Genomic DNA, 53,358 nt, shown 5'->3' with positions numbered 1-53,358 from the left:
GTTTCCGACGTTGTCGACCGTGTTTCCGACTTTGTCGTCCGGGTTTCAGCGGGCTCACGGGCTGTCATGGCGGCGATCGTATCCCTGCACGACCTCTTGACGAACCCTTCTCACCGCACCTAGGTTCCGGAACATTCGAGGTGAATAACGAAACATTCGCGAGTGGGCCATCGCCCCGACAGGAGTTTCATGACCACCGCCCCCTGGCGCGACCCCGCCCTGCCCGCCGCCGTGCGCGTCGACGACCTCCTCTCCCGGATGACCCTTCAGGAGAAGACCGCCCAGCTCTACGGCGTCTGGGTGGGCGCCGCCACGGACGGCGAGGCACGGGCCGAGGGAGTCGCCCCGCACCAGCACGACATGACCGCCGACTACGACTGGGCCGAGCTGATCACCCACGGCCTAGGCCAGCTCACCCGCTCCTTCGGCACCGCCCCCGTGGACCCGGCACTCGGCGCGCAGGCACTGGCCCGCGCCCAGCGCCGTATCGCCGAGGCGGGCCGCTTCGGCATCCCCGCGGTGGCCCACGAGGAGTGCCTGGCGGGCTTCACGGCCTGGCAGGCCACGGCGTACCCCGTGCCGCTGGCCTGGGGAGCCTCCTTCGACCCCCCGCTCATCGAGGAGATGGCCCGGCACATCGGCCGCGACCTGCGCTCGGCCGGCGTCCACCAGGGCCTCGCACCCGTCCTGGACGTCGTACGCGATCCTCGCTGGGGCCGGGTCGAGGAGACCATCGGCGAGGACCCGTACCTGACCGGCACGATCGGCACGGCGTACGTCCGGGGCCTGGAGTCGGCCGGCGTCATCGCGACGCTCAAGCACTTCGCCGGGTACGCCTCCTCGGCGGGGGCTCGCAATCTCGCCCCGGTGCGGGCGGGCGTACGCGAATTCGCGGACGTCACCCTCCCCCCGTTCGAGATGGCGCTGCGCGAGGGCGGGGCGCGGTCGGTGATGGCGGCGTACAACGAGACGGACGGCGTGCCGGCGTCTTCGGACCCCGCGCTGCTGACCGAACTCCTGCGCTCGGAATGGGGTTTCACGGGCACCGTGGTCGCCGACTACTTCGGCATCGGCTTCCTGGAGACGCTGCACCGGGTGGCGGGCAGCCCGGCGCAGGCGGCGCACGCGGCGCTGGCGGCGGGCATCGACGTGGAGCTCCCGACGCTGAAGTGCTACGGGGAGCCGCTCGTCGAAGCCGTCCGGGCGGGCGAGGTCCCGGAGGAACTGGTGGACCGGGCGGCGCGCAGGGTGCTGCTCCAGAAGTGCGAGCTGGGCCTGCTGGACGAGGACTGGACCCCGGAGCCGGCGACGGCGCGCATCGACCTGGACTCCCCCGGGAACCGGGCGCTGGCCCGCCGGGTGGCGGAGGAGTCGGTGGTGCTGCTGGACAACCCGGACGGCGTGCTGCCGCTTCCTGCGGACACCCGTATCGCGGTGGTGGGCCCGCGCGCGGCGGACGCCCTGGCCATGCTCGGCTGCTACTCCTTCCCGTCCCACGTCCTCACGCACCACCCCGAGGTGCCGATGGGCATCGAGATCCCGACGCTCCTGGAGAGCCTGCGCGCCGAACTCCCCGACGCCAAGGTGACGTTCGCCGAGGGCTGCGGCGTCGCCGACCCCGACACGGCGGGCTTCGAGGAGGCGGTGGCGCGGGCCTCGGAGGCGGACGTGTGCCTCGCGGTGCTGGGCGACCGGGCGGGGTTGTTCGGGCGGGGCACGTCGGGCGAGGGCTGCGATGTGACGGACCTGCGGCTGCCCGGGGTACAGGCCGAGCTGCTGGACGCGCTGGTGGCGACGGGCGTCCCGGTGGTGCTGGTGCTGCTGACGGGCCGCCCGTACGCGCTGGGCCGCTGGGAGGGCCGGCTGGGGGCGGTCGTCCAGGCCTTCTTCCCGGGGGAGGAGGGCGGCCCGGCGGTGGCGGGAGTGCTGTCCGGGCGGGTGAACCCGTCGGGACGGTTGCCGGTGAGTGTGCCACGGGAGCCCGGAGGCCAGCCGTGGACGTACCTCCAGCCGCCGTTGGGGCTGGCGGGAGAGGTCAGCAACCTGGACCCGACACCGCAGTACGCCTTCGGACACGGGCGCTCGTACACGTCGTTCGCGTGGGACGAATTCCAGGGGACGGCGCCGGAGATCACGACGGACGGCACATACGACCTCTCGCTCACCGTCCGCAACACGGGGGACCGGGCCGGGGCGGAGGTCGTCCAGCTCTACCTGCACGATCCGGTGGCGTCGGTCACGCGCCCGGATGTGCGGCTGATCGGATATCAGCGGGTGGAGCTGGGGGCGGGTGAGGTACGCCGGTTGACGTTCCGTTTCCACACGGACCTGTCGGGATTCACCGACCGCTCGGGGCGGAGGGTGGTCGAACCGGGAGTGCTGGAGCTGCGGGTGGGAGCGTCCAGTGCGGAGGCACGACACACGGCAACCCTGAAACTGACGGGCCCCGTACGGGAGCTGGGGCCGGACCGGCGACTGCTGTGCGGCACGAAGGTAACGGCAACCTGAGCGTCCCCGTAAGTCAGCTCACCCCCACCGACTCGAACCGCCACCGATGCACGCCCCGAGTCACCAACCCCTCGTCGGGCTCGGCAAGTTCGGGCAACTGTGCGTCGGGCTCCGCGTCCCACCATGTGATGACCAGGACGCGGTCCTCGGGGGCGTGGAAGGTCTCCCGGCGCAGGGGGCGTACGGCCAGTTCCTGGCGCCGGGCCCACGCGAGCAGTTCCTCACCCCGTCCGGGAACCGCCCGCGCCTCCCACATCAACGCGACCGTCACGAGTACAGGTTCTCCTTGCTGACCTCGTGCACATGGTCGTGAGAGTGGTCGGTGCCCGGCACATGGGGATCCGTCACCGGCAGCGACGAGTCCGCCGACAGGTCCCAGCTCGACGCCGCCCGGTTGCGCGCCACCATCTCCGCGCCCAGCGCCGCCACCATCGCGCCGTTGTCTGTGCACAACTTCGGCCGTGGCACCCGCAGTCGGATACCGGCCGCCTCGCACCGCTCCTGCGCCATCGCCCGCAGCCGGGAGTTGGCGGCCACACCGCCGCCGATCATCAGATGGTCGACGCCCTCGTCCTTGCAGGCCCGTACGGCCTTGCGGGTCAGCACGTCGACGACCGCCTCCTGGAAGGAGGCCGAAACGTCACGCACCGGCACCTCCTCCCCCGCCGCCCGCTTGGCCTCGATCCAGCGGGCGACCGCCGTCTTCAGCCCCGAGAAGGAGAAGTCGTACGCCGGGTCGCGCGGGCCCGTCAGTCCGCGCGGGAAGGCGATCGCATTCGGGTCGCCCTCGCGGGCGTAGCGGTCGATGACCGGGCCGCCGGGGAAGCCGAGGTTGAGCACGCGCGCGACCTTGTCGAAGGCCTCACCGGCCGCGTCGTCGATGGTCGCACCGAGCGGCCGTACGTCCGAGGTGATGTCGGTCGACAGCAGCAGCGAGGAGTGCCCGCCGCTCACCAGCAGCGCCATCGTCGGCTCCGGCAGCGCGCCGTGCTCGAGCTGGTCCACGCAGATGTGGGAGGCGAGGTGGTTGACGCCGTAGAGCGGCTTGCCCAGCGCGTAGGCGTACGCCTTCGCCGCCGACACACCGACCAGTAGCGCGCCCGCCAGGCCCGGACCGGCGGTCACCGCGATGCCGTCCAGGTCCCTCGCGCTCACCCCCGCTTCCTTCAGCGCACGGTCGATGGTCGGGACCATCGCCTCCAGGTGCGCCCGTGAGGCGACCTCCGGCACGACGCCGCCGAAGCGGGCGTGCTCGTCGACGCTGGAGGCGACGGCGTCTGCGAGCAGGGTGGTGCCGCGGACGATGCCGACGCCGGTCTCGTCACAGGAGGTCTCGATGCCGAGGACGAGGGGTTCGTGCCGCGAGTCAGCCATTGATCTCGGTTCCTTGTACGGAGTTTTCGGGGGCGGTCAGTCGCATCACCAGGGCGTCCACGTTCCCCGGCTGGTAGTAGCCGCGCCTGAAGCCGATGGCCTCGAAGCCGAAGCGCTCGTAGAGCTTCTGCGCGCGGACGTTGTCCACACGGCACTCCAGCATCACTTCGGCGCACTCGAAGTCGCTCGCGGCGCGCAGCAGTTCGGTGAGCAGACGCCCGCCGAGCCCGGTGCCCCAGTGGTCGCGGGCGACGGCGATGGTCTGGATGTCGGCGAGGTCCCCGGCGGAGGCGAGGCCGGCGTAGCCCACGACCCGGTCGGGTCCCTCGGCGACGACATAGCGCCGGGTCGCCTCGGGCCCGCGCGAGTGGGCCAGCTCGGACCAGAACATGCCTCGCGACCAGGCGTCCTCGGGGAACAGGTCCTTCTCCAGCGCCAGCACCCGGTCGATGTCCCACCAGCGCATCTCGCGCAGCGGAGGACCGGAGGCAGCGGCGGAACGAGTCTCGGGTTCGGTCACTTGGGGGTGACCACCTTGTAGTTCTTGGGGACCTGGGCATCGGGACGGCGCAGATACAGCGGCCGCGGTGCGGGGAGTTCCTCGCCCGCCGCGAGCTTCTCGGCGGCCAGCGCCGCGAGCGCCGCCGCCGACACGTGTTCCGGCTCGTGGGCGCTGGGGAAGGTGTCGGGGTACAGCAGCGCGCCCGCGCCGACCGCCGGCAGCCCGGCGACCTGGTCGGCGATGTCGGCGGGCCGGTCGACGGCCGGGTCGGTCAGGCGGGTGCGGGAGTCGGCGTACCGCGCCCAGTACACCTCCTTGCGCCGGGCGTCGGTCGCGACGACGAACGGACCCTTCTCGATGTCGGCGGCGTAGGCGAGACCGTCCAGCGTGCACAGGCCGTGCACGGGGACGCCGAGGGCGAGCCCGAAGGTGTCTGCGGTCATCAGACCGACGCGCAGCCCGGTGTAGGGGCCGGGTCCGATGCCCACGACGATGCCGGTGACGGCGTCGAGCCGTTTGCCGGCCTCGACAAGGACTCGGTCGACGGCCGGCAGCAGCAGCTCGCCGTGCCGGCGCGCGTCCACCTGGCTCGACGAGGCGATGACGTCCGTGCCGTCGTGCAGCGCGACGGTGACGGCGGGGGTGGCGGTATCCAGAGCGAGCAAGAGCACGCAAACAGCCTACGGCGCCCGCGCCCCCAGAAGCGCCGCCCCGGTCGGGCGCGTGACGGCTGCTACGGTCGGCCTGGATCACGACTTATCACGCGAACGCTGAGGTGGGCGAGGGTGGCAGGCAGCAGCTCCGGAATCGTGGCGGGGCTCACCGCGGCTGCTCTGGCGACCGTCGGTTTCCTCGCCTTCAAGGCCTCGGCGACCGTCCCGGCCGACCTGGCCAGGCCACGGACCGGCGACTCACCCGGGGTGAGTACCTCCAAGGTGCCCCGTGACCGCGAGGACCCCGACGCGCTGCCCGACGGATCCGGTACGGGCCCGCGGGTCGTGTACTCGGTGGACGACGACCGGGTGTGGCTGGTCGAGGCGAGCGGCAAGGTCAAGCGCACGTTCCGCGTGAACCCCGGATCGGTCGACCCCCTGCCGGGTGTGTACGCGGTCGCCTCCCGCTCCAACGCGGCCACCGGCACCGACGGCGCCTCCATCGAGCACGTCGTCCGCTTCGCGAGCGTGGACACCGTCACCATCGGCTTCAGCTCGATCGTCCGAAGCGCCACGGCGCCTGCCGGCCCGGCCCTGAAGACGGGCGGTATCCGCGAGTCGCGGGCGGACGGCGAGGCGATGTGGGACTTCGCGACGATCGGCCGAGCGGTCGTGGTGATCCGCTAGGCGGCTTCGCGGTGCCCGCGCTCCGGCGCCCTGTGCTCCGGGCGTCCGGCCTGCGGCTGCCCGGCCTCCGGCTCGCGCGGCGGAGTCGAGATCAGTCTCGCCGCGGCGCCGGCCGCGAGCAGATCACGCATGGACACCCCGGCGACCACGTGGGGCCGCTGCTGGACCTTGTTCTCCGATGCCGGCATGGACGCCTCCTGGGGCCGGGGGCGGACGTAGTTAGGTACACCTAACTACGGACTGGGTACCATGTGACCACGCACAAGACCGCGAACGCAATATCTTGCCGACGTCTTGTCGGAATGTTGATCGGGTCCACATCCGTGCGGCGTCCCCGCTCAGGCGGACAGCACGCTCAGATCCGCCGCCGCCCAGCGCTCCCCGAGCCCGGTCACGGTCACCTGCCGCACCTCGTCCGTCGTGTCGCCGACGGCACGGTGGATCACGATCTGAAGCCGCTCCTCGGTCAGCTCCTCGACCTTGCCCTCGCCCCACTCCACGACGATCACCGACTCCGGCAGCGAGACGTCGAGGTCGAGGTCCTCCATCTCGTCCAGGCCGCCCGACAGCCGGTAGGCGTCGACGTGGACGAGCGGCGGACCGTCACCGAGGGAGGGGTGCACGCGGCCGATCACGAACGTCGGGGATGTGACCGCTCCCCGGACCCCCAGCCCCTCGCCGAGCCCCCGCGCCAGCGTCGTCTTGCCCGCGCCGAGCTCCCCGCTGAGCATCACGAGGTCGCCCGCGCGCAGCAGCTTGGCGAGGCGGCGGCCCAGCTCTCGCATCTGGTCGGGAGAAGTGACGGTGAGCTGAAGGTCACCCGCGTTGTGCGGTGCTGCTGGTGCTTCCATAGCCACTAACCGTAGCCCCTGCCGGCACGGCACCCGCCCGGGTGAGCAGGTCGGCCAGCCGGTCGGTGACCACTTCCGGGTGCTCCAGAATGACCAGGTGGCCTGCGTCCGGCACCAGGACCAGTTCGGCCTCCGGCAGATGGTCGGCGATGGCCTCGCTGTGCTCGCTGGGCGTGACGAGGTCGCCCACGCCGGCGAGGACGAGGACCGGCATCTCGGTGAAAAGGGCGAGCGCCTCGGTCTTGTCGTGGTCGGCGAAGGCCGGGTAGAACTCCGCGACCACGTCGATCGGCGTCCCCTCGATCATCCGCTCGGCGAACCGGGCGACCGCCGGGTCGACGTCCCGGGACGAGAACGAGTACCGCTTGATGATCCCGGCGAACAGGTCGGCGGTGGCCCGCCGCCCCCGCTCCACCAGCTCGGCGCGCTGCCCCAGTGCCTTGAGCACGCCCGGCAGTACCCGCCGCACGGCGTTCACCCCTGCGACGGGCAGCCCGAAGTTGACCTCGCCGAGCTTCCCGGACGACGTACCGACGAGGGCGGTGGCGACGACCCGGTCGCGGATCAGGTCCGGGAACTGGTCGGCCAGCGCCATGATGGTCATCCCGCCCATGGAGTGCCCGACCAGCACGAGCGGCCCCTCCGGCGCGGCCGCGTCGATGACGGCCTTCAGATCGCGCCCGAGCTGCTCGATGTCGACGTGCCTGCCCTCCTGCGTCTGGGCGACGCCACGCCCCGAGCGGCCGTGGCTGCGCTGGTCCCAGTGCACGGTGCGCACGACGCCCCGCAGGGCGGCCCGCTGGAAGTGCCAGGAGTCCTGGTTGAGGCAGTAGCCGTGACTGAAGACGACGGTGACGGGGGCGGGTGCCTTGCGCCCGAACAGCCGTCGCCGGCGCGGGCTGAGGGCGGGAGCGGCCTCGGGGTCGATGTCGTCGACCTCGTAGTACAGCTCGGTGCCGTCGTCGGAGTGCGCCTTGCCGGGTGTGCCGCGCAGCGAGCCGTACGGGCCCGCCGAGTCGAGGGCGAGTCTGGCCTTCTGCCGCATGCCGCGGCCCACTGTCATCCGCTCTATGGCGACGCCGGCCGCGGCGCCCGCGGCGATCACGCCTATCGCCGCTCCGGCGATGCCGGTCGCCCTGCGCCAGTTCGCGGCCGCCCCCGTGGCGGAGGCGACGGCCGCGACGGCCTCCGCACTGCTCTCGCTCACGTACCGCTCCTCTTCACTGGGTCTGGTGGTGCCGTTGTGAGGTGGGTGGTGGATGGTGCCGATGTTTTTCGATCTTGCGTACCGCTACGGGTTACCCGTCTCGTTCCACATTCACTTAGCCGCATGCAGATGGACGCATCACATAGCCCGCATCACGGCGCCGCATCACATGGACGCATTCCTATAGACGCGTGGAACGCGCGTTCCGATCCGGGTGACGATTTCGTACGCGATGGTCCCCGCCGCCTGCGCCCAGTCCTCGGCGGTGGGCTCACCGCCGTCGCCGGGCCCGAACAGCACGGCCCGCGCACCCGGCTCGGGCTCGTCCCCGCCCAGGTCGACGACGAACTGGTCCATCGCGATCCGGCCCGCGACCGTCCGCCACTTGCCGCCGACCAGCACCGGCCCGGCGCCGGAGGCGTGCCGCGGGATGCCGTCGGCGTAGCCCAGCGGGACGAGGCCGAGGGTGGTCTCGCCGGGGGTGATGTAGCGATGGCCGTAGCTGACGCCGTGGCCGCCCGGCACGTGCTTGACCAGGGCCAGGGACGCCGACAGCGTCATCACGGGCCGCAGGCCGAAGTCGGCGGGGCTGCCCAGCTCCGGGGCGGGCGAGATGCCGTAGGTCGCGATGCCGGTGCGCACCAGGTCGAAGTGGCTCTCCGGGAGGGTGAGCGTGGCGGGCGAGTTCGCGATGTGCCGCACCTGCGGCCGCGCGCCCTGCCCCTCGGCGTACGCCACCATCTCCCGGAAGCGGGCGAGCTGGGCGGCGATGGAGGGATGGCCCGGCTCGTCGGCGCAGGCGAAGTGGGACCACAGCCCGGTGACGCTCAGGAGCCCCTCGGCCTCGGCCCGCAGGGCCTCGCGGACCAGCTCGGCCCAGTCGTCGCCCGGCTGGCAGCCGCCGCGCCCGAGCCCGGTGTCGGCCTTGAGGTGCACGCGAGCGGGGACGCCGGCCCGGCGGGCGGCCTCGGTGAGCTCCCTGAGGGCCCACATCCCGCTGACGGAGACGTCGAGGTCGGCCTCGACGGCCTCCTGCCAGGGGCCGCCCGGCGTCCACAGCCAGCACATGATCCGCACGCCGCGCAGCCCGGCGGCCCGCAGCACCAGGGCCTCCTCCGGGGTCGCCGTACCCAGCCAGGTGGCGCCCGCCTCGACCGCCGCGCGGGCGCACTGGACCGCCCCGTGGCCGTACGCGTCCGACTTCACGACGGCCATCAGGGCAGCGCCCGGTGCGAGGGCGCGCAGGGTCCGCACGTTGGCTCGCAGGGCGGCCAGATCGATCTCGGCGCGGGCGCGCAGGGGCGCGGTCGGCAGGGCTGTTGTCTCTGTCATCGCGCCCCCAGTGTCTCAGAGGGGTCCGACACGGCCGCCGCGCCGGGAGCCATGGGCTACTCCTGCTCCTGCCTGTGGCCCCACACGTACACCCGGTCGCCCTTCTTCAGCACCCCCCACAGCTTCCGCGCGTCCCTCAGGGTCAGATTGACGCAGCCCCTTGAGCCGATGGGGGTGAAGATGTTGCCGTAGACGCCGTGGAACGCCTGGCCGCCGCTGAAGAACTGGGAGTAGGGCATGGGGCTCTTGTAGAGCGTCGACACGTGGTTCTTGTGCCGCCAGTAGACCGCGTGCCATCCGTTGCGCGTCCCGTATCCCGTCCGTCCGCTCCGGATGGGCACGGGTCCGAACACGACGTCCTTGCCGTGCTGCACCCAGGCGATCTGCCGGTCGAGGTCGGCACAGGCGACCCGGTAGGAGCGCACCGGGCACTTCTTGGCCGCGTTGGGGTTCTTGCGGGCGGCGACGAGCTGCATGGTGGCCCAAGTCACAGGCCCGGCGTATCCGATGGCGGGCTTGATCCGGTGCTTCTTCTGGAAGGCGCGGATGGCCTTGCAGTCGCCGGCCGACTGCTCGCCGTCCACCGGCCGCTTCAGCCACCGCTCGATCTCCCGCTGACGCAGGCCCGTCTCCTCACTGCACGTCACGTCCCCGAAGGAGTCCATGGGATCGACGTACTCCACGAGGTCGTAAGCCTCCTCCGGAGCGTCCCGCGGCTCGACGGCGTCCTCCTCGGGCCTGGGCTTGTACACCTTCGGCGGCAGCGCCTGGTCGGGCGTGTCCATCTGCGAGAGCGGAAGCAGGGTCAGGGGGATGCCGGGCACGAGCTCGGCGGCCAGCGGTCCGGACGTCGGGGGCACCGGGTCCGCGGAGTCCGCCGAGTCCGCCGAAGCGCCGCCGACGGGCAGCATGACCGCCCCGGCGAGCAGCACGGCGAAACTCCGGCATGCGATACGTCTGCTGATCATGCGCACAGGGAAGCGTGAGGGCCCGCCCGCGCTAAGGCGCCGCGCGGCGGGGTCACTCTTTTGAGGACCATCTCCCGGGGACCCATAGGGTGCTCGGCATGAGCATCATCGGGGTCGGCATCGACGTGGCCGAGATCGACAGATTCGAGGCGGCGCTGGAACGCACTCCCGGGCTGGCCGAACGGCTCTTCCTGGAGCGCGAGTTGCTGCTGCCGAGCGGCGGACGCAGGGGCATCGCCTCACTCGCCGCCCGCTTCGCCGCGAAGGAGGCCCTGGCGAAGGCGCTCGGCGCCCCGGCGGGCCTGCTCTGGACCGACGCCGAGGTCTGCGTGGAGGACAGCGGGCAGCCCCGGTTGCGGGTGACGGGGACGGTGGCGGCCCGGGCCGCCGAACTCGGCGTACGGTCCTGGCACGTGTCGCTGAGCCATGACGCCGGGGTGGCGTCGGCTGTGGTGGTGGCGGAGGGCTGAGCGGCGGGCTGCTGCGCGAAGGCACGGCACAACGGCGTTGGACGCGACGCGCCTCGCCCCGTGCGGGAGACTCGATCGCATGCGGACTGCGTACGGCGTGGAGACGGTAAGGGCGGCCGAACGGGAGCTGATGGCACGGCTCCCGGACGGGGCGCTGATGCAGCGGGCGGCGGCCGGACTCGCCGCGGCCTGCGCGGATCTGCTGGGCCGGGTGTACGGCAGCCGGGTCGTGCTGCTGATCGGCAGCGGCGACAACGGCGGCGACGCCCTGTACGCCGGCGCCCGGCTGGCCCGGCGCGGAGCCGGCGTCACGGCGGTGTTGCTGGCGCCGGAGCGCGCGCACGCCGAGGGCCTCGCGGCGCTGCGGCGGGCGGGCGGCCGGTCCGTCGGCCTCGATGCCGCCGAGGAGTTGATCGAGCGCGCGGACCTGGTCGTGGACGGCATCGTCGGCATCGGCGGCAAGGGCGGCCTGCGGCCGGACGCGGCACCGCTGGCCGGCGCGGCTGCCCGGTCCGGGGCCGCGGTGGTCGCCGTGGACCTGCCGAGCGGGGTGGACGCAGACACGGGCGAGGTGCGCGGCACGGCGATCCGGGCGGACCTCACCGTCACCTTCGGCACGCACAAGCCGGGCCTGCTGATCGACCCGGCGCGGGAGTACGCCGGTGTCGTGCGGCTCGTGGACATCGGACTGGCGCTGCCGGCCGACGCGGTGGAGCTGGAGGCTCTGCAACACACGGACGTGGCACGGCTGTTGCCGCTGCCCGGGGCGGAGACGGACAAGTACCGGCGCGGGGTCGTGGGCATCGCGGCGGGATCGTCGAGGTACCCGGGCGCGGCCGTACTGGCCGTGGCGGGCGCGCTGCGGGGCGGGGCCGGGGCCGTGCGGTACGTCGGTCCGGCCGCGGACGCGGTGATCGCCCGGTTCCCCGAGACGCTGGTGTCGGACCGGGGCCCGAAGAAGGCCGGGCGCGTGCAGGCCTGGGTCGTCGGCCCGGGCGCCGGGGACGACGCGGCGACGGTGGCGGAGGTGCTGGCGACGGACGTCGCGGTGCTGCTGGACGCGGACGGGCTGCGGCTTGCGGACACGCAGGCGGTACGGGCCCGTACGGCACCGACCCTGATGACCCCGCACGCCGGGGAGGCGGCGGCGCTGCTCGGTGTCTCCCGCGAGGAGGTCGAGGGGGCCCGGCTGGCTTCGGTACGGGAGTTGGCGCAGCGGTACGCGGCGACCGTGCTGCTGAAGGGCTCGACGACGCTGGTGGCCCGGGCGGGCGGGGCCGGCGCGGTGCGGGTGAATCCGACGGGAACGGGCTGGCTGGCCACGGCCGGCAGCGGCGACGTGCTGTCCGGCCTGGGTGGATCACTGCTGGCGGCGGGGCTCCCGGCGGAGGACGCGGCGAGCGTGGCGGCGTACCTCCACGGCCTCTCGGCGAGGTTCGCGGCGGACGGCGCGCCGTTGGGGGCGCACGACGTGGCCGAGGGGATTCCGGAGGCTTGGCGGGATGTGCGGGTGGGGTGAGGAGAGGTTCGGGTGGGTTGGGAGGGCTGGTCGACCGGGTCAGGCTGCAACCCTCTCGGGGGCGCTCTCGCACGGCCGAGCATTGCACCGACGTACCTGCAACTCCCCAGGGGCGCGGGGAACTGCGCGACCAGCCCCAACCCACCCGCGAACGGGTACGCGCCGCCACCGCCCTTCCCTTGACCCGCGCTCGTCCCTCCGCGAAGTTGGCCGTCAGCACCAGGGCGTGGACGGGCGGGCAGGTCCGGCGGAGTGAGGTCGTGGGATGCGGGCGATCGTCGTGGGCGCGGGCATCGGGGGACTGGCGGCGGCGCTGAGCCTGCGCCGCGCGGGCGTCGACGTGACGCTGGTGGAGCAGGCGCAGCGCTTCTCGGACATCGGCGCCGGGATCCAGCTCGCGCCCAACGCCACGCGCGAGTTACGCCGGCTCGGCGTGCTGGACGCGGTCGCCGCCCTGGCCGCCCACCCGCCGTACGTCAGCTTCCGTACCTGGTCGGACGGTTCGGAGATCTGCCGTTACGCGCTGGGACGGGAGGCCGAGGAGGAGTTCGGGGCGCCGTACCTGGTGGTGCACCGGGCGGATCTGCACGGCGCGCTGGCCGCGGCGGTGCCGCCGGAGGCGGTGCATCTGGACACGACGGTCGTCGCGATCGACCAGGACGACAAGGCCGCCCGGGTGACGACGGCGACCGGCGAGCGCCTGGCGGCGGACCTCGTGGTGGCGGCCGACGGGATCCGCTCCGCGGCCCGCCAGTGGCTCTTCGGCGAGGACGAGGCGGTGTTCTCGGGCACGGCCGCGTACCGGGCCCTGCTCCCCGCCGACGAGGTGGCCGACCTGGGCCTCCCGCCGCTCGCCGCCTGGCTCGGCCCGGACCGGCACTTCGTCCACTACTGGGTGCGGCGCGGCGAACTGCTCAACGTCGTGGCCGTGTTCACCACGCAAGCGGCGACCCAGGAGTCCTGGACGGCGAAGGCGGAACCCGGCGAACCGCTGCGCGCGTTCACCGACTGGGACCCCCGCGTCCGCACGGTCCTCGAACGCGCGGGCCAGGTCCTCCGCTACGGCATCCACACCCGCACGCCCCTCACCGGCTGGAACGTCGGACGCGTCACCCTCCTCGGCGACAGCGCCCACGCGATGGTCCCCTTCCAGGCCCAGGGCGCGGCCCAGGCGATCCTGGACGCGGCGGTACTGGGCGACGAACTGACGGACGCGACCCCGGCCGACGTACCCGCCGCCCTCGACCACTACGTCCACCGCCGCGTCTCGGCCGCCACCGGCATGCAGTCCCGCTCCGCCCAGGCCGGCAGGGACTTCCATCTGCCGGACGGCCCGGAGGCCCGGACCCGAAACGCCCGCATGGCGGCACACGCGACGGAGCACAGGTTCATGCCTCAGGCGACGGCGTGGAGGTTGGACGTGCCGGCGGAGAAACCGGAGTCATGAGCAGCACACCTCGTCAGTCGCCGTCCCCGGAACCGGCAGCCGGAAGGTCCGGGTCCGCGGCGAACAGGTCCTCGGCCCGCTCGACCGTACGGGACCGCTCCAGCCAGGCGTGCATGCGATCGAGGTCGGTGCAGGTGGTGATGCGCTCACGCACACCGTCCGGTACGGGGATGCCACGAACCTCCAGCACGAGCAGAATCCCCTTCGCCTCGCCCCTGGCCTCACCCTTGGCCTCGCCGTCGGCCTTGCCTTCAAGGTAGGCCGTCTCACGGACCGTGCCCCGACCGGGGAAGTAGCTGACGAACGTCGACATGATTGCCTTCCATTTTCGATTCCCGCCCCTGGTCAGCGGCTGCCACCCCCACAGATCCGAACAGGCCCGAACCAGCGCCGGCCCTCGCCCCTCCTCGGCCTCCCCGAGCTTCCCCAACTCGGCGACCCGAAGTCGGCTCACTCCACGGTCACCGACTTGGCCAGGTTGCGCGGCTGATCCACCTCGTTCCCCCGGGCCGTGGCCAGCTCGCACGCGAAGACCTGAAGCGGCACCGTCGCCACCATCGGCTGAAGCAGGGTCGGAGTCGCCGGGATGCGGATCAGGTGGTCGGCGTACGGCACCACCGCCTCGTCGCCCTCCTCCGCGATCACGATCGTCCGCGCACCCCTCGCCCGGATCTCCTGCATGTTGGACACGATCTTGTCGTGCAGAACCGAGCGTCCCCGGGGCGAGGGCACCACGACCACGACCGGCAGATCGTCCTCGATGAGGGCGATGGGACCGTGCTTCAACTCCCCCGCCGCGAAGCCCTCGGCATGCATATAGGCGAGTTCCTTGAGCTTGAGCGCCCCTTCGAGAGCGACCGGATACCCCACGTGCCGCCCCAGGAACAGCACCGTGTTCTTGTGGGCGAGCGACCGCGCCAGCTCTCGCACCGGCTCCATGGTCTCCAGGACCCGTTCGACCTGCCCGCCGATCTGCGCCAGGTCCCGGACCACGACGTGGATCTCGTCCCCCCACTTGGTGCCCCGGGCCTGCCCCAGATACAGGGCGACCAGATAGCAGGCCACTAGCTGCGTCAGGAACGCCTTCGTCGAGGCGACCGCGACCTCGGGCCCGGCGTGCGTGTACAGCACCGCGTCCGACTCGCGCGGGATGGTCGACCCGTTGGTGTTGCAGATCGCCAGCACCTTCGCGCCCTGCTCACGGGCGTGCCGCAGCGCCATGAGGGTGTCCATCGTCTCGCCGGACTGGGAGATCGCGATGACGAGGGTCTGCTGGTCGAGGATCGGATCCCGGTACCGGAACTCGCTGGCCAGCTCGACCTCGCACGGGATCCGCGTCCAGTGCTCGATGGCGTACTTGGCGATCAGCCCGGCGTGGAAGGCCGTACCGCAGGCGACGATCACGACCTTGTCGACCTCGCGCAGCTCGGAGGCGCTGATCCGCACCTCGTCCAGCGTCAGCGAGCCGGCCGCGTCGATGCGCCCCAGCAGCGTGTCGGCGACCGCCTTGGGCTGCTCGGCGATCTCCTTGAGCATGAAGTAGTCGTAGCCGCCCTTCTCCGCGGCCGAGGCGTCCCAGTCGACGTGGTACGACCGCACATCCGCCGGCCGTCCGTCGAACCCGGTGACGGTCACGCCGTCCCGCCGCAGCTCCACGACCTGGTCCTGCCCGAGCTCGATCGCCGACCGCGTGTGGTCGATGAACGCGGCGACGTCAGAGGCGAGAAAGGCCTCGCCCTCCCCGACGCCCACCACGAGCGGCGAGTTCCGCCGCGCCCCGACCACCACGTCGGGCTCATCCGAGTGCACCGCGACCAGCGTGAACGCCCCCTCCAGCCGCCGGCACACCAGCCGCATGGCCTCCGCGAGGTCGGCACTGGCGGAGAACTCCTCGGCCAGCAGATGCGCGACGACCTCGGTGTCCGTCTCGGACGCCAGCACATGCCCGCGCTCCGCCAACTCGGCCCGCAGCAAGGCGAAGTTCTCGATGATCCCGTTGTGCACGACGGCGACGCGCCCGGCGTTGTCGAGATGCGGATGGGCGTTGCCGTCGGTCGGCCCGCCGTGCGTGGCCCAGCGCGTGTGCCCGATCCCCGTGGTCCCGGTCGGCAACGGCCGCTCGACCAGCTCCTTCTCCAGATTCCCGAGCTTCCCGGCCTTCTTGGCCCCGGCCAGCCCCCCGTCCGCCAGCACGGCGACCCCCGCCGAGTCGTACCCCCGGTACTCCAGCCGCTTGAGTCCGGCCACCACGATCTCAAGCGCCGACTGCGACCCCACGTATCCCACGATTCCGCACATGCGCGGCAGCCTACGACCGAACTCCGCTCAAAAACCGCCGAAGCGTGCCCGATTTCGGAAATTCCTACGGCGGTACGAACACCCGAACCGGCACTTCCCGCCCCGTCGACAGATCGTCGCCCTCAGGTCTTCGCCCGATAGGCCCGCATGGCCAGCGGATAGAACACCACTGCGATCCCCGCCGCCCACACCAGCGACCACAGCACCGGCTCGGCCACCGGCCCGCCCAGCAGCAACCCCCGGAACGCGTCCGACAGATGCGTCACCGGGTTCACGTCGCTCCATGCCTGGAGCCACCCCGGCATGGTGTCCACCATGACGAACGCGCTGCTGGTGAAGGTGATCGGGAAGATGATCGTGAAGGCGAACGCCTGCACCTTCTCCGCGTCGCCGGCCAGCATCCCGATCAGCACCGCGCCCCAGGACACCGCCGCCGCGAACACGATCACCAGCAGCGACCCGAGCAGGAACCCGTCCAGTCCCCCGGTGACCCGGAAGCCGAGCAGCAGGCCGAGGCCGATCATCAGCAGCAGGGCCCAGAGGTGCTTGGCGAGGTCCGCGGTGATGCGGCCGATGAGCGGGGCGGAGCGGGCGATCGGCAGGCTGCGCAGTCGGTCGAAGACGCCCTTGGTGAGGTCGGTGTTCAGGGCCATGGCCGTGTACATCGTCATGAACAACGTGTTCTGGACGATGATCCCCGGCAGCGCGTACTTCAGGTACGCCTCCGGCGACCCGGCCATCTGCCCGCCCAGCACATAGGTGAACAGGAACACGAACATGATCGGCGTGATGCTGTAGTCGACCAGTTCCAGCGGGTTGTGCTTCACCGCGACCAGACTGCGCCAGGCCATCGTGCAGGTCTGCCGCAGCCCGTCCAGCGGGCGCACCCGGCCCGACTTGGTGACCGGCGCCGTGACGGTCGTGGCGGCGGCGGTCATGACCGGCTCACCGCCTTCTCCCGTTCGCCCTCGCCGTCCGGGGCCACCGCCCCGCGACTCCCGTCGCGGCCTGCTTCCCCGTCGCCGTCCGCGTCCGCATGCCCGTCGCCCTCCGGCCCGCCGGGCTCGGCCCGGTGCCCGGTCAGGGCCAGGAACACCTCGTCGAGCGAGGAGCGCCGCAGCGCGAGCTCGCCCACCGCGATGCCCTCGCGGTCGAGCGTGCGCACGACGGCCGGCATCAGCTCGGGGTCCTTCACCGGCGCGGTGACCGTCTCGCCCTCGATCTGGGTCTGCGGCCCCGCCGCCTCGGCCACGAGCGCGTGCACCCGCGCGAGATCATCCGCCAGCACCGGCCGCAGCTCCAGCACCTGCCCGCCGACCTGCGACTTCAGCTCGTCGGGCGTGCCCTCGGCGATCACCCGGCCCTTGTCGATCACCACGATGTCGTCGGCGAGCACATCGGCCTCGTTCAGATACTGCGTGGTCAGCAGGGCCGTCGCACCGTCCGCGACCAGCCCCCGCAGCAGGTCCCACAGCTCACCGCGGCTGTGCGGGTCGAGGCCGGTGGTCGGCTCGTCGAGGAAGAGGATGCTGGGCCGGCCCACCAGGCTGGCCGCCAGGTCCAGACGCCTGCGCATACCCCCGGAGTACGTCTTCGCGGCCCGCCCGGCCGCGTCCGCCAGTTGGAACCGCTCCAGCAGCTCGGCGGCCCGCGCCCGCGCCTCCCGGCGGGGCAGCCCCAGCAGACGCCCGATGAGCAGCAGATTCTCCGTGCCGGTCAGGTTCTCGTCGACCGCCGCGTACTGCCCGGTCAGCCCCACCATGGCCCGTACGACCCCGGCCTCGCGGACCACGTCGTGCCCGGCCACCTGGGCCCTGCCCGCGTCGGGCCGCAGCAGCGTCGCGAAGATCCGCACCGCGGTGGTCTTCCCGGCGCCGTTGGGGCCCAGCAGCCCGAGCACCGAGCCCTTGCGGGCCCCCAGGTCGACACCGGCCAGCGCCTCGGTCTCCTTGAACCGCTTGACCAGGCCTTCCGCCTCTATCGCATACGTCGTCATGGGTCACCCCTCGGGGTTGGTGGACCCCGACCCGGGCCCACCTCTTCCACAACTGTGACGCACGCCACTGACATTCCGCGTCTTGTCCGGATTTCCCCCAAAAGCCATCGCGTGACGGATCCCACCCCGCCGTCTGTTCGTACTCCCGTAACAATGGACTGTGATCTCTCCGGTCTCCTCGATACCCCGGAGCGCCCACCGGCAGCGGCCGGAGGCGACTCCCTACGTCGACCTCACCCGCTCGGAGTGGAGCGCGCTGCGTGACAAGACACCGCTGCCGCTCACGGCGGAGGAGGTCGAAAAGCTGCGCGGTCTCGGCGATGTCATCGACCTCGACGAGGTGCGGGACATCTACCTCCCGCTCTCCCGCCTGCTCAACCTCTACGTCGGCGCCACCGACGGCCTCAGAGGCGCGCTGAACACCTTCCTCGGCGAACAGGGCTCCCAGTCCGGCACCCCGTTCGTCATAGGGGTCGCCGGCTCGGTCGCCGTGGGCAAGTCCACGGTCGCCCGGCTCCTGCAGGCCCTGCTCTCCCGCTGGCCCGAGCACCCGCGCGTCGAACTGGTCACCACCGACGGCTTCCTGCTGCCCACCAAGGAGCTCCAGGCCCGCGGCCTGATGTCGCGCAAGGGCTTCCCCGAGTCCTTCGACCGCCGCGCCCTCACCCGCTTCGTCGCCGACATCAAGGCGGGCAAGGACGAGGTCACGGCCCCCGTCTACTCCCACCTGATCTACGACATCGTCCCGGACCAGCAACTGACCGTGCGCCGCCCCGACATCCTGATCGTCGAGGGCCTCAACGTCCTGCAGCCCGCCCTCCCCGGCAAGGACGGCCGCACCCGGGTCGGCCTCGCCGACTACTTCGACTTCAGCGTGTACGTCGACGCCCGCGCCGAGGACATCGAGCGCTGGTACCTCAACCGCTTCAAGCGACTGCGCGAGACCGCGTTCCAGAACCCCTCCTCGTACTTCCGCAAGTACACCCAGGTGTCCGAGGAGGAGGCCCTCGACTACGCCCGCACGATGTGGCGGACCATCAACAAGCCGAACCTGGTGGAGAACATCGCCCCCACCCGCGGCCGGGCCACCCTCGTCGTCCGCAAGGGCCCGGATCACAAGGTGCAGCGGCTGAGCCTGCGCAAGCTGTGACGGCTAGTCTGCCGCCATGCTGCACCTGCGCCTGATCACACCGTCCGACAGGACGGACGAAGTGGTCCGACTGATCGAGAACACGGTCGGCACCACGCACCTCGTCGTGCTGTCGGGTGCCGCCCGCAACCCTGCCGGGGATGTCGTCACCTGCGACGTGGCACGTGAGGCGGGTGACGAACTCCTCAGCAGGCTCCAGGAGTTGGACCTCGACAAACAGGGGTCCATCGCCGTCGAGAACATCGACCTGTCGCTGTCCAAGCGTGCCGACAAGGCGGAGGCGGAAGCACCGGGCGAGGGCGCGGACGCGGTGCTGTGGGAGCACCTGACGGACGCGACGCACGAGGAGTCGACTCTCTCGGTCACCTATCTCGCCTTCATCACCCTCGCGACGATGATCGCGGCCTGCGGTGTCGTGCTCGACAACGCGATCCTGATCGTGGGAGCAATGGCGGTCGGCCCGGAGTTCGGCCCGCTCGCGGGCATCTGCACGGCCATGGTGCAGCGGGCGCCACGCCTGGCGCTGCGCTCAATGATCGCACTGCTGGTGGGCTTCGCGGTGGCAATGGCGATGACGGTGGGCTTCAGCTACTTCATGGACGCCGTCGGCCTGTTCACCGAAGCCAAACTGGAGGCCGATCGACCCAACACCGGGTTCATCTACGCCCCCGACTGGTTCTCCTTCGTCGTGGCGGTGCTCGCCGGCGCCGCCGGCACCCTCTCCCTGACGTCCGCCAAGTCCGGTGCCCTGGTCGGCGTCGCCATCTCCGTGACGACGGTCCCGGCCGCCGCCAACGCGTCGGTGGCCCTGATCTACGGCGACAACGAGCAGACCTGGCTCTCGACGGGACAGTTGCTTCTGAACCTCCTGGGCATCATCCTGGCAGGCACCCTCACCCTGCTCACCCAGAAGTGGCTGTGGTCGAAGCAACGCCAGCGTAAGAGCGCCGCCTAGAGCAGCGCCCCGACAGGGGCGCGGGGAACTGCGCGAGCAACCACACACAACGGTCGGCCCGCGACGAACAGAAACCCCCCGCCCCAACCCGGCACGGCCAACTACCCCAGCGCGGACTTCACGGCATCGGCCAGCCGCCCCGCCACGGACCGCGCCTGATCGATGTCCGCGGCCTCGACCATCACCCGGACCAGCGGCTCCGTACCCGAAGACCGCAGCAACACCCGCCCGGTGGACCCGAGTTCCCGCTCGGCCTCGGTGACCGCCGACGCCAGCTCCGCCGAGGTCTTCACCCGCGACTTGTCCACGTCCGGCACATTGATCAGCACCTGCGGCAGCCGCTCCATCACGGACACGAGGTCCTTGAGCGTACGACCGGTCTGCGCGACCCTCGCCGCCAGCAGAAGCCCGGTCAGCGTGCCGTCGCCGGTGGTGGCGTGGTCGAGGATGATGACGTGCCCGGACTGTTCGCCGCCCAGGGCGAACCCGCGCTCCTTCATCTCCTCCAGCACATACCGGTCACCGACCGCGGTCTGCACCAGCGCGATGCCCTCACGCTCCATGGCGAGCTTGAACCCGAGGTTGGACATCACGGTCGCCACGACCGTCTCGGACCGCAGCTCGGACCGCTCCCTCATCGCGAGCGCGAGCACGGCGAGGATCTGGTCGCCGTCCACTTCCTCGCCGGTGTGGTCCACGGCGAGGCAGCGGTCGGCGTCACCGTCGTGCGCGATGCCGAGGTCGGCCCCGTGCTCCACCACCGCGGCCTTCAGCTTGTCCAGATGCGTGGACCCGCAGCCGTCGTTGATGTTGAGCCCGTCCGGCTCGGCCCCGATCGTGACGATCTCGGCCCCGGCCCGCGTGAACGCCTCCGGCGAGACACCCGCGGCCGCGCCGTGCGCCTCGTCGAGGACGACCTTCAGCCCCTCCAGCCGGTTGGGCAGCACCCGCAGAAGGTGGCCGACGTACTCGCTGAACCCCGCCTCGTACGACCGCACCCGCCCGACCCCGGAACCCGTCGGACGCTCCCACGGCTCGCCGTGCCGGTGCGACTCGTAGACCGCCTCGATCCTGTCCTCCAGCTCGTCGGCGAGCTTGTGGCCGCCGCGGGCGAAGAACTTGATGCCGTTGTCCGGCATGGCGTTGTGGCTGGCGGAGAGCATGACGCCGAGGTCGGCGCCGAGCGAGCCCGTGAGGTACGCCACCGCCGGCGTCGGCAGTACACCGACGCGCAGGACGTCCACGCCGGCGCTCGCGAGGCCCGCGACCACGGCGGCCTCCAGGAACTCCCCGGACGCGCGCGGGTCCCGTCCGACCACCGCAGTCGGCCGGTGGCCCTCGAAGGTGCCCGCCTCGGCCAGTACGTGCGCCGCCGCCACGGAGAGACCGAGCGCCATCTCGGCCGTCAGATCCGCGTTGGCGACACCACGCACGCCGTCCGTGCCGAAGAGTCGTCCCACTTGTCCTCCTGAGGAAACATCAGTTCCGGTTGCGGAGCCGGCGCTCGCTGTGCCACGTGCCGCCGGAGGCTCCCGCTTCCAGGCATTCCATGCCTGGGCATCGGATCACACAAGCCTTTGAACGTCTTGTGCCGTTATACGCCCCAGCTCGGGGATAAGACGAACGCCCCGGCGGCACTGTGGCGTGCCGCCGGGGCGTTCGGAGTACCGGAGTACGAGCAGAGGCAGCTTGCGCTTAGCGCTTGCTGTACTGCGGGGCCTTGCGGGCCTTCTTGAGACCGGCCTTCTTGCGCTCGACCGCACGGTCGTCGCGCTTGAGGAAGCCGGCCTTCTTCAGCGGGCCGCGGTTGTTGTCGACGTCGGCCTCGTTCAGCGCACGGGCGACACCGAGACGCAGCGCACCGGCCTGGCCGGAGACACCGCCACCGGCGATGCGGGCGATGACGTCGTAACGGCCCTCGAGCTCGAGAACCTTGAACGGCTCGTTGACTTCCTGCTGGTGCACCTTGTTGGGGAAGTAGTCCTCAAGGGTGCGACCGTTGATCTTCCACTTGCCGGTGCCCGGAACGATCCGGACGCGGGCGATGGCGTTCTTGCGACGGCCCAGGCCGGCGGCCGGCTGGGGCTCACCGAAGCGCGAGGCGAGGGACTCGGAGGTGTACTCGCCCTCCACCGGAACCTCGGACTCGGTGGTGTAGCTGTCGATGTCGATGTTCTCGACGTTCTCGTCGAGCGGCTGCTCGGCAGTGGTCTCGGCCACGATTCTCCTCAGATTCTCTTCAGTCTTAGGGGGTGGCCGGACTTACTGCGCGACCTGGGTGATCTCGTACGGCTGCGGCTGCTGCGCGCCGTGCGGGTGCTGGTCACCCTTGTAGACCTTCAGCTTCGAGAGCATCTGACGGCCCAGCGTGTTCTTGGGGAGCATGCCCTTGACGGCCTTCTCGATGGCCTTCTCGGGGTTCTTGTCGAGCAGCTCGTCGTAACGGACGGAGCGCAGACCACCCGGGTAGCCGGAGTGGCGGTACGCCATCTTCTGGGTCCGCTTGTTGCCGGAGAGGTGCACCTTGTCGGCGTTGATGATGATGACGAAGTCACCGGTGTCGACGTGAGGGGCGTAGATCGGCTTGTGCTTGCCCCGCAGGAGGGACGCCGCAGTGGTGGCGAGACGACCCAGGACGATGTCCTGAGCGTCGATGACGTGCCACTGGCGCGTCACATCGCCGGGCTTGGGGCTGTACGTACGCACGGTTCGTAGCCTTCGCTTCGAGTGAATGGTCCTGACAAGGTCACCGAAACGATCACGACAGCCTGGACCGCACTGCGGCGACGCATACCGCGTACGTGGGGTCGCTGGTCATATCGGCCCGGTGGACCGGTGTAAGGGCCCGTCCCGTGAGAATGAGCAAGCCAATACACAACGAACATGCAGGATACCTGTGGCGCCACGGCCGGGTCAAAACGGGTTGCCCTCGGACGCCTCCTGCTGTCTCCCCCCAGCGTAACCGCCCCTCGCGGACATCACGGCCATAGGAGCCCGCCCCGGCCCCGCCGAGTGACCGACGTCATCCCTCCGCCCCGCGGCACGACGGCAGTGCGCGGCCAGCGTCACCGTCAGCACACACAGCGTCACCGCGTCCCGGAACGCCCGCCGCGGCCCCGCCTCCAGGTACGGCCAGGTCACTCCCGGCACCTGCGGCACCAGGGCCAGCCAGAACCAGGGCCCCCGAGCCACCGCCCCCTCCTCCAGCACCCCGGCCACCAGCAGCGGCACGACGACCAGCAGATAGTGGTCGTAGGACGGCCGGGACACGAGGAAAGCCGAGAGCATCAGCAGCGCCGCCGTCTCCGCCGGCCGCAGCGGCCCGGCGTCCCCGGCCCGCCAGCGCCGGTACGCACACCCCACCCCCACCGCGGCCATCCCGAACGCGAGCGCCGCAGCCCACACCGCCGGCACCCCCACCCGGGGCAGCACCGCGAGCGGCGACGCCTCATAGAGCCGTACGAAACCGTCGTCGCCCCGCACCAGGAACGGCAGGGTGCGGGTGAGGAACCCGGCCGGATCCGGCAGCAGCAGCGCCGCCCCCGCCGAGGCCGCCACCGGCAGCCCGGCCATCCACGCGAGCCCCCGCCACCGGCGCGCGAACACGAACAGCAACCCCACCGGCGCCAGCAGCGGCTTCAGCGCGACCGCCGCACCGAGCACCGCACCCGCGGCCACCCAGCGCCCCCGCCCCACGAGCAGCACCGCGAGCGGCAGCGCGAGGGCCGCCGTCGCCGTCCAGTTCCCCAGCAGGACGAGATGGGCGAACGGCGCGAAGGCGGCCGCCAGGCCGATCAGGCCGAGGGCCGCGAAGCGGCTGCGCAGCGCGACACCGTGCAGGCGCAGCGCGCAGGCCCAGCCCCCCACCAGGCATCCGGTCACCGCCACCGGCACCAGCACGCTCAGCACACCGCGCGGAACCAGCGCCCAGGGAGCCGCCGCGACCACCGCGCTCGGCAGATAGAGGAAGTGGGGGTCGTCATACGGCGATCCGCCGGCCAGCCACACCCGTGCCGCCCGCACGACGATCGCGTTGTCCATCCCTCCGCCCGAGGTCACCCGGGCCGTGCGCGCCACGAGGGCCCCCAGCACGACCCCGAGCACCACCCACAGATGCCACGAGGCCCGTCGCACCAACCACCCGGAGATGTCGCTTTTGTGCTCGCTCATCGACTGAACGCTAGGTGCCTGTGCGCCTCTTGGGGCGGACCGGCACACCTCAGGTCCGTCTAAGATGCGCCCCATGAGCTACGGGCAGCAGGGGGGACCCCAGTCCCAGTGGGATCCCTGGACACCGCATTCCCAGCAGCCGTGGAACGACGGCGCCGATCAGACCCCGGACTGGGCCGCGCTCGCCGAGGCCTCCGAGACCCGCAACAAGCGGCGCCGGCTGCTGTTCATCGGCGGCGGCGCCCTCGCCACCGTCGCGATCGGTGCTGCCGTCGCGGTGGCCGTGGTGTCCTCGAACGGCAGCAACTCCACGAACAAACCGTCTTCTTCGCTGCCCGCGACCGCGGATCTGCCCAGCGAGTCGGGCGCCGCGCCGTCGTTCGCGCCGACGAGCGCTCCGCCGCCGCTGGACCCGAAGGACTTCATCTCCAGCAAGAGCAAGGACACCGCCCCGCTCGGCGTCCAGATCCTCTTCCCGGGCACCCAGCTCACCGTGGGCGGCAAGGTGTACAAGAAGGGCGCGACGGACGACACCAAGAGCTGCTCCGCGGTCACCAAGGGCGGGCTCCCGAAGATCCTCACCACCAGCGACTGCACCCGCTTCATGCGCGTCTCGTACGTGAAGGACGGCATCGCGGTGACGGTGGGGGTGGCGGTCTTCGACACCGCGGCTCAGGCCACCAAGGTCAAGGGCCAGGTGAACACCAAGAAGGACATCATCAGGTCGCTGTCCGGCAAGGGCGTCAAGGACTTCTGCACCTCGTCCGTGTGCCTGTCGACGTCCAACTCCTACGGCCGCTACGCCTACTTCACCATCACCGGCTTCACCAGCGGCAAGGACATGACGGACAAGGACACCGCCGCCTTCCAGGTCAGTGACGAGCTGGAGGAGTTCACCTTCAACCAGATCCTCCGGCGCGGCCAGGCACAGGCGTCGGCGGCGGCCAACGAGTAGGACGGCTGCCGTCCCCGGGCCCGGTGTCCCCGGGCCTGCCGCCCCCCTACAGCCGCTTCGCGCTGCGCAGCGTCTTCGCGTAGTAGCCGTTGCCGTCGAGCCGGGACACACCGCCGACGTCGCCGATGGTGGGCCCGTTGACCTCCTCGCGGCTCGACACGAAGATCAGGTGGCCTTCGGTGTCGTGGCCGAGGACCATGCCGACGTGGTCGAGCCGCTGGCCGGTGCGGGTGTCGAGCTTGAAGAAGACGAGGTCGCCCGGCTGGAGCTGGTCGATCGCTGAGGGCCGGTCCGAGACACCGGCCAGCGGCAGGATGTCGACGCCCACCTTGGAGCGGGCCATGCCGTTGGCGGTACGGGGCAGTCCGTCGCCCGAGGTGTCCGAGGACATCAGGGGGAAGCGCGCCCGGTAGCCCAGCACCATGCGCATGAAGCCGGAGCAGTCGATGGACCGGGCCCGCATGCTCTCCGGCTGCCCGACGGTCCCGTCCCGGAACGGGTACTGCACACCGAGGTAGTCGTAGAAGTCGGACTGCTCCAGGCGCAGGTCGCCGCCCTCGGCCCCGGTCGTGTTGAGCGGACCGAAGTTCGCGTCACCGGCGTAGGCGGTGCCCTGCGCGTCCTTCTTCACCGGTGCGCCCGCCACGTACTGGAAGGCGAACGCGAAGATGTCGTCCTCCTTGCTGTCCTTGTACTCGGCGTACCAGTCCTTGAACCACTTCCTCTGCTCCGCGCCCTTGGCCCAGGGCTCCGGCATCAGCCGCACCCAGTCCGTCGTGCTGACCTTGGACGCGGTCGACGTCGGCTCCTGGAAGGTACGGGCCGGCCCGGTCAGCGTCGCGGTGCGCGCGCCGTCCGTGAACGTGGCCTTGATCTGGCCGTCGGACCCGCGCAGCACGGACCGCGCCGGGTTCTCCAGCCGCGACCAGGTCTCCTTGCCGGTCTCCGTTGCGGCGCCGGTGCTCCGGCCGCCCTCCAGGACACCGACGTTGCGCACCTCGGTGACGCCCTGTTCGTCCTGCTTGCGCAGTTCCAGCGTGAGGTAGCCGGAGGTACCGACGAGCGCCAGCAGCACCAGGCCGGTGACGACGGGCCGCGACTTCTTCTTCCCTGCCATCGAATGCTCCTCGGTTCTCAGACGGTCGGCATGACGCCGAGCAGCAGGCCGGCGGCGACGACGATGTAGGCCATGAGGGAGACGGTGCCGGTGGCCAGCAGTGTGGCCCCCTTGGGCTGGCGCACCATCTGGTAGGCGATCAGGCCCGGCACGATGAAGCCGAGCGTCTGGTTGCCGTACAGCAGCGGGAACTCGAGCGAGAGCACGATCATCACCGTGGCCTGGAGCAGCACGCCCAGCAGCACCACCGCGGCGAACAGCCGCTTGCCGTAAAGGATCACCAGCCGCTGCATGATCTTGGTGCCGCCGTAGGTCAGGGCCGTGACGCCCACGACCATGGCCGCCCGCTGGAGGTCCTCGATGAGGGTGAGCGCGAGCCAGCCGGGCGTGATCATGCCGCCGGGCGACAGGTTGGTCGTCAGATAGCACAGCAGCGAGAAGAACAGGCCTATGGCGATGCCCAGGGCGGCCATCTCGGGTGTCAGGGCAGCGGTGGTCAACGGGGTTCTCCGGACGAGGGGTGCGGGTGCGGGTGCGGGGCGGGCGACGGTCGCGCGGGGTCAGGCGCGCGGAGGGTGTCCACCGCCGTCGCCGGCCGGCGGGCGGTGCGGCCGTTCGTGGTGCTCGTCGGGGTACGGCTGCGACGCCTGCCCCGAGCCGTACTGCCCGGGGTCGTAAGCCGAGTGGCCGGGCCCTTGCGGCAACTGCGGCCGGCCGGGCCTGCGCGTCGGCCCGCCCGGTGCGTGGAACCAGCCCTGGGCCTGTGGTTCCTGCCCCTGCGCCTGCGTCGGCGGCTGCGGCCGGGCGGGGAGCTGAGGCCGGCCCGGCCCGCCCGCCTGCCGTGCGCCGTACGCCCCGTCCGGAGCGGCGGCCCGGTGGCCGCCGTACTGGTCCGCCCCCGGCACGGCGCCGCCGTGCCCGCCCGTGCCGTCGGGGTAGTGCCCCGCCGTACCGGCGTACGAAGGCGAGCCGCCGGTGTACGACGCCGACGGGGGCGCGGGGATGCGGACCACCGGGATCTCCTGCGTCTGCGACGCCTGGTACCGCTCCTCGTAGGCCATGGGGTAGGAGGCGTACGGGTCCAGGCGCTGCTGCTGGGCCGGCGCGGCGGCCGCGGGCCGGTCCGGGCCGTCGTCGGCGGCGCTCTCGTCCGCGGGAAGCTCGGCCAGGTACTCAAGGAGTTCCTCGCCCTGCCCGTGGATGTTGCCGATGGCGACGAGGGAGGAGCCGTCGGACATCCGGCCGAGCAGGGTCGGCATGAACTCGTCCGCCGAGCGCCGCTCGCCGCCGAGGTCGACCGCGCGGTCGCGCCAGTCGGCGGGGATGGCGTCGATGGCGCTCTTGGCGGGGTGCCCGATGACGAAGACGTTGTCGGGCCGGAGGTCGGGAATGATCTCGCCCATCTGCCCGTTGCGCTCCACCCGGTCCGGGCGGCAGTTGATCACGACGTTCAGGGGGCGGCGGATCGCGCCGAGGTCGAGCAACTGGTTGATGTTCATCAGCGTCGACTCGGGGTCGTTGGCCGCGAAGACGTTGGCGAAGGCGAGCCGCTTGTCCTCGGGGGTGACGTACCGCTCGACGGAGAGCACACCCGGGTCCGGCGGGGCGTCGTACATGCCCTGCAACGCGACCTTGCGCTCGATGCCGAGCAGGTCCGCCACGACCAGCGCGATCGCCACGTTCTCCTTGAAGGTGAACCAACTGAAGCCGCGCAGCTCCTCGTCGGTGACCGTCTCCGGGTCGGCGTAGACCAACTGGCAGTTACGGGCGTCCGCCTCCTCCTGGAGGATGTGGAAGCGCTCCTTCTCGGCGGTGACGCAGATGCCGTCCTCCGGCATCGAGCGGCACAGCGAGCGGGCCACGTCGTCCAGGGTCGGGCCCATCTCGGCGAGGTGGTCCTCACGGACGTTGCACAGCACGCCGATCGTCGAGCGGATCAGCTTGCTCTGGTTGACCTCCTGCAGGGCCGGCATGACCGCCATGCACTCGATGACGAGGGCGTCGGGACGGTAGGTCGCGGCCCGGCGGACGATGCCGATCTGCTCCACCACGTTGGCGATGCCGAACTTGCGGTAGACCGGCTCCTCGGTCGCGTCCGGGTGGATGAAGCGCGCGGCGGTGCCCGTCGTCTTGGCCACGGTGACCAGGCCACCGCCGCGCAGGGCACCGGCGCACAGCCGGGTGATGGAGGACTTGCCGCGGATGCCGTTGACCAGCACCCGGGAGGGGATGGTGTGCAGCGCGGCGTAGTGCCTGCGCTGTTCGATGATGCCCGCGATCAGCAGGAACACCGAGCCGATCAGCAGGACGAAGTAGAGGTAGAGCACGGGCCGGTCACCTTCCTCCGGCGCCGAGCCGGGGCTCGGCACTGCGGCGTGCCTGGTTCTGCCTGCGGGCCTGCAACTGCTGGCGGACCAGTTCGAGGCTGCGGACGACGGCCCCCACCTCGTCGTGATAGCGGGGGTACAGCACGGTCTTGAGGTCGCCGTCGGCCAGCTTCTCGGCGCCGCTCGCGAGGGCGCGCAGCGGCCGGACGACGACCAGGTGGATCCAGCCGAGGCAGACCACGATGAGGGCGAGCCCGAGCATCCCGGCGAGTACGCTGCGGTCCTCGCGCTCGTACGGGGCGATCTCGAAGTGCTTGGCGTTCTGCCAGCTCACCACGGTCCAGCCGACGTCGGCCGCCACACCGCCGCCGGAGAAGGGCGCCGCGGCGGCGACCGTGACCGAGCGCCCCTCGCGGATGAGCAGCCCGTTCTCCACGGGGCCCGCGCCGACCTTGACGCCGCCGGCCTGCACGAGGTCGGTGAGCGACTCGCGCGGCAGGCTCTCGAAGGCGAGGAAGCCGTTGCTGCCGGCGATGGTCCGCGCCTTCGTGTCGACCACGCGGACCTCGCCGAGGCCGGGCCGGGCCAGCAGCGAGTTCAGGAACTCCACCCGGATCTCGCCGACCAGGGTCAGCCCCTTCGCGTCCGGTACGGCGGCCCCGGCCTGGATCACCGGCTTCTTGCCGCCCTCGCCCGCGACCCGGATGAGTGAGGCGTCCTTCCCGTCCTCGCTCCAGTCCGCGCTGGGCTCCTCGCCGGCGCGGGCGACGATCTCGCCGCCCTTGTCGACGACGTACAGGGAGCCGTAGCGCGTGTGCTTGCGCAGGGCGTCGTCGAGCACGCCGGTGGTGGCGTCGGAGTCGTCCGCGTCGATCAGCCGGGTGGTGGAGACGAGGTCGGCCTGGGCCTCGTTGAGGGCCCTGCGGACCCGGTCGGCGACGAGGTCGGTGCGGTCGCGCTGGTCGCTGACCATGGTGCTCGGCACGGTCACCGAGGCGTCCGTGCGGTTGAGGAGCAGCCCGACCGGCACGCACCACAGCAACAGCAGTACGGCGGTGAGCGCCAGCGGCACCCGCAGACCGAACCGGCCCCTGCGGCCCCTGCGCCCGCCGGAGTCCCGGCCGGCCTCGGCGTCGCCGGACAGCTCGGCCCGCAGCCGCTCCAGGGCGGCGCCGATCCGAGCGGCCTCGCCCCAGCGGGGCACCTCGACGGGGCGGGTCAGATCGCCGCGGGCCAGCCGGCGCGACTCCAGGAAGAGCCGCAGCAGGGGCCGCTGCACGGCCACCCACAGCAGGGCCGCCGCCAGCAGTCCGAACACCACCAGGACGCCGGCCGCCACCAGCCCGTACAGCTCCCGCTCCTGCCCGACGGCGTGCTCCTGCACCACGGGCAGCATGGCGACGACCGTCAGGCCGAGGCCCGCGCCGACGCTCTTACGCTGCTCCGGGTCGGCGGAGGCGAGGGAGGCGTATCCGGCGGTGGCGACACGGCCGTTGTAGGAGTCGCCGAGCAGGGTTCCGCTGACGCCCGGGTAGCCGCGGGAGCCGGGCTCCCGTGCGCTGACGGGGTCCTCCTCGGTCTCCTTGGCGCTGCGCTCGGACAGCCGGGTCATCTGCTTCTGGAGGAAGGACAGCTCGTCACGCTCGGCGTCCGAGTTGAGTGCCTCGGCCTGCTCGAATCCGGCGGTGGCGAGGACCTCGCCGCCCCGGGCCACGACCGACATCGAGCGGAACGGGCCCAGGTTGATGGCGGGCACGGAGAGGCTGTTGGAGGCGATGAGGAGCTGCTGCGGACGGTCCTTCCAGTCGAGGAGGGCCATCGTCATCAGCCGTACGTCGCCGGTCTCCAGGCGCACCATGCGGGGGGTCAGGGCGTGCTCGCCGGTGAGGACGTCCTTGTCCAGCCAGGCGAGCGGAATCGTTTCGCCTCGTGCGGCGAGGACCTTTCCGCTCTCCAGGTCCAGCACCGTGGTGCCGGTCCACTTCTGGTACGTGTGGCTCAGGTCCGACAGCACCCGCTCGGGGTCGGCGGGCTCACCCGTGTTCAGCGCGGCCGCGGTGCGGTTCAGGTCGGTGACGCGCTCGTCGATCGACGCGCGTAGTGCGATGGCGCCGTCCTCGGCGAAATGCTGCTGGGAGCCCAGCACCGCCTTCGGCACCACCGGGTCACCGGCCGGGCCCAGCACCTTGGCGGTCAGCCCGGCCAGGGCGAGGATCAGCAGGCACAGCAGCGCGATCGGCGGGCGGATGCCGCCGAGCAGCGGCATGTCCGCGCGTCTGCGCATGCGTCTGCGCCCGCCCCGTGAGGGACGCCGTGCGCCTTTGGTTGCAGTCACCGGTGGTCTTCCTTCGCCTCTTCACTACTCAGGCGCTCGCAGGAGCCACCGCTGACGCGGGCATGAGACGCCGTCCCTTTAGAAGACTGTCGACACGCGCAGGGGTTGGGTCCGGTCGGGCAACAGCTTTCTGTGTTGCTCGTCACGTCCCGAGAGAGAGCAGCTCAAGGCCGTCGCCGCCCGGGGCGCCCCGGTTGAAGAGGAAACCGCGGGTGCGGTCGGCGGCCAGCCGGTAACGGGCGAGCCGGTCCTCGGACAGCCCGTCGGGGTTGTCGAGCGCCGTCTGCACGTCCACCACGCGATGGTCCTCGACCGCGTCCTTCGGCGCCTTCTGCCCTTCCTCCACCTCCGGCGGGACGTCGACCAGCGTCGTGCGGTAGCGGGCGCTGACGTCCCAGCCGTCGGTCGTCTCCTTGAACTCGAACCAGCCGATCGCCCCTTCCTCGGTGAGGCCGGTCGGCGAGGAGTGCCGGGCGACCTGGTTGCCGAGGCTGTAGGCGACCCAGGTGCCGTTGAGCTTCTGGATGGGCTGCACGACATGGGAGTGGTGACCGATCACCAGGTTGATCCCGGTCTCCTTGGTGATCCGGTCCGCGAGCTGGAGCTGCGGGACGCTCGGCTCGTTGTAGTGCTCCAGGCCCCAGTGGAGGGAGAGGATCACCACCTCGGCACCCTTCTTGCGGGCCCGGGACTCGGCCTTCTTCACCGCGTCGAAGCCGATCCGGTTGAAGGCCCAACGCTCCTTCTCGGGCGTGGGGTTGAGGAAGGACTCCCAGGAGAAGGCCAGGTGGGCGACCTTGACGCCGTTGACGTTCCGAATGTTGATCTGCTCTGCTTCGTCAGGCGTGCGCGAGGACCCGGTGTGCCCGAGGCCCACCTTGTCCATGGCGTCGAGGGTGCGCTTCACGGCCTTGAGGCCGTGGTCGTAGGTGTGATTGGAGGCCGTCGAGCAGGTGTCGTAGCCCACGTCCTTGAGGGTCGTGAGGATCTGCGGTGGAACGAGGAACTCCGGGTACCCCTCGAACGGGCCCTTGGGTGTTCCGACCGGCGTCTCCATGTGACAGATGGCCAGATCGGCCTTGCTGATGACTGGCTTCACGCCGGCCATCAGCGGCCCGAAGTCCAGCCCGGCCTGTCCCTCACCGGTCTTCTTGGCGTCCTTCGCCGCCTGTTCGACCAGCTCGGGGTGGATGAGCACATCACCCGCGGCGGCGACGGTGAACGAGCGTCCACCCGGCTTCACCTGAGCCCCTGAAGGCTCGGAGGTACAGGCGGCGACGAGGCCCACCAAAGCCGCCAGAACCGCCACCGAGCGACCTATACGGAGAGACTTACGGAATGTCACCGCGACATACTCACACGCCACTCACACCTCAACCGGTCTCTACCATCACAAGACAGTCACGTTTCGCTCGCATTCTTGCGCCGACGGTTTTGATCCTCGCGCTGGCCGGTTGCGACACGGCATCGCCCGAAGGCACGGAACATTCCGTTCCACAGGCCCGCGAACTCGTCGACCTGCGCAGCCGGATCCTCACGTACACGGCCGGCTTCGGACCCGACGCCCCCTACACCCCGCCCGGCGACAGTTCGCGCGAGGAACTGGCGCGCGGCGTGGGCCACCTCCTGGACGGCGACGCGGCCGGGGCCGAGCGCGTCCTCGCCCCCCTCGGCCTCGGCGTGACCCGCCTCACCGACACCGACTCCGGCCGCCGATACGACGAGATCGCCGCCCTTCGGCCGAACGGCGAGGTCGCCCGCTGGGGCCGCCTCTACCTGACCGCGGACTCCGACGTGCGCTGGAACGTCCAGGTCCCGCACCCGGTGTCCGACCGCGACACCGAGGAACTCGGCGTCCGGCTGCTGGAGAACACGCCCTCGGGCTCACTCGTCGTCGCCGGCGCCCATCGCCGCGCCGGCCGCACCGACGCCGCGGACGTCGCCCACCGCGAGGACAGCGCCTTCCACACCATCGTCGTGGAACTCCAGAAGCGCGGGGTGCCCGGCCTCCAACTGCACGGCTTCGCCGAGTCGTCCGACCGCCCCTACGAGGCCGTCGTCTCCGGCGGCTCGGCCCAGAGCACGTCCGGCGAGGCGTCGGCGCTGGCCGACCGCCTGGAGTCGGAGGGGCTGCGGGTGTGCCGGGGCTGGTCCGCGCGCTGCCCGCTGGAGGGCACCACCAACGTCCAGGGCAGATCGGCCGAACGCCGGCACGCCGGCTTCCTGCACGTGGAACTGGCCCCCGACGCCCGCGACGACGGCCGCGACGCCGACGAGACCGAGGACGCCCTCGGCGACCTGCTCAGGACGTGGTCCCAGGACTGACGCTCAGCAGCAGCCGGCGCCGCCCGGCAACGTCCGCTTGTTCCGCGCCTCCTTGTTGCGCGCCGCCAGCAACTCGTCGGCGGGGTACCCGACCTCTTCGAGCGTCAGCCCATGGGGCCGTACGACATGCACGGCGGAGTCCCGGACACCGGCGGCCAGCACCTTGCCCGGCCAGTCGGCGGGCCGGTGGCCGTCCCCCACGAAGAGCAACGCCCCGATGAGCGAGCGCACCATGTTGTGGCAGAAGGCGTCGGCACGCACGGTGGCGGTGACGATCCCGTCGTCCCCCCGCACCAGGCTCAGCTCCTGAAGCGTGCGGATGGTCGTGGCGCCCTCCCGCTTCTTGCAGTAGGCGGCGAAGTCGTGCTCCCCGAGCAGCCGTCGCGCGGCCTCGTTCATGGCGTCGACGTCGAGCGGCCAGTCGTGCCACAGGACGTGGTTGCGCAGCAGCGGGTCGACACCGCCTGGGTTGTCGGTGACGCGATAGGCGTAGCGCCGCCAGACCGCCGAGAACCGCGCGTTGAACCCGGCGGGCGCCTCCCGCAGCGCCCACACCCGCACGTCCCTGGACAGCCGCCCGGCGAGCCGCTTCAGCAGCTTCTCGTGGTGCTCGCGCCAGACCTGCTCGGGCAGATCCACATGCGCGACCTGCCCCCGGGCATGCACCCCGGCATCCGTCCGCCCGGCGACGGTCAGCTCGTACGTCGTACTCCCCGACCGCGTGACGGTCCGCAGCGCGTCCTCGATCTCCCCCTGAACGGTCCGCCGTCCACCGGCCTGCTTGGCCCACCCGGAGAACTCGGTCCCGTCGTAGGACAGATCGAGGCGCACACGCACATACCCGGGCTCTACTTCGTCACTCACACAGAGATCCTCTCAGGAACACAGAAGCGGGCCCGCTCCTCGAAAGGAACGGGCCCGCCAACGCCCCAAAGGGGCGCGAACGCTTACGCGTCCTTGGACTCCTCGGCCTGAGCCTCGGCAGCCTCGTCGGCCTTGGTCGTGTCGACCTTGACCTCGTCGGCCTCCTTGACCGCACGCTTGGTGGCGGCCTCGGCCTCACCCGTGGCCTGCTGCGCGACAGTCAGCGCCTCGACCAGCTCGATGACAGCCATGGGCGCGTTGTCGCCACGGCGGTTACCGATCTTGGTGATGCGGGTGTAGCCACCCGGACGGTTCTCGTAGCGCGGGCCGATCTCGGTGAAGAGCGTGTGGACGACGCTCTTGTCCGTGATGACCTGGAGCACCTGACGGCGGTTGTGAAGGTCGCCCTTCTTCGCCTTGGTCACCAGACGCTCGGCGTACGGCCGCAGACGGCGGGCCTTCGCCTCGGTGGTGGTGATACGGCCGTGCTCGAAGAGCGCCTTCGCGAGGTTCGCGAGGAGCAGCTTCTCGTGCGCGGCACTGCCGCCCAGACGGGCACCCTTGGTGGGCTTCGGCATGTTGATTCTCCTGTGTGTCTGCCCCGGCCGTGTCAGGTACCGAGGTCAGTATCCGAGCAGGCGGTCGCCTGTCGGAGATCCGGAAGCAGCCCCGAAGGGGCGCTTCCGGAAGGGGCGCGGGGAACTGCGCGATCAAGCACAGCGCACCCACACCCGAAAACGGACCGTCTGGCCCGAGCTCTTAGTACTGCTCGGTCTCCACGAACCCGGCGTCCGCGTCGTCATCGGCGCCAAAGGCGTCAGCCGCAGCGGTCGGGTCGAATCCGGGCGGGCTGTCCTTCAGGGCCAGGCCCATGCCGGCCAGCTTCGCCTTGACCTCGTCGATCGACTTCGCACCGAAGTTGCGAATGTCGAGGAGGTCCGCCTCGGAACGAGCCACGAGCTCACCCACGGAGTGGATGCCCTCGCGCTTGAGGCAGTTGTACGACCGAACGGTGAGCTCCAGCTCCTCGATCGGCAGCGCCAGGTCGGCGGCAAGGGCGGCGTCCGTGGGGGACGGGCCCATGTCGATGCCCTCGGCGTCGATGTTCAGCTCGCGGGCGAGACCGAACAGCTCGACCAGGGTCTTACCGGCGGAGGCCATGGCGTCACGCGGACGCATCGCCTGCTTGGTCTCGACGTCGACGATCAGCTTGTCGAAGTCGGTGCGCTGCTCGACACGCGTGGCCTCGACCTTGTACGTGACCTTCAGAACCGGCGAGTAGATGGAGTCGACCGGGATACGGCCGATCTCCTGGCCCACCTGCTTGTTCTGCACGGCGGAGACGTAACCACGGCCACGCTCGACCGTGAGCTCCATCTCCAGCTTGCCCTTGCCGTTGAGCGTGGCGAGGACGAGGTCGGGGTTGTGCACCTCGACACCGGCCGGGGGCGCGATGTCGGCGGCGGTGACCAGACCCGGACCCTGCTTGCGCAGGTACATCACGACCGGCTCGTCGTGCTCCGAGGAGACCACGAGCTGCTTGATGTTGAGGATCAGGTCGGTGACGTCCTCCTTGACGCCCGGCACGGTGGTGAACTCGTGCAGGACACCGTCGATGCGGATGCTGGTGACAGCCGCACCGGGGATGGAGGACAGCAGGGTCCGACGCAGGGAGTTGCCGAGGGTGTAACCGAAGCCCGGCTCCAGCGGCTCGATCACGAACCGGGAGCGGAACTCGTCGACGACCTCTTCGGTCAACGAGGGACGCTGAGCGATCAGCATGTGTGGATCAGATCCTTCTTTCGTGGACGCCCGCTATTTGACGCCCGACGGAAACCGCACCCATGGAAAGTGCGGGTACTGCAAGGGTAAGGGCGATACGGCCCTACAGAGCCGTACCGCCCGAACCCGAAGCCTGCTCGAAGCAGCCGTGCGTCAGACGCGACGACGCTTCGGCGGACGGCAGCCGTTGTGCGGGGTCGGGGTGACGTCCTGGATGGAGCCGACCTCGAGACCGGTCGCCTGAAGCGAACGGATCGCGGTCTCACGACCCGAACCCGGACCCTTCACGAACACGTCGACCTTGCGCATGCCGTGCTCCTGGGCGCGGCGGGCAGCCGACTCGGCGGCCATCTGCGCGGCGAACGGCGTGGACTTCCGGGAGCCCTTGAAGCCGACGTGGCCGGCGGAGGCCCAGGAGATCACGTTGCCGGACGGGTCCGTGATGGAGACGATCGTGTTGTTGAACGTGCTCTTGATGTGCGCGTGGCCGTGAGCGACGTTCTTCTTTTCCTTGCGGCGCACCTTCTTGGCAGCGCCCTGACGACCCTTGGGGGGCATCTAGTAACTCCTACGGGGAGGTGGTCGGTCCTACAGCGAAGACCGCTGATGAAGCGTTGTCCGCTGAGGACTACTTCTTGCCCGGCTTCTTCTTGCCGGCGATGGCGCGACGCGGGCCCTTGCGGGTACGGGCGTTCGTGCTGGTGCGCTGACCGCGGACGGGCAGACCGCGACGGTGACGGAGACCCTGGTAGCAGCCGATCTCGACCTTGCGGCGGATGTCGGCCTGGATCTCGCGACGGAGGTCACCCTCGGTCTTGATGTTGTTGTCGACGTACTCACGAATCGCGACGAGCTGCTCCTCGGAGAGGTCGCGAACGCGGGTGTTCGGGTCGATGCCGGTCTCGGCCAGCGTCTGCTGGGAGAGCGTCCGGCCGATACCGAACACGTAGGTCAGGGCGACCTCCACGCGCTTTTCGCGCGGGATGTCAACACCGGAAACGCGTGCCATTCAATGGCTCCTGGTGATCTTCGGAGGTCTTCCGCAGAACCGATTCCCAGCCGCCGTACGAGGTACGAACTGAGTCCCCGGCCTCCGAACCGGGGGTGTCAGGCAATGGCTCGCCTGGGTTCTGCGTATGAACATATTCAGCTTGCGTCGCGCGAAGCTCTGCGATGGATGCAGAGGGATCGGTCGTGCGTCAGCCCTGGCGCTGCTTGTGGCGCGGGTTCTCGCAGATGACCATGACCCGACCGTGACGGCGGATCACCCTGCACTTGTCGCAGATCTTCTTGACGCTCGGCTTGACCTTCATGGGATTGAGGTTCTCCGGGTCAGTGCCACCACCCCGCCGAAACGGAGTGCGGGCAAGATCTACTTGTATCGGTAGACGATCCGGCCACGCGTCAGGTCGTACGGAGACAACTCCACCACGACCCGGTCGTCAGGGAGGATGCGGATGTAGTGCATACGCATCTTGCCGCTGATGTGTGCCAGGACCTGGTGGCCGTTCTGGAGCTCGACCTTGAACATGGCGTTCGGAAGAGACTCGACGACAGTGCCCTCGATCTCGATGGCACCTTGCTTCTTGGCCACGCTTCGCCCTTCGAATCGACTACCTTGATCGACTCCTGCGCTTTCCCTTACGGGCGCATGCGGACATGCGGGTGCACGAGAGCCGACGAGTCAGTCTACGTCAGCGCACCCGGAAAGACGAATCGGGGAATCCTGCCCTGACCGGCAGATCATTAAGCACCTGGGCCGCGGAAGGGGGCTCAGGCCAGCGGATCCGGCGCGGCGACGATCCCGAACTCGGCCAGCTTGGCCTTGCCCGCGTCGGGAGCGGTCAGCACCAGCGGGCCCTCCTCGGTCAGCGCGACGGAGTGCTCCCAGTGGGAGGACCAGGTGCCGTCGGTGGTGATGACCGTCCAGTCGTCCGAGAGGACCTCGGTCTTCGGCGTGCCCAGAGACACCATCGGCTCGATCGCCAGGCAGAACCCGGGGACCAGCTTGGGGCCCTTGCCGCGCCGGCGCTCCACGTAGTTCAGCAGATGCGGGTCCATGTGCATCTCGGTGCCGATGCCGTGGCCGCCGTAGTCCTCGATGATGCCGTAGCGGCCGCCGCCGGCCTTCGGCTGGCGGCGGATGTACGTCTCGATGGCACGGGAGACGTCGACCAGGCGGTTGCCCTGCTTCATGGCCGCGATACCGGCCCACATCGACTGCTCGGTGACCCGGGAGAGCTCGATCAGCTCCGGAGCGTGACCGGAACCGACGAAGGCGGTGTAGGCGGCGTCGCCGTGCCAGCCGTCGATGATGGCGCCGCAGTCGATGGAGATGATGTCGCCGTCCTTGAGGACGACGTCCTCGGACGGGATGCCGTGGACGACGACGTCGTTCACGGAGGTGCAGATCGTCGCGGGGAAGCCGCCGTAGCCGAGGAAGTTCGACTTGGCACCGTGCTCGGCGAGCACCTTGCGGGCGACCTCGTCCAGATCCTTGGTGCTGGCCCCGGGTACCGCGACCTCGCGCGTGGCCGCGTGGATGGCGGCGACGACCAACCCCGCCTCACGCATCTTGGCGATCTGCTCGGGGGTCTTGATCTGCACCATGGGGACGGGGGCCTTTCCTGCCGGGTGGAGGGGACTGTTTCAACCATAAGGGCGGAGCCGCAAGGACCCGCCCCACACAGCAGCCGCGGCCCCCTCGAAGGGAGCCGCGGCCTGTGCTGCGTTACGAGCTGAGAACGCTACTGCTGGCCGTCCTCGTCACGCTTGAGCGCCTCCATGGCGCGCGCCGTGACGTCTTCGACCTTGCCCAGCGCGGAGATGGTGACGACCAGCCCCTGCGCCTTGTAGTAGTCGATGATCGGCTCGGTCTGCGTGTGGTAGACCTCGAGGCGCTTGCGGACCGTCTCCTCCGAGTCGTCGTCACGCTGGTACAGCTCGCCGCCGCAGGCGTCGCAGACGCCCTCCTGCTTCGGCTTGCTGTACGTCACGTGGAAGACGTGGCTGGAGTCCTTGCGGCAGATCCGCCGGCCGGCGATCCGCTTGACGACCTCTTCCTCGGGGACTTCCAGGTCGAGCACCGCGTCCAGCTTCATGCTCTCGGACTGAAGCATCTCGTCCAGAGCCTCGGCCTGGGACACGTTGCGCGGGAAGCCGTCCAGCAGGAAGCCGCTCTCGGCGTCCGGCTGCTCCATACGGTCCTTGGCCATCCCGATGGTGACCTCGTCCGGCACCAGGTTGCCCGCGTCCATGTAGGACTTCGCGAGTTTCCCGAGCTCCGTCTGCTGGCTGATGTTGGCGCGGAACAGGTCGCCCGTGGAGATGTGCGGGATCGACAGGTTCTTGGCGAGGAACGCAGCCTGCGTTCCCTTGCCGGCACCCGGCGGCCCGACGAGGACGATACGCATCAGCGGAGGAACCCTTCGTAATTGCGCTGCTGGAGCTGGCTCTCGATCTGCTTCACCGTTTCGAGACCGACACCCACGATGATCAGGATGCTGGTACCACCGAACGGGAAGTTCTGGTTTGCCCCGAAACCAGCCAACGCCATCGTCGGCACGAGAGCGATCAGACCCAAGTACAGCGAGCCCGGCCAGGTGATCCGGTTGAGCACGTAGGAAAGGTACTCAGCGGTCGGTCGGCCAGCCCGGATGCCCGGGATGAAGCCACCATACTTCTTCATGTTGTCCGCGACTTCCTCGGGGTTGAACGAGATGGCCACGTAGAAGAACGCGAAGAAGACAATCAGGAAGAAATAGAGGGTGACGTGCACGGGTGCCCCCGTGTCCGCCAGGTTCTGTGTGACCCAGGTCGCCCAGCCGGACTCCTGGTTGTTGGAGAACTGCACGATCAGCGCCGGAATATAGAGCAGCGACGACGCGAAGATGACGGGAATCACGCCGGCCTGGTTCACCTTGAGCGGGATGTACGTCGACGTACCGCCGTAGGAACGGCGGCCGATCATGCGCTTCGCATACTGCACCGGAATACGGCGCTGTGCCTGCTCGACGAAGACGACCAGACCGACCATGACCAGGCCCACGGCGATGACGGTGCCGAACTCGATCCATCCGCCGGCCAGGTCGCCCTGCTGCTTGATGGCCCACAGCGCGGACGGGAAGGTCGCGGCGATCGAGATGAACATCAGGATCGACATGCCGTTGCCGATGCCGCGGTCGGTGATGAGCTCACCCAGCCACATGACGACGGCCGTACCTGCGGTCATGGTGATGACCATGGTGATGGTCGTGAAGATCGACTGGTTCGGGACGATCTGGCCGGCGACCGGGCAGCCCTGGAAGAGCGCGCCGCTGCGGGCGGTGGCCACCAGGCCCGTGCCCTGCAGGATGGCGAGCGCCACCGTGAGGTAACGGGTGTACTGCGTGATCTTCGCCGTACCCGCCTGGCCCTCCTTCTTGAGGGCTTCCAGGCGCGGGATCACAACGGTCAGCAACTGGAGAATGATGCTCGCCGTGATGTACGGCATGATGCCGAGCGCGAAGATCGTGATCTGAAGCAGAGCGCCGCCACTGAACATGTTGACCAGACCGAACAGGCCTGTGTTGGTGCTCGCCTGGTCGATACAGGTCTGGACGGCCGAGTAGTCGACGCCGGGGATCGGAATGTGGGTACCGACGCGGTACACCACGATGATGGCGAGCGTGAAGAGCAGCTTCTTGCGCAGGTCGGGCGTCTTGAACGCCCGGGCGAACGCGGTGAGCACGGTGCCTCCTGCGACCCCCGCGCAACTGCGTCAAGGGTGACGGTCTTGAGGTTCGACTAATAGGAACGACTTAGCTAACGGTCAACTGCCGCTCAGAGTGCCTCACAAGAAGCACTAAGTAAAAGTAGGCAGTGCAGGCCACCTTACCGGCGAGACCGCCCCCCTTGGAACGACCAACCGGGGATACCCCATTTGTGGGGTATCCCCGGTCGGGATCGCTCAAGTCATCGAGACGCCTGATTCGTTCAGACGAGCTCGGTGACGGTACCGCCGGCGGCGGTGATCTTCTCCTTGGCGGAGCCGGAGACGGCGTCGACCGTCACCTGCAGCGCCACGGAGATCTCGCCCTGGCCGAGGACCTTGACGAGGCTGTTCTTGCGAACGGCACCCTTGGCCACCAGACCCTCGACGGTGACCTCGCCACCCTCGGGGTAGAGCGCGGCCAGCTTGTCGAGGTTCACGACCTGGAACTCGGTCTTGAACGGGTTCTTGAAGCCCTTCAGCTTCGGAAGACGCATGTGGAGGGGCATCTGGCCACCCTCGAAGCGCTCCGGAACCTGGTAACGAGCCTTCGTACCCTTGGTACCACGACCGGCCGTCTTACCCTTCGACGCCTCACCACGACCCACACGGGTCTTGGCGGTCTTGGCGCCCGGGGCGGGACGGAGGTTGTGGATCTTGAGCGGGTTGTTCTCCGCCATGATCAGTCGACCTCCTCGACCGTCACGAGGTGGCGGACGGTGTGCACCATGCCGCGGAACTCGGGGCGGTCCTCCTTGACGACCTGCGTGTTGATCCCCTTGAGACCAAGGGAGCGCAGGGTGTCACGGTGGTTCTGCTTGCTGCCGATGTAGGACTTGACCTGCGTAATCTTGAGCTGCGCCATGATTACGCACCCGCCCCGGCACGCGCACGGAGAAGAGCCGCGGGGGCGACGTCCTCGAGCGGCAGACCACGGCGGGCCGCGACCTCCTCGGGACGCTGCAGGCCCTTCAGGGCCTCCACGGTCGCGTGCACGATGTTGATCGCGTTGTCGGAGCCGAGCGACTTCGACAGGATGTCGTGGATACCGGCGCACTCGAGCACGGCACGCACCGGACCACCGGCGATAACACCGGTACCGGGCGACGCGGGCTTCAGGAGCACAACGCCGGCAGCCTTCTCACCCTGGATCGGGTGCGGGATGGTGCCCTGGATACGGGGGACCTTGAAGAAGTGCTTCTTGGCCTCCTCAACACCCTTGGCGATGGCGGCCGGCACCTCCTTGGCCTTGCCGTAACCGACACCCACGGTGCCGTCACCGTCGCCCACCACGACCAGCGCGGTGAAGCTGAAGCGACGACCACCCTTCACAACCTTGGCGACACGGTTGATCGCGACAACGCGCTCAACGTAAGCGGTCTTCTCGGCGGCGGCTGCGCCACCGTCACGGCCCTTACGGTCCCGCCGCTCGCCGCCACCGGCACCGCCACCGCGGCGCTGGGGTCCAGCCATTGGATTACCTCTCTCTTTCCGCTAGCTACGAGCGGCTCAGAACTTGAGCCCGGCTTCGCGGGCGGCGTCCGCCAGGGCGGCGATGCGCCCGGCGTACTGGTTACCACCACGGTCGAATACGACAGCCTCGACGCCGGCGGCCTTGGCGCGCTCGGCGACCAGGGCGCCGACCTGCTTGGCCTGCGCGGACTTGTCGCCCTCGCCACCGCGAATCGTGGTGTCCAGGGTGGACGCCGACGCAAGGGTGTGACCCTTGATGTCGTCGATCACCTGGGCCACGATGTGGCGGTTCGAGCGGGTAACGACCAGACGCGGACGCTCCGCCGTTCCGTTGATGTGCTTACGGATCCGGATGTGGCGGCGCTTGATCGCGGCGCGCTTGTAGGCGTCGCCCTTAAGGATCTTCTGTCCGTATGCCATGGCTTACTTACCCGCCTTTCCGACCTTGCGGCGGATGACTTCGCCCTCGTACTTGACGCCCTTGGCCTTGTACGGGTCGGGCTTGCGCAGCTTGCGGATGTTGGCCGCAACCTCGCCGACCTTCTGCTTGTCGATGCCCTCGACCGAGAACCGGGTGGGGGCCTCCACCTTGAAGGTGATGCCCTCGGGGGCCTCGACGGTGATCGGGTGGCTGTAGCCGAGAGCGAACTCGAGGTTCGAACCCTTGGCCGTAACGCGGTAACCGACACCGCTGATCTCGAGCTTCTTCACGTAACCCTGGGTCACGCCGGTGATCATGTTCGCCACCAGCGTGCGGGACAGGCCGTGCAGGGCCTTGTTCTGACGCTCGTCGTTGGGGCGGGTGACGTTCAGAACGCCGTCCTCACCCTTGGCGATGTCGATCGGCGCCGCGACGGTGTGGGTCAGCGTGCCCTTGGGGCCCTTGACCGAGACCGTACGGCCGTCGATGGTGACGTCCACGCCGGCGGGAACCGCGATAGGGAGCTTGCCAATACGCGACATAGCTGTTTCCTCCGTTCCCTTCCGCTACCAGACGTAGGCGAGGACTTCCCCACCCACGCCCTTCTTGCCGGCCTGCTTGTCGGTGAGGAGCCCGTGCGACGTGGAGATGATCGCCACGCCGAGGCCGCCGAGCACCTTCGGCAGGTTGGTGGACTTCGCGTAAACCCGGAGACCGGGCTTGGAGATCCGCTTGATGCCCGCGATGGAGCGCTCACGGTTCGGGCCGAACTTCAGCTCGAGGACGAGGTTCTTGCCGACCTCGGCGTCCTCGACCTTCCAGCCCGTGATGAAGCCCTCCTGCTGGAGGATCTCCGCGATGTGCGACTTGATCTTCGATGCCGGCATCGTCACGGAGTCGTGGTATGCCGAGTTCGCGTTCCGCAGACGCGTAAGCATGTCTGCGATCGGATCAGTCATGGTCATGAATTGGCCTTCGGCCTCTCTCGCCGGGGTTTCCAGGTGCGCCATCCCTCTCCTCGATCCGAGACGAGGCGGGTGCGGTGCGGTGGACCTACGGCGTAGTAAGTCGTACGGGCGACCGTCAGGCGCCCAACCCTCCAAGCCTAAGCCATGGAAGGGAGGGCGCCTGACACGCCCATTGCTTACCGAGAGCTTCGGGAATCCCTGATTAGGGGGATTACCAGGAGCTCTTGGTCACGCCCGGCAGCTCGCCACGGTGAGCCATCTCACGAAGGCACACGCGGCACAGGCCGAACTTGCGGTACACGGAGTGGGGACGGCCACAACGCTGGCAGCGCGTGTAGCCACGCACGCCGAACTTGGGCTTGCGAGCAGCCTTCGCGATCAGAGCCTTCTTCGCCATCTCGCTCACGCCTCCTTGAAGGGGAAGCCGAGGTGACGAAGGAGCGCGCGGCCCTCAGCGTCGTTGGTCGCCGTGGTCACCACGGTGATGTCCATACCCCGGGTGCGGTCGATCTTGTCCTGGTCGATCTCGTGGAACATGACCTGCTCGGTGAGACCGAAGGTGTAGTTGCCACGGCCGTCGAACTGCTTGGGGGACAGACCACGGAAGTCGCGGATGCGCGGCAGCGCGAGCGACAGGGTGCGGTCCAGGAACTCCCACATGCGGTCGCCACGGAGCGTGACGTGGGCACCGATCGGCTGGCCCTCACGCAGCTTGAACTGCGCGATGGACTTGCGGGCCTTGGTGACGGCCGGCTTCTGACCGGTGATGGTGGTCAGGTCGCGGATCGCGCCCTCGATCAGCTTCGAGTCACGGGCGGCGTCGCCGACACCCATGTTGACCACGATCTTGACGAGGCCGGGGATCTGCATGACGTTCTCGTACTTGAACTCGTCACGCAGCTTGCCCGCGATCTCCTCGCGGTACTTCGTCTTCAGACGCGGAGTGGTGGTGGTAGCCATCAGATGTCCTCACCCGTCCGCTTGGCAACGCGGATCTTGTTGCCTTCGTCGTCGAAGCGGTAGCCGACACGCGTGACGACCTTGTTGCCGTCCTTCTCAACGACCAACTGGACGTTGGAGACGTGGATCGGCGCCTCGGTCGTGACGATGCCGCCGGCCTGGGAACCGCGAGCGGTCGGACCGGCCTTGGTGTGCTTCTTGACCCGGTTGACACCCTCGACCAGGACACGGTCCTCGCGGGGGTAGGCCGCGATGACCTTGCCCTGCTTGCCCTTGTCCTTACCGGTGATGACCTGGACCAGGTCGCCCTTCTTGATCTTCATGCTTACAGCACCTCCGGCGCGAGCGAGATGATCTTCATGAACTTCTTCTCGCGCAGCTCACGGCCGACCGGGCCGAAGATACGGGTGCCGCGAGGGTCGCCGTCGTTCTTCAGAATGACGGCGGCGTTCTCGTCGAAGCGGATGTACGAGCCGTCCGGACGACGGCGCTCCTTGACGGTGCGAACGATGACCGCCTTGACGACGTCACCCTTCTTCACGTTGCCACCGGGGATCGCGTCCTTGACGGTGGCGACGATGACGTCACCGATGCCCGCGTAGCGGCGACCGGAGCCACCGAGCACACGGATGCAAAGGATCTCCTTCGCACCAGTGTTGTCGGCGACGCGCAGTCGCGACTCCTGCTGGATCACGTCTATCTCCTGTTTGTCTGCCGGTTCCCGGCAGGGGCCTCGGTACGAGCGCCCCTGCCGAGCCTGGCGGAACTGTCCTGCGGGTTACCCCGCAGGAATTACTTGGCCTTCTCGAGGATCTCGACGACGCGCCAGCGCTTCGTCGCGGACAGCGGCCGGGTCTCCGCGAGGAGGACACGGTCGCCGACACCCGCGGCGTTCTGCTCGTCGTGCGCCTTGAGCTTGTTCGTACGGCGGATGACCTTGCCGTACAGCGCGTGCTTGACGCGGTCCTCGACAGCGACGACGACGGTCTTGTCCATCTTGTCGCTGACGACGAGACCCTCACGGGTCTTGCGGAAACCGCGCGCCTCTGCGTTCTCAGTCACGTTCTTCTCGCTCATCAGGCGTTCTCCACCGTTTCGATGCCCAGCTCACGCTCGCGCATCAGGGTGTAGATCCGCGCGATGTCCTTGCGGACCGCCTTGAGACGGCCGTGGTTCTCGAGCTGACCCGTCGCCGCCTGGAAGCGGAGGTTGAACAGCTCTTCCTTGGCCTCGCGGAGCTTCGCCAGAAGCTCCTCGTTGCCCAGCTCGCGCAGCTCGGACGCCTTGGTACCGGCCGACATCACGCTTCACCTGCCTCGCGCTTGACGATCCGGCACTTCATCGGCAGCTTGTGGGCGGCGCGAGTCAGAGCCTCACGGGCGATCTTCTCGTTGGGGTACGACAGCTCGAACATCACGCGTCCGGGCTTGACGTTGGCGATCCACCACTCCGGAGAACCCTTACCGGAACCCATGCGGGTCTCGGCAGGCTTCTTGGTGAGGGGACGGTCCGGGTAGATGTTGATCCAGACCTTGCCACCACGCTTGATGTGACGCGTCATGGCGATACGAGCGGCCTCGATCTGACGGTTCGTCACGTACGCCGGGGTGAGCGCCTGGATGCCGTACTCGCCGAACGCAACCGTCGTGCCACCCTTGGCAGCGCCGGAGCGCTTCGGGTGGTGCTGCTTGCGGTGCTTGACCCTACGGGGGATCAGCATTTCGGTCAGGCCTCCGTTCCGGTGCTCTCAGCCGGAGCGGACGCGGGAGCCTCGGCCTTGGGGGCCTCGGAACCGGCAGCCTGCTGCGGCTTGCGACCGCGCCGCTCGCCACCGCGGCCACCACGGGCCGGGCGGTCGGCACCACCGCGGGCCGGGCGGTTACCCGCACGGGCCGCAGCGTTCTCGGCGCGGACCTCGGCGATGTTCTTGACGTCGCCCTTGTAGATCCAGACCTTCACACCGATGCGGCCGAAGGTCGTCTTGGCCTCGAAGAAGCCGTAGTCCACGTTCGCGCGGAGCGTGTGCAGGGGCACACGGCCCTCGCGGTAGAACTCCGAGCGGGACATCTCGGCGCCGCCGAGGCGGCCACCGCACTGGATCTTGATGCCCTTGGCGCCGGCCTTCATGGCGGACTGCATGCTCTTACGCATGGCCCGACGGAAGGAGACGCGGGAGGAGAGCTGCTCGGCAACGGCCTGCGCGACAAGCTGAGCGTCCGTCTCGGGGTTCTTGACCTCGAGGATGTTGAGCTGGACCTGCTTGCCCGTGAGCTTCTCGAGGTCACCGCGGATGCGGTCGGCCTCGGCGCCACGGCGGCCGATGACGATGCCCGGACGAGCGGTGTGGATGTCCACCCGCACGCGGTCACGGGTGCGCTCGATCTCAACCTTCGAGATACCGGCGCGCTCCATGCCGGACGTCATCATCCGACGGATGGCGACGTCTTCCTTGACGTAGTCCTTGTACAGCTTGTCGGCGTACCACCGGGACTTGAAGTCCGTGGTGACACCGAGCCGGAACCCATGCGGGTTAACCTTCTGGCCCATTACCGGGTTCCTTCCTTGCTGCTGACGACCACAGTGATGTGGCTGGTCCGCTTGCGGATCCGGTAGGCACGGCCCTGTGCACGCGGACGGAACCGCTTCAGGGTCGGGCCCTCGTCGACGTACGCCTCGCTGATGAACAGCGAGGAGGCGTCCGGGTGGTCGTAGTTGTGCGCGGCGTTGGCGATGGCGCTGTCAAGCACCTTGCCGACGGGCACGGAGGCTGCCTGCGGAGCGAATCGCAGAACAGCCTGAGCCTCCGTGGCGTCCATGCCACGGATAAGGTCCACCACGCGGCGGGCCTTCATGGGCGTAACGCGGATGTACCGCGCCTGGGCCCTGGCTTCCATGGTTGTCCCTCTCAGTTACTTACGTGTCTGAATGCGATCCGCTACTAGCGGCGCTTCGACTTCCGGTCGTCCTTGACGTGACCCCGGAAGGTGCGCGTCGGCGAGAACTCGCCGAGCTTGTGGCCGACCATCGACTCGGTGACGAACACCGGGATGTGGGTCTTGCCGTTGTGCACCGCGAGCGTGTGGCCGAGCATGGCCGGCACGATCATGGAGCGACGGGACCAGGTCTTGATGACGTTCTTGGTGCCTGCTTCGTTCTGCGCTTCCACCTTCTTGATCAGGTGGTCGTCGACGAAGGGCCCCTTCTTGAGACTGCGCGGCATCTAAACCCGCTCCTAGCGCTTCTTGTTCGTCTTGCGGCGGCGGACGATGTACTTGTTCGAAGCCTTCTTCGGCGAACGAGTACGACCCTCCTTCTGACCCCAGGGGCTGACCGGGTGGCGACCACCGGAGGTCTTGCCCTCACCACCACCGTGGGGGTGGTCAACCGGGTTCATCGCCACACCGCGAACGGTCGGACGAACGCCCAGCCAGCGCTTGCGGCCGGCCTTGCCCCAGTTGATGTTGCTCTGCTCGGCGTTGCCGACCTCGCCGACCGTGGCGCGGCAGCGCTGGTCGACCAGGCGGATCTCACCGGAGGGCATGCGGAGGTGGGCCATCGAGCCCTCCTTCGCGAGCAGCTGCACGGAGGCACCGGCGGAGCGGGCGAACTTGGCACCGCCACCAGGACGGAGCTCGATCGCGTGGATCGTGGTACCGACCGGGATGTTGCGCAGCGCCAGGTTGTTGCCCGGCTTGATGTCTGCCCCGGGACCGTTCTCGACGCGGTCACCCTGCTGCAGGTTGCGCGGGGCGAGGATGTAGCGCTTCTCGCCGTCGGCGTAGTGCAGCAGCGCGATGCGCGCGGTGCGGTTGGGGTCGTACTCGATGTGCGCGACCTTCGCCGGCACGCCGTCCTTGTCGTGACGACGGAAGTCGATCACTCGGTAGGCGCGCTTGTGTCCGCCACCCTGGTGGCGAACGGTCACACGACCGGCGTTGTTACGGCCGCCCTTGCTGTGCAGCGGGCGGACCAGCGACTTCTCCGGCGTGGACCGCGTGACCTCGACGAAGTCGGCGACGCTGGAGCCACGGCGGCCCGGCGTAGTCGGCTTGTACTTGCGGATTCCCATTTCTCAGTCCTCGTCCGATATCGGACGATCCGACCCGCTTACGCGGTCGGACCGCCGAAGATGTCGATACGGTCGCCCTCGGCGAGGGTCACGATCGCGCGCTTGGTACCGGCGCGCTGGCCGAAGCCCGTGCGGGTCCGCTTGCGCTTGCCCTGGCGGTTGATCGTGTTGACCCCGGTGACCTTGACCGAGAAGACCGCCTGGACGGCCTGCTTGATCTGGGTCTTGTTGGCACTCGGGTCGACGATGAACGTGTACTTGTTCTCGTCGAGAAGCGCGTAGCTCTTCTCGGAGACGACCGGCTTGAGCAGCACGTCACGGGGGTCCGTGAACGACTTGCTCAGCGGGGTCTCGACGGTGTTCTTGCCCTCGGCGGCGTGGCGACGCGCCTTGGCGACGCGCGCAGCCTTGGCGGCCTTGGCCGCCTTGGAGGCAATGCTCGGGTGACGCGTAGCCATCAGGCCTCGCTCCCTTCGGTGTCATTGGCCTTCGGGCCCGACACGAAGGACTCGAACGCGGCCTGGGTGAAGACCACGTCGTCCGAGACGAGAACGTCGTACGTGTTCAGCTGGCCCGGCTCCAGGATGTGGACCTGGGGCAGGTTGCGGGCGGACAGCCACGCGGCCTCGTCGGCGCGCTCGACGATCAGGAGCAGGTTCTTGCGCTCGCTGATCTTGCCGAACAGGCTCTTGGCGGCCTTGGTGCTGGGGGTCTCGCCCTCGATCACGCCGGAGACGACGTGGATGCGGTTGTTGCGGGCCCGGTCGGTGAGGGCGTGGCGCAGGGCCGCGGCCTTCATCTTCTTCGGGGTCCGCTGCGAGTAGTCACGCGGCACGGGACCGTGCACGACGCCACCACCGGCGAACTGCGGCGCGCGGGTCGAACCCTGACGGGCGCGACCGGTGCCCTTCTGGCGGTAAGGCTTCTTGCCACCACCACGGACTTCACCGCGGGTCTTGGTCTTGTGCGTGCCCTGGCGGGCAGCGGCGAGCTGCGCGACGACGACCTGGTGAAGCAGCGGAACGCTGATCTTCTCTACGTCGAAGATCTCCGCGGGGAGCTCGACGGTACCGGCCTTGTCGCCCGCCGGCGAAAGGATGTCAACAGTGCTCATCGGTTACCTCAGGCCCCCTTGGCCGCAGTGCGGACCAGGACGAGGCCGCCGTTCGGACCGGGAACCGCGCCCTTGATGAGCAGCAGACCCTTCTCCGCGTCAACGGCGTGGACGGTCAGGTTCTGGGTGGTGACCCGCTCGTTGCCCATGCGACCCGCCATGCGGAGGCCCTTGAACACGCGGCCCGGGGTGGCGCAGCCACCGATGGAACCGGGAGAGCGGTGCTTGCGCTGGGTACCGTGTCCGGCGCCGAGGCCACGGAAGTTGTGGCGCTTCATGACACCGGCGAAGCCCTTGCCCTTGCTCTTGCCGGTGACGTCGACCTTCACGCCGGCCTCGAACACCTCAGCGGTGATCTCCTGGCCGAGGGTGTACTCGGCGGCGTCCGCGGTGCGGATCTCGACGAGGTGACGACGGGGGGTGACGTCGGCCTTCGCGAAGTGGCCCTTGAGGGGCTTGTTCACCTTGCGCGGGTCGATGTCGCCGAACGCGATCTGGACGGACTCGTAGCCGTCGACGTCGTTCGTACGGACCTGGGTGACGACGTTCGGGCCGGCCTTGACGACGGTGACCGGAACAACACGGTTGTTCGCGTCCCACACCTGCGTCATGCCGAGCTTCTCGCCCAGGATGCCCTTGATCTGCTTAGCCATTCTCAGATCACCGACCCTCAGAGCTTGATCTCGATGTCGACACCGGCCGGGAGGTCGAGTCGCATCAGAGAGTCAACGGTCTTGGGGGTCGGGTCGAGGATGTCGATCAGGCGCTTGTGCGTGCGCATCTCGAAGTGCTCGCGCGAGTCCTTGTACTTGTGCGGCGACTTGATGACGCAGTACACGTTCTTCTCAGTGGGCAGCGGCACCGGGCCCGCGACCGACGCACCAGTGCGGGTCACCGTCTCGACGATCTTCTTCGCCGAGGAGTCGATGACCTCGTGGTCGTAGGCCTTGAGCCGGATGCGGATCTTCTGTCCCGCCATGGCTACTCAGTAGTCCTTTGTCTCGTTAACGCTCTGGAACCCGGTGTCCCTGTGTCCTGCTCTCCGACCCACGCGGTCGGGCGTGTCGCGCTCTCGCTGACACAGATGCCCCTTGATCGAACATCCCTTGCCTGGGAGCGCGGCCCTTCCGGAACCGCAAGCCGGGGACTAGGAGGTCCACCGGGTGCCTGGTCTGTGCCGCACTGACACTTCCCGGAAGATTCCCGTACGTCCGCCCCAGCGCTGCCTTACGGCAGTTAGGGCGACGAGTACTGTGGGACTCGCTTCCGGTCCTCCCGGCGGGAGGCGCGCAGCATCAACACTCGACCGAGCAACTCGGACAGTCTGCCATATGGGGCAGGGGGTCCGCCAATCGAGCCGGAGAGAATACCCCGAGGGTGACGCAGGTCAAACCCGGGCGGCGGCACCCTGTGACCGGCCGGGCACCCGGCGTCTGATCCGTACGTTTCCGTCCGAGTCGTCCTCGGCCAGCTCCCTGATCAGCCCATGGTCCGGGGACAGCCCGCACGCCGGGTCCGTACGGGAGGCGTCCCCCGTGAGCGCGTGGGCCTGGCAGCGGCAGCCGCCGAAGTCCTCCTCGCGGCGGGAACAGCTCCGGCAGGGGTCGGGCATCCAGTCGGTGCCGCGGTAGCGGGCGAACGCCTCGGAGTGGTCCCAGATCCACTCCAGCTTGCGGTCACGGACGTTCGGCGGATCCAGATCCGGCAGGTCCGCCGCGGCCGGGCAGGGCAGGACCGTGCCGTCGGGGGTGACGGTGAGCGAGACCGCCCCCCAGCCGCCCATGCACGGCTTGGCCACGCCGTCGAAGTAGTCGGGGACGACCCAGACCAGCTCGGGCCCGTTGGTGAGCCGCCCGCGCCATCGCTCCACCGCCTCCCGCGCCCCGGCGAGCTGCTCGCGGGTGGGCAGCAGCGCGGCGCGGTTGAGCAGGCCCCAGCCGTAGAACTGGACGTTGGCGAGCTCGATGCGGTCCACGCCCCAGGCCGTGCCCAGTTCGACGAGCGCGTCGAGGGCATCGAGGTTCTCGCGGTGCAGTACGACATTCAGGCCGAGGGGCAGGCCCGCGGCCCGCACCAGCTCGGCGGCCCGCTCCTTCTCGGCGAAGGAGCGGCGCCCGGCGATGCGGTCGGAGGCGCGCGCGTCGGCGTGTTGGACGGAGAGCTGGACGCTCTTCAGACCGGCGGCCGCGAGCGCGGCGAGGCGTGCCTCGCTCAGGCCCACGCCGCTGGTGACGAGCTGGGTGTAGATCCCGGCCGCCTCGGCCGCGGCGACGATCTCCGCCAGGTCCTGACGCAGCAGCGGCTCGCCGCCCGACAGATGCATCTGGACGACGCCGAGCTCTCCCGCCTGGCGCAGCACGTCCGTCCATTGTTCGGTGGTCAGCTCGCTCGAACGGCGCGTCAGTTCAAGGGGGTTGGAGCAGTAGCCGCAGTGCAGCGGGCAGGCGTGGGTGAGCTCGGCGAGCAGGGCCCAGGGGCGGGCGGGCGCCGCGGCCGGGCCGGGCGACGGATCGGTCGGGGTCATCGCAGCCAGCCCTCCTTGCGCAGCCGCTCCAGGAACAGGGGGACGTCGGTGGCCACCGGCGCGCCGGGGAAGCGCTCGGTCAGCTCCGCGACGATGTCGCCCACGCTGCGGGTGCCGTCGCACAGGCCGACCACCGTGCCGGCCGAGCCGGTCAGGACGCCGACACGCTCGGGCAGGAGCAGCAGCTCCGCGTCCCGTACGGGGTCGTGGCGCCGCACGGTGGCGGGGGCCAGGGCGGGCCGCCAGTCGGTGCCGGGCGGCGCGCTCACTCCCGCTCCCCGCGGCTCGCGGTGTCCACCGTGTCCAGCAGCGACCACAGGACGTCGCACTTGAAGCGCAGCGCGGCCACGGCACGCTCCTGGTGGTCGCGGGTGCGCGCCCAGGCCATGACCAGGTCGAGCGCCTCCCGGCTGTCGCGGCGCCCCTGGGAGACACGGGTGCGGAAGTAGGCGAGCCCGTCGGCCTCGATCCACGGGTAGTGGCGTTCGAAGGCGTCGATGCGGGTGCGCATCAGGTCCGGGGCGGACAGTTCGGTGAGCGAGGCGGCGACGGCTTCCAGCGGCGGGCGCAGCCGGCAGAAGTTGACGTATCCGTCGACCGCGAGCCGTACGCCCGGCAGCACCGAGTCGGCGCGCAGCAGCGTCTCGCGGTCCAGTCCGGCCGCCTCGCCGAGCCGCAGCCAGCGCTCTATGCCGCCCTCGCCCGTCTGTGCCCCGTCGTGGTCCTGGATGCGGCGCAGCCACATCCGGCGCAGCTCGGAGGTGGGCAGTTTCGCGGTGATCAGGGCGTCCTTGACGGGGATGTGGCGCTGGTAGTGGAAGCGGTTGACGATCCAGCGGCGCAGTTCCTCCGGGCTGAGGTCGCCGCTGTGCATCCGGATGTTGAAGGGGTGCAGGTGGTGGTAGCGCTGCTCCCCCACCGCACGCAGCCGTGCCTCGAACTCCGTGGGGCTCCAGGGCTCCTCGGGCGGGGCCAGGCTCGTGTTGGGAGCTGCCGTGCTCATGGCTCGATCACCATCCCGTCGTGCGCCACCTCGATGCCCAGCCCGGCGAGCCGCTTGTGCTGGGATGCGGCCGGGTCGACGAGGGGGTTGGTGTTGTTGAGGTGCGTGTACAGGCACCTCGCGGAAAGGGAGGCCAGCCGCTCGGCCGTGCCGTCCGGGCCTTCGATGGGCAGATGGCCCATGCCGGTGGCGGTGCGCGAGGAGATGCCGGTACGGCGGGGCTCCTCGTCGTCCCAGAAGGTGCCGTCGACGATGACGCAGTCGGCCTCCTCGGCGGCCTGCTG

General features: G+C 69.7%; 67 protein-coding genes (2 of these 67 cut by a window edge). 9 read left to right on the top strand and 58 right to left on the bottom strand.

The annotated features are described in order from the left end of the window. On the bottom strand, positions 1-68 hold the 5' portion of the coding sequence (locus ACZ69Q_RS41660; protein ID WP_471053087.1) for a LacI family DNA-binding transcriptional regulator. 1,075 nt of this gene lie to the left of the window's left edge; the window shows 68 of its 1,143 coding nt (coding positions 1-68); its start codon is at positions 66-68; the stop codon falls past the left edge of the window. A gap of 121 nt (positions 69-189) precedes the next feature. Here ACZ69Q_RS41660 and ACZ69Q_RS41655 point away from each other — a divergent pair, with 121 nt between their 5' ends. Continuing rightward, positions 190-2,508 (top strand): beta-xylosidase/alpha-l-arabinosidase, encoded by a 2,319-nt coding sequence (locus ACZ69Q_RS41655; RefSeq protein ID WP_471053084.1) that lies wholly within the window; start codon positions 190-192, stop codon positions 2,506-2,508. Positions 2,509-2,521: 13 nt separating this feature from the next. Here ACZ69Q_RS41655 and ACZ69Q_RS41650 read toward each other — a convergent pair whose 3' ends face one another. Genes ACZ69Q_RS41650 through tsaB form a run of 4 tightly spaced genes read right to left on the bottom strand, consistent with a single transcriptional unit; the run spans position 2,522 to position 5,055 of the window. Next, positions 2,522-2,779 carry a hypothetical protein gene (locus ACZ69Q_RS41650; protein WP_471053083.1) on the bottom strand — a complete coding sequence of 86 codons (258 nt, stop codon included), beginning with the start codon at positions 2,777-2,779 and terminating at the stop codon, positions 2,522-2,524. Continuing rightward, entirely contained in the window at positions 2,776-3,882 is a 1,107-nt protein-coding gene (gene tsaD, locus ACZ69Q_RS41645) for a tRNA (adenosine(37)-N6)-threonylcarbamoyltransferase complex transferase subunit TsaD (protein WP_471053081.1), read from the bottom strand. The genes ACZ69Q_RS41650 and tsaD overlap by 4 nt, the downstream gene beginning before the upstream one ends. Continuing rightward, positions 3,875-4,348: a ribosomal protein S18-alanine N-acetyltransferase gene (rimI, locus tag ACZ69Q_RS41640; protein ID WP_471053203.1), complete on the bottom strand. Its 474-nt coding sequence runs from the start codon at positions 4,346-4,348 to the stop codon at positions 3,875-3,877. The genes tsaD and rimI overlap by 8 nt, the downstream gene beginning before the upstream one ends. A 50-nt stretch (positions 4,349-4,398) precedes the next feature. After that, positions 4,399-5,055 carry a tRNA (adenosine(37)-N6)-threonylcarbamoyltransferase complex dimerization subunit type 1 TsaB gene (tsaB, locus tag ACZ69Q_RS41635; protein ID WP_471053078.1) on the bottom strand — a complete coding sequence of 219 codons (657 nt, stop codon included), beginning with the start codon at positions 5,053-5,055 and terminating at the stop codon, positions 4,399-4,401. 114 nt (positions 5,056-5,169) lie between these two features. Here tsaB and ACZ69Q_RS41630 point away from each other — a divergent pair, with 114 nt between their 5' ends. Continuing rightward, the gene (locus ACZ69Q_RS41630; protein ID WP_471053075.1) at positions 5,170-5,724 is read left to right on the top strand and encodes a hypothetical protein; all 555 of its coding nucleotides are present in this window, start codon (positions 5,170-5,172) and stop codon (positions 5,722-5,724) included. Here ACZ69Q_RS41630 and ACZ69Q_RS41625 read toward each other — a convergent pair. From ACZ69Q_RS41625 to ACZ69Q_RS41605, 5 genes are all read right to left on the bottom strand, one after another. Beyond that, positions 5,721-5,912 carry a hypothetical protein gene (locus tag ACZ69Q_RS41625; RefSeq protein WP_471053074.1) on the bottom strand — a complete coding sequence of 64 codons (192 nt, stop codon included), beginning with the start codon at positions 5,910-5,912 and terminating at the stop codon, positions 5,721-5,723. The genes ACZ69Q_RS41630 and ACZ69Q_RS41625 overlap by 4 nt on opposite strands. Positions 5,913-6,062: 150 nt before the next feature. Then, entirely contained in the window at positions 6,063-6,575 is a 513-nt protein-coding gene (tsaE, locus tag ACZ69Q_RS41620; protein WP_471053071.1) for a tRNA (adenosine(37)-N6)-threonylcarbamoyltransferase complex ATPase subunit type 1 TsaE, read from the bottom strand. Then, positions 6,541-7,782: an alpha/beta fold hydrolase gene (locus ACZ69Q_RS41615; protein WP_471053068.1), complete on the bottom strand. Its 1,242-nt coding sequence runs from the start codon at positions 7,780-7,782 to the stop codon at positions 6,541-6,543. Before ACZ69Q_RS41615 ends, tsaE begins: the two co-directional genes overlap by 35 nt. Positions 7,783-7,947: 165 nt before the next feature. Continuing rightward, positions 7,948-9,114, bottom strand: a complete 1,167-nt coding sequence (alr, locus tag ACZ69Q_RS41610) for an alanine racemase (protein ID WP_471053065.1) — start codon at positions 9,112-9,114, stop codon at positions 7,948-7,950. Positions 9,115-9,170: 56 nt separating this feature from the next. Continuing rightward, on the bottom strand, positions 9,171-10,082 hold the full coding sequence (locus ACZ69Q_RS41605; RefSeq protein WP_471053062.1) for a L,D-transpeptidase family protein: 912 nt from the start codon (positions 10,080-10,082) through the stop codon (positions 9,171-9,173). 98 nt (positions 10,083-10,180) lie between these two features. Between ACZ69Q_RS41605 and ACZ69Q_RS41600 the strand changes: the two genes are divergently transcribed. From ACZ69Q_RS41600 to ACZ69Q_RS41590, 3 genes are all read left to right on the top strand, one after another. Further along, complete coding sequence (locus ACZ69Q_RS41600) at positions 10,181-10,552, top strand: holo-ACP synthase (RefSeq protein ID WP_471053060.1); 372 nt, start codon at positions 10,181-10,183, stop codon at positions 10,550-10,552. Positions 10,553-10,631: 79 nt separating this feature from the next. Beyond that, positions 10,632-12,071 carry an NAD(P)H-hydrate dehydratase gene (locus ACZ69Q_RS41595; RefSeq protein ID WP_471053058.1) on the top strand — a complete coding sequence of 480 codons (1,440 nt, stop codon included), beginning with the start codon at positions 10,632-10,634 and terminating at the stop codon, positions 12,069-12,071. A gap of 265 nt (positions 12,072-12,336) precedes the next feature. Further along, the gene (locus ACZ69Q_RS41590; RefSeq protein ID WP_471053055.1) at positions 12,337-13,518 is read left to right on the top strand and encodes an FAD-dependent monooxygenase; all 1,182 of its coding nucleotides are present in this window, start codon (positions 12,337-12,339) and stop codon (positions 13,516-13,518) included. 13 nt (positions 13,519-13,531) lie between these two features. Here ACZ69Q_RS41590 and ACZ69Q_RS41585 read toward each other — a convergent pair whose 3' ends face one another. From ACZ69Q_RS41585 to ACZ69Q_RS41570, 4 genes are all read right to left on the bottom strand, one after another. Further along, entirely contained in the window at positions 13,532-13,831 is a 300-nt protein-coding gene (locus ACZ69Q_RS41585) for a hypothetical protein (protein ID WP_471053052.1), read from the bottom strand. A gap of 137 nt (positions 13,832-13,968) precedes the next feature. Then, positions 13,969-15,816, bottom strand: coding sequence for a glutamine--fructose-6-phosphate transaminase (isomerizing) (gene glmS, locus ACZ69Q_RS41580; protein ID WP_471053049.1), 1,848 nt, complete (start codon positions 15,814-15,816; stop codon positions 13,969-13,971). A gap of 122 nt (positions 15,817-15,938) precedes the next feature. Beyond that, positions 15,939-16,754, bottom strand: coding sequence for an ABC transporter permease (locus ACZ69Q_RS41575; protein WP_471053046.1), 816 nt, complete (start codon positions 16,752-16,754; stop codon positions 15,939-15,941). Continuing rightward, positions 16,751-17,812: an ATP-binding cassette domain-containing protein gene (locus ACZ69Q_RS41570; RefSeq protein WP_471053044.1), complete on the bottom strand. Its 1,062-nt coding sequence runs from the start codon at positions 17,810-17,812 to the stop codon at positions 16,751-16,753. Before ACZ69Q_RS41570 ends, ACZ69Q_RS41575 begins: the two co-directional genes overlap by 4 nt. 160 nt (positions 17,813-17,972) lie before the next feature. Here ACZ69Q_RS41570 and coaA point away from each other — a divergent pair, with 160 nt between their 5' ends. Together coaA and ACZ69Q_RS41560 are read left to right on the top strand one after the other, a co-directional pair. Continuing rightward, the gene (coaA, locus tag ACZ69Q_RS41565; RefSeq protein ID WP_471053041.1) at positions 17,973-18,962 is read left to right on the top strand and encodes a type I pantothenate kinase; all 990 of its coding nucleotides are present in this window, start codon (positions 17,973-17,975) and stop codon (positions 18,960-18,962) included. Positions 18,963-18,978: 16 nt separating this feature from the next. Continuing rightward, on the top strand, positions 18,979-19,917 hold the full coding sequence (locus ACZ69Q_RS41560) for a DUF389 domain-containing protein (protein ID WP_471053038.1): 939 nt from the start codon (positions 18,979-18,981) through the stop codon (positions 19,915-19,917). Between the two features lie 101 nt (positions 19,918-20,018). On the opposite strand, the gene glmM is transcribed toward ACZ69Q_RS41560, so the two are convergent. From glmM to ACZ69Q_RS41540, 4 genes are all read right to left on the bottom strand, one after another. Next, a complete protein-coding gene (glmM, locus tag ACZ69Q_RS41555) occupies positions 20,019-21,377 on the bottom strand; it encodes a phosphoglucosamine mutase (protein ID WP_471053035.1) in 1,359 nt (452 codons plus the stop codon). Between the two features lie 235 nt (positions 21,378-21,612). Then, on the bottom strand, positions 21,613-22,137 hold the full coding sequence (gene rpsI, locus ACZ69Q_RS41550) for a 30S ribosomal protein S9 (RefSeq protein WP_190072580.1): 525 nt from the start codon (positions 22,135-22,137) through the stop codon (positions 21,613-21,615). Positions 22,138-22,179: 42 nt separating this feature from the next. Beyond that, positions 22,180-22,623, bottom strand: a complete 444-nt coding sequence (gene rplM, locus ACZ69Q_RS41545; protein ID WP_471053032.1) for a 50S ribosomal protein L13 — start codon at positions 22,621-22,623, stop codon at positions 22,180-22,182. A 207-nt stretch (positions 22,624-22,830) separates the two neighbouring features. Then, positions 22,831-24,087, bottom strand: a complete 1,257-nt coding sequence (locus tag ACZ69Q_RS41540) for a glycosyltransferase family 87 protein (RefSeq protein ID WP_471053030.1) — start codon at positions 24,085-24,087, stop codon at positions 22,831-22,833. Positions 24,088-24,160: 73 nt separating this feature from the next. Between ACZ69Q_RS41540 and ACZ69Q_RS41535 the strand changes: the two genes are divergently transcribed. Beyond that, complete coding sequence (locus ACZ69Q_RS41535; protein ID WP_471053027.1) at positions 24,161-25,042, top strand: hypothetical protein; 882 nt, start codon at positions 24,161-24,163, stop codon at positions 25,040-25,042. Positions 25,043-25,088: 46 nt separating this feature from the next. Here ACZ69Q_RS41535 and ACZ69Q_RS41530 read toward each other — a convergent pair whose 3' ends face one another. From ACZ69Q_RS41530 to ACZ69Q_RS41510, 5 genes are all read right to left on the bottom strand, one after another. Beyond that, on the bottom strand, positions 25,089-26,159 hold the full coding sequence (locus tag ACZ69Q_RS41530) for a C40 family peptidase (RefSeq protein WP_471053026.1): 1,071 nt from the start codon (positions 26,157-26,159) through the stop codon (positions 25,089-25,091). Positions 26,160-26,176: 17 nt separating this feature from the next. Further along, positions 26,177-26,659, bottom strand: coding sequence for a poly-gamma-glutamate biosynthesis protein PgsC/CapC (locus tag ACZ69Q_RS41525; protein ID WP_030950648.1), 483 nt, complete (start codon positions 26,657-26,659; stop codon positions 26,177-26,179). A gap of 60 nt (positions 26,660-26,719) precedes the next feature. Continuing rightward, positions 26,720-28,486: a poly-gamma-glutamate synthase PgsB gene (gene pgsB, locus ACZ69Q_RS41520; RefSeq protein WP_471053023.1), complete on the bottom strand. Its 1,767-nt coding sequence runs from the start codon at positions 28,484-28,486 to the stop codon at positions 26,720-26,722. A gap of 7 nt (positions 28,487-28,493) precedes the next feature. Next, complete coding sequence (locus ACZ69Q_RS41515; protein ID WP_471053200.1) at positions 28,494-30,752, bottom strand: HAMP domain-containing protein; 2,259 nt, start codon at positions 30,750-30,752, stop codon at positions 28,494-28,496. A gap of 211 nt (positions 30,753-30,963) precedes the next feature. Beyond that, positions 30,964-32,142, bottom strand: coding sequence for a CapA family protein (locus ACZ69Q_RS41510; RefSeq protein WP_471053197.1), 1,179 nt, complete (start codon positions 32,140-32,142; stop codon positions 30,964-30,966). 113 nt (positions 32,143-32,255) lie between these two features. Between ACZ69Q_RS41510 and ACZ69Q_RS41505 the strand changes: the two genes are divergently transcribed. Beyond that, on the top strand, positions 32,256-33,146 hold the full coding sequence (locus ACZ69Q_RS41505) for a hypothetical protein (protein WP_471053021.1): 891 nt from the start codon (positions 32,256-32,258) through the stop codon (positions 33,144-33,146). Between the two features lie 3 nt (positions 33,147-33,149). Here ACZ69Q_RS41505 and truA read toward each other — a convergent pair whose 3' ends face one another. The 35 genes from truA to pqqB form a co-directional block, all read right to left on the bottom strand. Next, a complete protein-coding gene (truA, locus tag ACZ69Q_RS41500; RefSeq protein ID WP_471053019.1) occupies positions 33,150-34,010 on the bottom strand; it encodes a tRNA pseudouridine(38-40) synthase TruA in 861 nt (286 codons plus the stop codon). 83 nt (positions 34,011-34,093) lie between these two features. Next, the gene (gene rplQ / locus ACZ69Q_RS41495; RefSeq protein WP_471053016.1) at positions 34,094-34,588 is read right to left on the bottom strand and encodes a 50S ribosomal protein L17; all 495 of its coding nucleotides are present in this window, start codon (positions 34,586-34,588) and stop codon (positions 34,094-34,096) included. A 181-nt stretch (positions 34,589-34,769) separates the two neighbouring features. Beyond that, entirely contained in the window at positions 34,770-35,792 is a 1,023-nt protein-coding gene (locus ACZ69Q_RS41490) for a DNA-directed RNA polymerase subunit alpha (RefSeq protein ID WP_003966937.1), read from the bottom strand. 153 nt (positions 35,793-35,945) lie between these two features. After that, positions 35,946-36,350, bottom strand: a complete 405-nt coding sequence (rpsK, locus tag ACZ69Q_RS41485) for a 30S ribosomal protein S11 (protein WP_003956432.1) — start codon at positions 36,348-36,350, stop codon at positions 35,946-35,948. A gap of 70 nt (positions 36,351-36,420) precedes the next feature. After that, positions 36,421-36,801: a 30S ribosomal protein S13 gene (gene rpsM / locus ACZ69Q_RS41480; protein WP_020135802.1), complete on the bottom strand. Its 381-nt coding sequence runs from the start codon at positions 36,799-36,801 to the stop codon at positions 36,421-36,423. A 190-nt stretch (positions 36,802-36,991) separates the two neighbouring features. Then, positions 36,992-37,105, bottom strand: a complete 114-nt coding sequence (rpmJ, locus tag ACZ69Q_RS41475; protein ID WP_003998809.1) for a 50S ribosomal protein L36 — start codon at positions 37,103-37,105, stop codon at positions 36,992-36,994. Between the two features lie 59 nt (positions 37,106-37,164). After that, entirely contained in the window at positions 37,165-37,386 is a 222-nt protein-coding gene (gene infA, locus ACZ69Q_RS41470) for a translation initiation factor IF-1 (RefSeq protein WP_003948620.1), read from the bottom strand. Between the two features lie 179 nt (positions 37,387-37,565). After that, positions 37,566-38,402: a type I methionyl aminopeptidase gene (map, locus tag ACZ69Q_RS41465; RefSeq protein WP_471053013.1), complete on the bottom strand. Its 837-nt coding sequence runs from the start codon at positions 38,400-38,402 to the stop codon at positions 37,566-37,568. Between the two features lie 137 nt (positions 38,403-38,539). Further along, on the bottom strand, positions 38,540-39,205 hold the full coding sequence (locus ACZ69Q_RS41460; RefSeq protein ID WP_471053011.1) for an adenylate kinase: 666 nt from the start codon (positions 39,203-39,205) through the stop codon (positions 38,540-38,542). After that, a complete protein-coding gene (gene secY / locus ACZ69Q_RS41455; RefSeq protein WP_471053008.1) occupies positions 39,205-40,521 on the bottom strand; it encodes a preprotein translocase subunit SecY in 1,317 nt (438 codons plus the stop codon). Before secY ends, ACZ69Q_RS41460 begins: the two co-directional genes overlap by 1 nt. 245 nt (positions 40,522-40,766) lie before the next feature. Then, the gene (gene rplO, locus ACZ69Q_RS41450) at positions 40,767-41,222 is read right to left on the bottom strand and encodes a 50S ribosomal protein L15 (RefSeq protein WP_003974249.1); all 456 of its coding nucleotides are present in this window, start codon (positions 41,220-41,222) and stop codon (positions 40,767-40,769) included. A gap of 2 nt (positions 41,223-41,224) precedes the next feature. After that, complete coding sequence (rpmD, locus tag ACZ69Q_RS41445; protein WP_003974250.1) at positions 41,225-41,407, bottom strand: 50S ribosomal protein L30; 183 nt, start codon at positions 41,405-41,407, stop codon at positions 41,225-41,227. 2 nt (positions 41,408-41,409) lie between these two features. After that, positions 41,410-42,015, bottom strand: a complete 606-nt coding sequence (rpsE, locus tag ACZ69Q_RS41440) for a 30S ribosomal protein S5 (RefSeq protein WP_015658456.1) — start codon at positions 42,013-42,015, stop codon at positions 41,410-41,412. Between the two features lie 36 nt (positions 42,016-42,051). Beyond that, positions 42,052-42,435 (bottom strand): 50S ribosomal protein L18, encoded by a 384-nt coding sequence (gene rplR, locus ACZ69Q_RS41435; RefSeq protein ID WP_055622533.1) that lies wholly within the window; start codon positions 42,433-42,435, stop codon positions 42,052-42,054. A 3-nt stretch (positions 42,436-42,438) separates the two neighbouring features. After that, a complete protein-coding gene (gene rplF, locus ACZ69Q_RS41430; RefSeq protein WP_471053005.1) occupies positions 42,439-42,978 on the bottom strand; it encodes a 50S ribosomal protein L6 in 540 nt (179 codons plus the stop codon). A 24-nt stretch (positions 42,979-43,002) separates the two neighbouring features. Continuing rightward, positions 43,003-43,401, bottom strand: a complete 399-nt coding sequence (rpsH, locus tag ACZ69Q_RS41425) for a 30S ribosomal protein S8 (protein ID WP_007384075.1) — start codon at positions 43,399-43,401, stop codon at positions 43,003-43,005. 214 nt (positions 43,402-43,615) lie between these two features. Next, positions 43,616-43,801, bottom strand: a complete 186-nt coding sequence (locus tag ACZ69Q_RS41420; protein WP_003948630.1) for a type Z 30S ribosomal protein S14 — start codon at positions 43,799-43,801, stop codon at positions 43,616-43,618. A gap of 5 nt (positions 43,802-43,806) precedes the next feature. Continuing rightward, entirely contained in the window at positions 43,807-44,364 is a 558-nt protein-coding gene (gene rplE / locus ACZ69Q_RS41415) for a 50S ribosomal protein L5 (protein ID WP_020135807.1), read from the bottom strand. Then, positions 44,364-44,687, bottom strand: coding sequence for a 50S ribosomal protein L24 (rplX, locus tag ACZ69Q_RS41410; protein ID WP_030671805.1), 324 nt, complete (start codon positions 44,685-44,687; stop codon positions 44,364-44,366). The genes rplE and rplX overlap by 1 nt, the downstream gene beginning before the upstream one ends. A 2-nt stretch (positions 44,688-44,689) precedes the next feature. Further along, a complete protein-coding gene (rplN, locus tag ACZ69Q_RS41405; protein ID WP_003998823.1) occupies positions 44,690-45,058 on the bottom strand; it encodes a 50S ribosomal protein L14 in 369 nt (122 codons plus the stop codon). 98 nt (positions 45,059-45,156) lie between these two features. Beyond that, positions 45,157-45,441, bottom strand: coding sequence for a 30S ribosomal protein S17 (rpsQ, locus tag ACZ69Q_RS41400; protein ID WP_200700871.1), 285 nt, complete (start codon positions 45,439-45,441; stop codon positions 45,157-45,159). After that, positions 45,441-45,665, bottom strand: coding sequence for a 50S ribosomal protein L29 (gene rpmC / locus ACZ69Q_RS41395; protein ID WP_007494763.1), 225 nt, complete (start codon positions 45,663-45,665; stop codon positions 45,441-45,443). Before rpmC ends, rpsQ begins: the two co-directional genes overlap by 1 nt. Next, on the bottom strand, positions 45,665-46,084 hold the full coding sequence (gene rplP, locus ACZ69Q_RS41390; RefSeq protein WP_030967307.1) for a 50S ribosomal protein L16: 420 nt from the start codon (positions 46,082-46,084) through the stop codon (positions 45,665-45,667). The genes rpmC and rplP overlap by 1 nt, the downstream gene beginning before the upstream one ends. A gap of 5 nt (positions 46,085-46,089) precedes the next feature. Further along, the gene (gene rpsC, locus ACZ69Q_RS41385) at positions 46,090-46,911 is read right to left on the bottom strand and encodes a 30S ribosomal protein S3 (protein WP_031477835.1); all 822 of its coding nucleotides are present in this window, start codon (positions 46,909-46,911) and stop codon (positions 46,090-46,092) included. Beyond that, positions 46,911-47,258 carry a 50S ribosomal protein L22 gene (gene rplV, locus ACZ69Q_RS41380; RefSeq protein ID WP_053759515.1) on the bottom strand — a complete coding sequence of 116 codons (348 nt, stop codon included), beginning with the start codon at positions 47,256-47,258 and terminating at the stop codon, positions 46,911-46,913. Before rplV ends, rpsC begins: the two co-directional genes overlap by 1 nt. 44 nt (positions 47,259-47,302) lie before the next feature. Continuing rightward, complete coding sequence (rpsS, locus tag ACZ69Q_RS41375; protein WP_019753092.1) at positions 47,303-47,584, bottom strand: 30S ribosomal protein S19; 282 nt, start codon at positions 47,582-47,584, stop codon at positions 47,303-47,305. A gap of 12 nt (positions 47,585-47,596) precedes the next feature. Beyond that, positions 47,597-48,433: a 50S ribosomal protein L2 gene (gene rplB, locus ACZ69Q_RS41370; protein ID WP_007494772.1), complete on the bottom strand. Its 837-nt coding sequence runs from the start codon at positions 48,431-48,433 to the stop codon at positions 47,597-47,599. Positions 48,434-48,471: 38 nt separating this feature from the next. After that, on the bottom strand, positions 48,472-48,891 hold the full coding sequence (rplW, locus tag ACZ69Q_RS41365; protein WP_471053000.1) for a 50S ribosomal protein L23: 420 nt from the start codon (positions 48,889-48,891) through the stop codon (positions 48,472-48,474). Next, a complete protein-coding gene (rplD, locus tag ACZ69Q_RS41360; protein ID WP_030952370.1) occupies positions 48,891-49,547 on the bottom strand; it encodes a 50S ribosomal protein L4 in 657 nt (218 codons plus the stop codon). The genes rplW and rplD overlap by 1 nt, the downstream gene beginning before the upstream one ends. Positions 49,548-49,555: 8 nt before the next feature. After that, positions 49,556-50,200 (bottom strand): 50S ribosomal protein L3, encoded by a 645-nt coding sequence (gene rplC / locus ACZ69Q_RS41355; protein ID WP_471052997.1) that lies wholly within the window; start codon positions 50,198-50,200, stop codon positions 49,556-49,558. A 17-nt stretch (positions 50,201-50,217) separates the two neighbouring features. Further along, positions 50,218-50,526: a 30S ribosomal protein S10 gene (rpsJ, locus tag ACZ69Q_RS41350; protein WP_003948644.1), complete on the bottom strand. Its 309-nt coding sequence runs from the start codon at positions 50,524-50,526 to the stop codon at positions 50,218-50,220. A gap of 408 nt (positions 50,527-50,934) precedes the next feature. Next, on the bottom strand, positions 50,935-52,071 hold the full coding sequence (pqqE, locus tag ACZ69Q_RS41345; protein WP_471052995.1) for a pyrroloquinoline quinone biosynthesis protein PqqE: 1,137 nt from the start codon (positions 52,069-52,071) through the stop codon (positions 50,935-50,937). Further along, entirely contained in the window at positions 52,068-52,340 is a 273-nt protein-coding gene (gene pqqD, locus ACZ69Q_RS41340; RefSeq protein WP_471052993.1) for a pyrroloquinoline quinone biosynthesis peptide chaperone PqqD, read from the bottom strand. The genes pqqE and pqqD overlap by 4 nt, the downstream gene beginning before the upstream one ends. Continuing rightward, complete coding sequence (gene pqqC / locus ACZ69Q_RS41335) at positions 52,337-53,074, bottom strand: pyrroloquinoline-quinone synthase PqqC (protein WP_471052991.1); 738 nt, start codon at positions 53,072-53,074, stop codon at positions 52,337-52,339. The genes pqqD and pqqC overlap by 4 nt, the downstream gene beginning before the upstream one ends. Next, positions 53,071-53,358: the end of a pyrroloquinoline quinone biosynthesis protein PqqB gene (gene pqqB, locus ACZ69Q_RS41330; RefSeq protein WP_471052988.1), read on the bottom strand. It continues 612 nt past the right edge of the window; the window shows 288 of its 900 coding nt (coding positions 613-900); the start codon falls outside the window, past its right edge; its stop codon occupies positions 53,071-53,073. The genes pqqC and pqqB overlap by 4 nt, the downstream gene beginning before the upstream one ends.

The organism is Streptomyces sp. NPDC036764 (assembly GCF_055609385.1).
This window is presented reverse-complemented; position numbering and strand designations above follow the sequence as displayed.

Coding starts and splice junctions, on each gene's coding strand:
- ACZ69Q_RS41655 (WP_471053084.1), top strand. CDS start 190: ATGACCACCGCCCCCTGGCGCGACCCCGCCCTGCCCGCCGCCGTGCGC.
- tsaD (WP_471053081.1), bottom strand. CDS start 3,882: ATGGCTGACTCGCGGCACGAACCCCTCGTCCTCGGCATCGAGACCTCC.
- rimI (WP_471053203.1), bottom strand. CDS start 4,348: ATGCGCTGGTGGGACATCGACCGGGTGCTGGCGCTGGAGAAGGACCTG.
- ACZ69Q_RS41625 (WP_471053074.1), bottom strand. CDS start 5,912: ATGCCGGCATCGGAGAACAAGGTCCAGCAGCGGCCCCACGTGGTCGCC.
- tsaE (WP_471053071.1), bottom strand. CDS start 6,575: ATGGAAGCACCAGCAGCACCGCACAACGCGGGTGACCTTCAGCTCACC.
- alr (WP_471053065.1), bottom strand. CDS start 9,114: ATGACAGAGACAACAGCCCTGCCGACCGCGCCCCTGCGCGCCCGCGCC.
- ACZ69Q_RS41605 (WP_471053062.1), bottom strand. CDS start 10,082: ATGATCAGCAGACGTATCGCATGCCGGAGTTTCGCCGTGCTGCTCGCC.
- ACZ69Q_RS41600 (WP_471053060.1), top strand. CDS start 10,181: ATGAGCATCATCGGGGTCGGCATCGACGTGGCCGAGATCGACAGATTC.
- ACZ69Q_RS41595 (WP_471053058.1), top strand. CDS start 10,632: ATGCGGACTGCGTACGGCGTGGAGACGGTAAGGGCGGCCGAACGGGAG.
- ACZ69Q_RS41590 (WP_471053055.1), top strand. CDS start 12,337: ATGCGGGCGATCGTCGTGGGCGCGGGCATCGGGGGACTGGCGGCGGCG.
- ACZ69Q_RS41585 (WP_471053052.1), bottom strand. CDS start 13,831: ATGTCGACGTTCGTCAGCTACTTCCCCGGTCGGGGCACGGTCCGTGAG.
- glmS (WP_471053049.1), bottom strand. CDS start 15,816: ATGTGCGGAATCGTGGGATACGTGGGGTCGCAGTCGGCGCTTGAGATC.
- ACZ69Q_RS41575 (WP_471053046.1), bottom strand. CDS start 16,754: ATGACCGCCGCCGCCACGACCGTCACGGCGCCGGTCACCAAGTCGGGC.
- ACZ69Q_RS41570 (WP_471053044.1), bottom strand. CDS start 17,812: ATGACGACGTATGCGATAGAGGCGGAAGGCCTGGTCAAGCGGTTCAAG.
- ACZ69Q_RS41560 (WP_471053038.1), top strand. CDS start 18,979: ATGCTGCACCTGCGCCTGATCACACCGTCCGACAGGACGGACGAAGTG.
- ACZ69Q_RS41540 (WP_471053030.1), bottom strand. CDS start 24,087: ATGAGCGAGCACAAAAGCGACATCTCCGGGTGGTTGGTGCGACGGGCC.
- ACZ69Q_RS41535 (WP_471053027.1), top strand. CDS start 24,161: ATGAGCTACGGGCAGCAGGGGGGACCCCAGTCCCAGTGGGATCCCTGG.
- ACZ69Q_RS41530 (WP_471053026.1), bottom strand. CDS start 26,159: ATGGCAGGGAAGAAGAAGTCGCGGCCCGTCGTCACCGGCCTGGTGCTG.
- ACZ69Q_RS41515 (WP_471053200.1), bottom strand. CDS start 30,752: ATGCCGCTGCTCGGCGGCATCCGCCCGCCGATCGCGCTGCTGTGCCTG.
- rplQ (WP_471053016.1), bottom strand. CDS start 34,588: ATGCCGAAGCCCACCAAGGGTGCCCGTCTGGGCGGCAGTGCCGCGCAC.
- ACZ69Q_RS41490 (WP_003966937.1), bottom strand. CDS start 35,792: ATGCTGATCGCTCAGCGTCCCTCGTTGACCGAAGAGGTCGTCGACGAG.
- rpsK (WP_003956432.1), bottom strand. CDS start 36,350: ATGCCCCCCAAGGGTCGTCAGGGCGCTGCCAAGAAGGTGCGCCGCAAG.
- rpsM (WP_020135802.1), bottom strand. CDS start 36,801: ATGGCACGCGTTTCCGGTGTTGACATCCCGCGCGAAAAGCGCGTGGAG.
- rpmJ (WP_003998809.1), bottom strand. CDS start 37,105: ATGAAGGTCAAGCCGAGCGTCAAGAAGATCTGCGACAAGTGCAGGGTG.
- map (WP_471053013.1), bottom strand. CDS start 38,402: ATGGTGCAGATCAAGACCCCCGAGCAGATCGCCAAGATGCGTGAGGCG.
- ACZ69Q_RS41460 (WP_471053011.1), bottom strand. CDS start 39,205: ATGCGTATCGTCCTCGTCGGGCCGCCGGGTGCCGGCAAGGGAACGCAG.
- rplO (WP_003974249.1), bottom strand. CDS start 41,222: ATGGCGGAGAACAACCCGCTCAAGATCCACAACCTCCGTCCCGCCCCG.
- rpmD (WP_003974250.1), bottom strand. CDS start 41,407: ATGGCGCAGCTCAAGATTACGCAGGTCAAGTCCTACATCGGCAGCAAG.
- rpsE (WP_015658456.1), bottom strand. CDS start 42,015: ATGGCTGGACCCCAGCGCCGCGGTGGCGGTGCCGGTGGCGGCGAGCGG.
- rplR (WP_055622533.1), bottom strand. CDS start 42,435: ATGGCATACGGACAGAAGATCCTTAAGGGCGACGCCTACAAGCGCGCC.
- rplF (WP_471053005.1), bottom strand. CDS start 42,978: ATGTCGCGTATTGGCAAGCTCCCTATCGCGGTTCCCGCCGGCGTGGAC.
- rpsH (WP_007384075.1), bottom strand. CDS start 43,401: ATGACCATGACTGATCCGATCGCAGACATGCTTACGCGTCTGCGGAAC.
- ACZ69Q_RS41420 (WP_003948630.1), bottom strand. CDS start 43,801: ATGGCGAAGAAGGCTCTGATCGCGAAGGCTGCTCGCAAGCCCAAGTTC.
- rplE (WP_020135807.1), bottom strand. CDS start 44,364: ATGGCTACCACCACCACTCCGCGTCTGAAGACGAAGTACCGCGAGGAG.
- rplX (WP_030671805.1), bottom strand. CDS start 44,687: ATGAAGATCAAGAAGGGCGACCTGGTCCAGGTCATCACCGGTAAGGAC.
- rpsQ (WP_200700871.1), bottom strand. CDS start 45,441: ATGAGCGAGAAGAACGTGACTGAGAACGCAGAGGCGCGCGGTTTCCGC.
- rpmC (WP_007494763.1), bottom strand. CDS start 45,665: ATGTCGGCCGGTACCAAGGCGTCCGAGCTGCGCGAGCTGGGCAACGAG.
- rplP (WP_030967307.1), bottom strand. CDS start 46,084: ATGCTGATCCCCCGTAGGGTCAAGCACCGCAAGCAGCACCACCCGAAG.
- rpsC (WP_031477835.1), bottom strand. CDS start 46,911: ATGGGCCAGAAGGTTAACCCGCATGGGTTCCGGCTCGGTGTCACCACG.
- rplV (WP_053759515.1), bottom strand. CDS start 47,258: ATGGAAGCCAGGGCCCAGGCGCGGTACATCCGCGTTACGCCCATGAAG.
- rpsS (WP_019753092.1), bottom strand. CDS start 47,584: ATGCCGCGCAGTCTCAAGAAGGGGCCCTTCGTCGACGACCACCTGATC.
- rplB (WP_007494772.1), bottom strand. CDS start 48,433: ATGGGAATCCGCAAGTACAAGCCGACTACGCCGGGCCGCCGTGGCTCC.
- rplW (WP_471053000.1), bottom strand. CDS start 48,891: ATGGCTACGCGTCACCCGAGCATTGCCTCCAAGGCGGCCAAGGCCGCC.
- rplD (WP_030952370.1), bottom strand. CDS start 49,547: ATGAGCACTGTTGACATCCTTTCGCCGGCGGGCGACAAGGCCGGTACC.
- rplC (WP_471052997.1), bottom strand. CDS start 50,200: ATGGCTAAGCAGATCAAGGGCATCCTGGGCGAGAAGCTCGGCATGACG.
- rpsJ (WP_003948644.1), bottom strand. CDS start 50,526: ATGGCGGGACAGAAGATCCGCATCCGGCTCAAGGCCTACGACCACGAG.
- pqqE (WP_471052995.1), bottom strand. CDS start 52,071: ATGACCCCGACCGATCCGTCGCCCGGCCCGGCCGCGGCGCCCGCCCGC.
- pqqC (WP_471052991.1), bottom strand. CDS start 53,074: ATGAGCACGGCAGCTCCCAACACGAGCCTGGCCCCGCCCGAGGAGCCC.